We start from the raw sequence: 46,366 nt of genomic DNA, 5'->3' as shown, positions 1-46,366 counted from the left end.
AACAAACTCTCAGCAATGCTAACCCAAGCTAAAAAGACCGAAGAAAGAAAATGGCTATCTGATGTTTCTTCAGTGCCATTACAACAGTCTCTTAGGTATTTAGATACTGCTTACAAAAACTTTTTCAATTCCCTTAAAGGCAAGAGAAAAGGTAAAAAGCTTGGGATACCTAGATTTAAAAAGAAAACCAACTCACAATCAGCAGAGTTTACTAAGCAGGGGTTTTCGATAAAAAATGGAGTAGTCTACCTAGCCAAAATTGGGGATATCAAACCCATTTGGTCAAGAGACCTACCATCTGAACCTAGCTCAGTTACAGTGATTAAGGATGGCGCTAACCGTTATTTTCTGAGCTTCGTTGTAGAAGTTGAACCCAATATTACTGTTGCCAAAAACCAAAGCATAGGTATTGATTTGGGACTAAAGACTTTTGCTGCAATGAGCAATGGAGAAAAAGTTTTAAGCCCTAGCTACTCAAAATATGACCGCAAGATTCGTAAGTGGCAGCGAAAATTAGCGCGTCAACAAAAAGATTCAAAAAGAAGAAACAAGACTGGCATAAAGATAGCTAAATTACACAACCGTATTTCTGATACCAGGAAAGATTTTTTACATAAGCTATCAACCAAAATAGTTAAGGATAACCAAGTAATTGTTTTGGAAGACTTGAAGGTGTCAGGAATGCTCAAAAATCCTAGACTATCTAGGGCGATTAGCCTGCAAGGGTGGCGGCAATTCAGAACTTTTTGTGAGGGTAAATCTGAGAAACTTAAAAGGGATTTCCGAGTAATTGACAGATGGGAACCTACTAGCCAGATTTGCTGTGGCTGTGGGTATCGTTGGGGCAAGATTGATTTGTCTATTCGCTCGGTGTTGTGTTTAAATTGCCACACTCTTGCAGACAGATATGAGAATGCTGCTCAGAATATAAAAATGGTCGGCATGGGGCATCGGCACGACCTAAAATGGACAGAGAGTGACTGTAAGACTGTTTCGACAGCGATTTACTGTGAACTGTCAAGAATCACCGACCTTCAAGGTCGGTGAGTATGTCAAGTAGCTATCTTTGGCTTAATTTGGGATGTGCTTTATGATTATCTGCAAAAATTTCGTTGGGATCGAGACTGGCCAGCTGCTTATCAACTAGGGGCTGGTATTTGGGAATTGGGGTTTATTTTCTGTGGGGTGAAACTTTTTCGCTTCCTACCAATCCCCATACCAAGTATTGAACTATCGTTAGGAGCTTTTTTACTACACTATGGCTGTGTCTGGCTAGCAGTTTTTATTGCTTCACAAAGTTTAATGCGAATTATCTTTCCCCGGTGGCGTTTCCGGGGTGGACAGTGGTTATAGAAGTTTTTTTCCCTATATGATTAAGCAATTTTGGCAATGTACCCAAGGGCTGTTAGGCTTGTATGCAGTAACTTTTCTGCAAACCGGCAGTAGTTTTGCTGCACCCGTAGCCAGATTAGATAACTGGCGCTTTTACCCAGAAGCTGTAGAACTAGAAATCAACCTCTCAGCTAGTACAACTCCCAAATATTTCTACCTAGCGGAACCGCCTCGTTTGGTTGTGGATTTACCAAATACTAAGTTAGGTTACGTTTCCACCATACAAAATTATTGGGGAGCAGTTAAGAGAATTCGTGTGTCCCAATTACATGAAAATGTCACTCGAATTGTTCTGGATTTAGCTTCCGCAAATTCTGTAGATCCTCGCCGAATACAGCTGCAACCCAATTCACCACAAAACCCCACGCGCTGGGTATTACGTCCTACCATTACTAATTATACTCCCTCTCCACCACCAGTAAATTTACAGTCCTTACCCAACCTATCCCCAAGTTTATATCCTGTAACTCCTAACCCAAGACAACCCTTTGTTACAGTACCTCCCCTACAGCCCCGCAACTCGTCTCAATTACCCCCTTCTACTCTTCCCCCCGCGAGTTTTCCTGCTAGAACAAATCCTAATCCTTCAGTTCCCATAATCCCTAACTATCAACCCAGTGTACCTAACATACAAGTGATTGAGTTTGGTCAACCCCTCCCAAACCCAATTACTAAATACCCTTTAAATTAAAACCTATCTGTTTCTTGCGGTTGTGTCACTGCTCCTGGTTGGGATGTGAAGAAGTTTTGCGCCGCCTGATTTTGATAAATACACCTAATATCAGGGTTTTCCCCATCTAAGTTACCTGTAAAACCGAAAGTATTTAAACGGTTTCTACATTCCCGCACCTGGTTAGATGTCACGAGCTTACGTTGTTCTAAAATTGCCCAGTTATTTTGGCGGAGAACGCACCCAGGACGCATACTCGGTTGAGCAACATAGACATTAAAGGGGTTGAGAGTGACAAACAGTCTCGCGTCCATCACCATTGCACTAGCACCAAACTGCACGCAAATTTCCGGGTTTGGGGCTTTAGTATCTATGAACTCGCGAGAAGCCACATTGGATGGACTTAAAGTAGTTGTTGAACTAAAAGCAATACCAATTCCAATACCTAACACCAGCACCCCTGCCAAAATAGCGATAGTAGAAATGTTGAACAGGGGAGATTGAAAAGCAGAAGGTTTAGGAGTGGTAGCTGGTCTAGTTGTAGATTTACGTCTCATGTTCGCTTTTGTCACCTCCAAGCCTGAGAAAATAGCGAGTTAACTAAACTGCTGTTGCTTTGACGGTATCCTGTGGGCGTTGGCACTTCCCCCCAGTGTGAGAAGTAGCCATTGCCATACTAATTACACAGCTTGATAGCTGGCAGAATATGTATCTTTGAGAGGTCGCCAACGGAAAGCCCGATCGCCTCCTCTCTCAACTACTACTTTGACTCGTGGTTCCCAGGTGGGCATAGTTGCTAAAAACTCAACTTCCTGATCAGAAAGAATATGCCCTTCAATCATCCACAATACCAATCCCTTTGATTTTGGTGGTAGCTTGTCTAGATTGTAGGTAACAAGAGGTGGAACATAGTATACATAACCAACTGCTGCACCACTACCACTGCTTTTTTTACCCAGGTGAGGGGGTCTAACTCCATGAACTCCTGTCAGATAAGCGGCCACGTCGCCTAGTCCCCTAGCAGTAATATGAAGATTAGCATAGCCAGCTGCACGCAGTCGGCGGCGATATCGACCTTCAAACCCCCCCTCCAGAGGTACGTAAACACCAAGGGAACCATATTTTTCCAGATCGCGGATAAAACCGTTGCCAGTGGTAATCAGTGCCATAATTTCTCTTTTGTCCTATCCCACTTAGATATCTCTATTATTCACCCTGAACTAAGATTAAGTTAAATTTTCCGTACAAGAAAGGCCACTTGATCACCCGCCAAAAAATATCTCAAATATTTCTGGACAAAATTAAATAGATGGTTTATCATATTAGATTGTGGCCTATATAATAAAAACAATAAAAACTAAGTTATCACTCCTCTGTAGTTTTGTAATGGTGTAGCATCCAAAGCCGATTATTGAAAAAAGCAAAAAGCGCAAATTTGGCGCAAAGTGATCAGAGACTGATAAACTAGAAAAGTTCCAAAGGTCAACTCAAGTTGATGGCTATGTCAAAGCCCCTCAACGACTCTAAACTAAATTCACTCCTTTAGGCTTGAGCAACTAAGCAAAATCTTAAACTATAAACCTTAAACTATAGTTTATGCTTAAGGTTAGGGTGATGTGTTGAGTGAAGTAAAAACTGAGTAGCCATGTTCCTTTGATAGCATAGCATCAGTTTTATTTCAAGGATACTGAGTGGAAAAACCGCTTAAGTCCCACTACAGCACGGCAGTGATGGATGATGGAAGAAGGCCAGAAGCAGCACTGCCTCCGGAAAGTGCCTAAGTAAATGCTTGGATAAAAGCATTACTGCACGAGAGCTAAACAGCTAAACAGCATTGCTCTGATTCCAAAGGTTGTTTTCCCGTGGGGGAAAAGCTTATGGGTGTTCTGGTGAGTGAGTGAAAGTGAAGGATTCACCAAACAGTGGGACACGTTTATGGTGTGATGTGCTTTTTTTTATGGTACATCCTCCACTGACACTTGACACTTGTAAAAGTGTAAGGTCTGATTCCAAAACCAGCAAGTATATATAAGGAGAGTTTTCCCTGTGTCTGTAGGTATACTCGGCACCAAGTTGGGCATGACCCAAATATTCAATGAAGCAGGAGTATCCATTCCTGTAACCGTAATTCAGGCAGGTCCCTGCACAATTACCCAAATCAAAACCAAAGAAACCGATGGTTATAGCGCCATCCAAGTTGGTTATAGCGAAGTAAAACCCAAAGCCCTCAATAAACCACTGCTAGGACACCTGGCAAAATCATCCGCTCCAGCTTTGCGTCACTTAAACGAATATCACATTGACAACCCCAGTGATTACGCATTAGGTCAGCAACTAAAAGCCGATCTATTCACCCAAGGTCAAGTAGTAGACGTAAGTGGAACCAGTATAGGTCGCGGTTTTGCAGGCAACCAAAAACGTAACAACTTCGGTCGCGGTCCCATGTCCCATGGTTCTAAAAACCATAGAGAACCCGGTTCTATCGGCGCAGGTACTACCCCTGGTCGTGTTTATCCCGGTAAAAGAATGGCAGGACGGTTAGGAGGCAAGCGTACAACCATTCGCAAACTAACCATAGAGCGAATATACCCAGAACGCAACCTGCTATTAATCAAAGGAGCTATACCCGGGAAACCAGGGTCTTTGGTGAATATTCTGCCTACCAAAAAAGTTGGTAAATAAACCTTAAGCCACAATACGAAAAACAGAAAAATGGTAGAAAGCGTAATTAAAAACTGGCAAGGAGAACAGATAGGTAATACCACCTTTGAATTACGAATTGCCAAAGAATCAACTGCCACTCACATCGTCCATCGCGCCCTGGTCAGACAAATGACCAACTCTCGCCAAGGAACTGCCAGCACTAAAACACGTTCTGAGGTCAGGGGAGGGGGTCGCAAACCCTGGCGGCAAAAAGGAACCGGTCGCGCCCGTGCAGGTTCTATCCGTTCTCCTTTATGGCGTGGTGGTGGTGTGATATTTGGACCCAAACCCCGAGAATTTAACCTGAAATTAAACCGCAAAGAACGCCGTTTAGCCCTACGCACAGCTTTTATGAGTCGTGCTGAGGACTTAATTGTGGTGGAAGAATTCAACAATGAATTATCCCGCCCCAAAACCAAAGAATTGGTTTCGGCTTTAACTCGTTGGGGAGCAAACCCAGAAAATAAAACCTTGTTAATATTGTCATCCCTAGACAAAACCGACAACATATATCTCTCAGCCCGCAACGTAGAAAACTTAAAAATAATTGCAGCAGACCAACTAAACGTTTACGACCTCCTACACGCCGACAAAATTGTAGTCACAGCATCAGCCCTAACTAAAATTCAGGAGGTTTACAATGCCTAAAATCGAACCCCGCAACCTTCCCGACCTGATACGTCGCCCCATTGTGACTGAAAAAGCCACCATCTTGATGGAGCAAAACAAATACACTTTTGAGGTGACTCCCAAAGCCAGCAAACCCGAAATTAAAGCGGCAATAGAAGACCTGTTTCAAATCAAAATAGTCAAAATTAACACCATGAACCCACCCCGGAAAAAACGCCGAGTTGGTAAATTCATAGGATACAAGCCCCAATACAAGCGAGCTATAGTCACTGTAGCCCCTGGGGACGAAGAAAAAGTTAGACAAGTTTTATTCCCAGAGGTGTAAAAAAACATGGGTACTCGTTCTTACCGCCCCTATACCCCCAGCACAAGGCAAGTTACTGTTTCTGACTTTGCGGAAATTACTAAATCAAAGCCAGAAAAATCTCTAACAGAATATGTACACCGCGCTAAGGGTCGCAATAACCAAGGCCGCATTACTAGCCGCCGCCGGGGTGGGGGACATAAACAGCTTTACCGCATTATTGATTTTAAAAGAGATAAGCGTAACATCGTTGGTGAAGTAATAGCCGTAGAATATGACCCCAACCGTAACGCCCGCATTGCTCTAGTTCAATACGAGGACGGAGAAAAGCGTTACATCCTTCACCCCAATAAGTTACCAGTGGGGGCAAAAATCACCGCCGGTCCTAATTCCCCTTTTGAAGATGGTAACGCCCTACCACTGTTCAACATTCCCACCGGGACTAATGTCCACAACGTGGAACTAACTCCCGGTAAAGGAGGGCAAATAGTCCGAGCAGCTGGAGCTTATGCCCAAGTTATGGCGAAGGAAGGAAATTACGTTACTCTCAAGCTACCTTCGGGAGAATTCCGCATGATTCGCCGGGAATGTTACGCCACCATCGGACAAGTCGGTAATACTGAAGCCAGAAACCTCAGCGCCGGAAAGGCGGGACGTAATCGCTGGAAGGGTCGCCGCCCGAAGGTTAGGGGTAGTGTTATGAATCCGGTGGATCACCCCCACGGTGGTGGAGAGGGGAGAGCGCCCATAGGTAGATCGGGTCCGGTCACACCTTGGGGTAAACCTACTCTGGGTGCTAAAACACGCAAACCCAAAAAAGCTAGCAGTAAGTTAATTGTCCGTCGTCGCCGCAAGTCCTCAAAACGGGGACGTGGTGGCCGTCAGTCTTAGCAATTTTTGAGCTTAAATTCTTTCTGTTCTTTAAACTAACCGCCAAAATCTAATCATGGGTCGTTCTCTCAAAAAAGGTCCTTTCGTTGCTGACCACTTGTTGAGCAAAATTGAAAAGCTCAACGCTAAAAACGAAAAACAAGTCATCAAAACCTGGTCACGAGCATCAACAATTCTCCCAGTAATGATTGGTCACACTATCGCTGTACATAACGGAAAACAACACGTCCCTGTATTTGTCAACGAACAAATGGTGGGACACAAACTAGGAGAATTCGCGCCTACCCGTACCTACAGGGGTCATGGCAAAACTGATAAAAAAGCAGGGAGATAGTTTGTATGGCTATAGATACCACGGAAGTAAAAGCGATCGCCCGTTATATTCGTATGTCCCCTTTGAAAGTGCGTCGTGTCTTAGACCAAATTAGGGGGCGTTCTTACCGAGAAGCACTAATCATACTGGAGTTCATGCCTTATCGAGCCTGCGAACCTGTATTAAAACTACTCAGAAGCGCAGCAGCTAACGCTGAACACAATGTTGGTTTAGACCGGACAAAACTAGTTATTACCCAAGCATACGCTAACCAAGGACCAGTACTGAAACGGTTTCAACCACGAGCGCAAGGACGGGCATACCAAATTCGTAAACCTACTTGTCACATTACTCTGGCTGTGGCAGTTGATGAGGCAAGAAAATAAACATTCAAAAAACATTCAAAAATTACTTAAACAAAAGAGGAAACTATCGTGGGACAAAAGATTCATCCCGTCGGTTTTCGCCTGGGGATTACTAGAGAACATCAATCCCAGTGGTTTGCACCGCCAGACCGCTATCCAGGAATATTACAAGAAGACCACAAACTGCGTAACTACTTACAAGAAAAGCTGGGCAGACAAGCCCCAAATAATGCTGGTATTTCCCAAATCAAAATAGAGCGCAAGGCTGACCAAATTGATTTGGAATTACGCACAGCTAGACCGGGGGTAGTAGTAGGACGCGGAGGACAAGGTATAGAAACTCTGCGAACAGGACTACAACAACTCCTGGGTAGTAACCGCCAAATCCGCATTAATGTGGTGGAAATTCAAAAGGTTGATGCAGATGCAGCTCTGATTGGGGAGTACATTGCCCAACAGTTGGAAAGACGTGTATCTTTTCGCAGAGTGGTACGTCAAGCTATACAACGCGCCCAACGGGCGGGAATTTTAGGGATAAAAATTCAAGTTAGTGGAAGACTCAATGGAGCGGAAATTGCTCGCACTGAGTGGACTCGTGAGGGAAGGGTTCCCCTACATACTCTCCGAGCAGATATAGACTACAACTACTGCACGGCTAAAACTATCTACGGCATTCTGGGTATTAAGGTGTGGGTATTTAAGGGGGAAATTATCCCTGGACAAGAACAAACTCCACCACCCCCCAGCCCACGCGATCGCGAACCACGTCGCCGCCAACAACGTCGCCGTCAGCAATTTGAAGACCGTTCTAACGAAGAATAGTCATTAACCAACTAATCACTAATCATGTTAAGTCCTAAAAGAACTAAGTTCCGCAAACAACAGCGCGGAAGAATGCAAGGTCTAGCCCACCGTGGTAGCACCATCAATTTTGGTGACTTTGCTCTGCAAGCCCAAGAACCATCTTGGATCACTTCCCGACAAATAGAAGCTTCCCGCCGGGCTATGACACGTTACATTCGTCGGGGTGGGCAAATCTGGATTCGCATTTTCCCGGACAAACCTATTACTATGCGTCCAGCAGAAACCCGTATGGGTTCTGGTAAGGGTTCCCCAGAGTTTTGGGTGGCTGTGGTGAAACCGGGAAGAATTATGTTTGAAATTGCCGGTGTTTCTGAAGAAGTGGCTCGGGAAGCTATGCGCTTGGCTGCTAACAAACTGCCCATAAAAACTAAGTTTATTGTCCGTTCGCAAATAAAGGAGCAAGAGTAGATTATGGCTCTTCCTAAAATTTCAGAAGCTAGGGATTTAAGTGATGAGCAACTAGCTGAGGAAATTGTGGCAGTGAAAAAACGACTGTTTCAACTGCGGTTACAAAAAGCCACAAGACAGTTAGAAAAACCCCATCAATTTCGCCACGCCCGCCACCGCCTGGCTCAGTTACTGACTGTGGAAGGTGAACGTAAACGGGCCGCAAATAAAGAAAATTCAGCACCAGATGTGTAGGGAACTATGGCTATAAAAGAACGTGTTGGCTTGGTAGTCAGCGACAAGATGGAAAAAACTGTGGTGGTGGCGGTGGAAAACCGCGCCCCTCATCCTAAGTACGGCAAAATCTTGGTAAAAACCCAGCGTTACAAAGTTCACGATGAGGAAAATAAATGTAAAGTTGGCGATCGCGTACGGATTCAAGAAACTAGACCTTTGAGTAAAACCAAGCGCTGGCAGGTTAAAGATATTTTGACTACCAAAGCTTGAACGTAATATTAACTAGATAAAACTCCAAAAAGGAGGTTAATTGTGATTCAACCCCAAACTTATTTAACTGTGGCCGATAATAGCGGAGCTAAGAAAATTATGTGCATCCGAATATTAGGAGGCGGCAACAGACGTTATGGCTTCATTGGTGACAGAATTATCGCCGTGGTTAAAGATGCTTTACCCAATATGGCAGTAAAAAAATCTGATGTGATTGAAGCTGTGATAGTCCGCACTCGCCATAATATCCGCCGGGATAGTGGTATGAGTATTCGCTTTGACGACAACGCAGCTGTGATCATCAACAAAGACGGCAACCCCAAAGGAACAAGAGTTTTTGGACCGATAGCCAGAGAACTACGGGATAAAAACTTTACTAAAATTGTTTCCCTAGCTCCAGAGGTACTGTAATGGCTAACAAAAAACCAAAACCCAAAATATTCCATAAAATGCACGTCAAAACCGGTGACACTGTACAAGTAATTGCCGGTAAAGATAAGGGTAAAGTGGGGGAAGTAATGCGGGCATTACCAGAATTTAGTCAAGTCATAGTTCAAGGTGTCAACATCAAAACCAAACACATTAAACCCCAACAAGAAGGAGAATCTGGGCGCATATCCACTCAGGAATTTCCTATTCACAGTTCTAACGTGATGCTGTATTCCACTAAACAAAATGTGGCTAGTCGTGTTTGCTACACCTTCACCCCGGAAGGTAAAAAAGTGAGAATGCTGAAGAAAACCGGGGAAATTCTGGATAAATAACTGATCAATTTGTAAAAACCCTGACCAAGACCAGGGAAAAGGAGCATAATTTTTTATGGCAACCACGAGACTAAAAACCTTATACCAAGAAACCATCGTCCCCAAACTGATGAATCAGTTTCAATACAGCAACATTCATCAAGTACCCAAATTAGTAAAAATCACAGTTAACAGGGGTTTAGGGGAAGCGGCTCAAAATGCTAAGGCTTTGGAGGCTTCTGTTAAGGAAATTACTTTAATTACAGGGCAAAAACCTGTAGTGACTAGGGCTAAGAAGGCGATCGCAGGCTTTAAAATTCGTCAAGGTATGCCCGTAGGCATCATGGTCACTCTGCGGGGAGAGCGGATGTACGCTTTTTTGGATAGATTAGTCAGCTTATCACTACCCAGAATCAGAGACTTTCGCGGTATTAGTCCCAAAAGTTTTGACGGACGCGGTAACTACACTCTAGGTGTGAGAGAACAGTTAATCTTCCCCGAAGTAGAGTATGACAGTATCGACCAAATTCGGGGGATGGACATTTCCATCATCACTACAGCGCCAAACGACGAAGAGGGGCGCGCCCTACTCAAAGAAATAGGAATGCCTTTTCGCGATTAACATATTGTTCTAAAGAGGAAAAAATGGCGGCTAACGACACTGTAGCAGATATGCTTACGCGCATCCGCAACGCTAACCTAGCAAGGCATCAAACAACACAAGTACCAGCCACAAAAATGACCCGTAGTATCGCCAAGGTGCTACAAGAAGAAGGTTTCGTTGCTGATGTTGTAGAAGCTGGAGAGGGAGTAAAACGAAATCTAGTAATTTCACTAAAGTATAAAGGTAAAAATCGTCAACCTTTAATAACTACTTTAAAGCGAATCAGCAGACCAGGTTTACGGGTTTACTCTAATAGAAAAGATTTACCTAGGGTATTAGGAGGCATCGGCATAGCCATTATATCCACATCCCAAGGCATCATGACGGACAGGGAAGCCCGTCGTCAGCAACTCGGTGGTGAAGTGCTTTGCTATGTTTGGTAGTGATTGAAAATAAAGGACAAAAATCATGTCTCGGATAGGAAAACAACCCATTACCATCCCCGCTAAAGTGGCAGTGACCATAGATGGTAGTAAAGTTCTAGTCAAAGGACCAAAAGGAGAACTATCCCGCACCTTATCTAATAATGTGATTGTTTCCCAACAAGGAGAAATATTACAAGTAACCCGTCGTGATGATACCCGTGTATCCAGACAAATGCACGGATTAAGCCGCACATTAGTAGCCAACATGGTGCAGGGTGTGTCCCAAGGTTTTCAACGGCGGTTAGAAATCCAAGGCGTAGGTTACCGGGCACAGGTTCAAGGTCGTAATTTGGTCTTAAACATTGGTTATAGCCATCAAGTGCAAATTGTCCCACCGGACGGGGTTCAGTTTGCCGTAGAGAATAACACCAATGTCATTGTCAGTGGTTATGACAAAGAAATAGTAGGTAATATGGCTGCCAAAATACGTGCAGTTCGTCCCCCTGAACCTTATAAAGGTAAGGGTATTCGTTATGCAGGAGAAGTGGTGCGACGCAAAGCTGGTAAAACTGGTAAGGGTGGTAAGAAGTAGTTATGAAACTAACTCGCAGAGAATCAAAACAACGTCGCCATCGGCGTGTTCGGGGCAAGGTAAGCGGCAGTGGGGAACGTCCCAGGTTAGCAGTATTTCGGTCCAACGAGCATATTTACGCTCAAGTAATTGATGATACTAAGCACCATACCTTAGTGGCAGCTTCTACCGTTGAACCTGACTTAAGGTCTAGTTTGGCTACGGGAGCTAGTTGTGAAGCCTCAGCACAGGTTGGCAAGTTAATCGCTGCTCGTTCTTTGGAAAAGGGTATTACTAAGGTGGTATTCGACCGCGGCGGCAATTTATACCATGGTCGCATCCAAGCCTTAGCCGACGCAGCCAGGGAAGCAGGTTTAGATTTTTAAGAAAAGCAGAGAAATGGAGTGTGATTAATCATGGCCACCAATCGTCGTAAAGCCAACCGCACAAAAAAAGAAGAAACCAACTGGCAAGAGCGAGTAATTCAAATCCGCCGGGTCAGCAAAGTAGTCAAAGGAGGTAAAAAACTCAGCTTCCGAGCCATCGTCGTCGTAGGTAACGAACGTGGACAAGTGGGAGTTGGTGTAGGTAAAGCCTCCGATGTAATTGGGGCAGTAAAAAAAGGGGTAGCAGATGGTAAAAAACATCTTATCGACATCCCCATGACTAAATCTAATTCCATCCCCCACCCCATCGACGGTGTAGGAGGCGGTGCCAAAGTGATTATGCGCCCTGCCGCCCCCGGTACTGGTGTAATTGCTGGTGGTGCAGTACGGACTGTCCTGGAGTTGGCGGGAGTCCGTAACATTTTAGCGAAGCAGTTGGGTTCTAATAATCCTCTGAACAACGCTAGGGCTGCGGTGAATGCTTTATCTACTCTGCGTACTTTTGCTGAGGTGGCAGAGGATAGGGGTGTCCCTGTGGAAAGATTGTATGTTTAAGTTTGTTTGATTGGTAGAGGTATGACACATCATGAGACTCAACGACGTTAAACCCCAAAAAGGTTCAAAAAAACGCCGCCGCCGTGTAGCCAGAGGTATCTCTGCCGGTCAAGGCGCTAGTGCTGGTTTAGGGATGAGAGGTCAAAAATCTCGTTCTGGTAGCAGTACCAGACCCGGTTTTGAAGGTGGTCAACAACCATTATATCGGCGCTTACCTAAGCTCAAGGGCTTTCCCATGGTAAACCGAAAAGTTTACACTACGATTAATGTAGATAAGCTGGCTTCCCTTCCTGCTAATACAGAAGTAAATTTAACTTTTCTTCAAGAGGCAGGGATCATTACCTCTGCTAAAGGTCCATTGAAAATTTTGGGCAATGGCGAATTAAATGTATCCCTGAAGGTACAAGCAGCAGCTTTTACAGGACAAGCTCGTAGCAAAATTGAGGCTGCTGGTGGTAGTTGCGAAGTTTTATAAGTGAGCCGGAAAAGCGCACTTTGCATTTCTTATCGCTGCCAGCGCCTGGTTCACTATAGAGGTAGCATTCTATGATCAGTAGAGAAAAAACCCCAACGGCTCAAGAAACTTTTATGCAGATGGCGCAAGCTGCCGGACTCAGAGGTAGGCTGCTTGTTACTATCGGTATTTTAATTTTGGTTCGCCTCGGCATATTTTTGCCAGTACCAGGTCTGGATAGAGAGAGGTTTGCCGCAGCTATATCCGGGAACAACGCGGTCTTTGGTTTATTGGATATTTTTTCTGGACGTGGACTTTCCACGTTGGGAATTTTTGCCCTGGGTATCCTACCCTTTATCAATGCTTCCATTATTATCCAATTACTGACGGCGGCAATTCCATCTTTAGAAAATTTACAGAAAAATGAAGGCGAAGCGGGTCGCCGGAAAATTTCCCAAATCACACGCTACGTAACTGTAGGTTGGGCTGCGCTTCAAAGTGTGGCTTTTTCGGCGTTCTTCTTACAGCAGTTCGCTGTAAATCCAGGTTTGGCCTTTGTAGCTGAAACAGCGATCGCTCTCACTGCTGGTTCCATGTTTGTTATGTGGGCATCAGAACTAATTACAGAGCGCGGCATCGGAAATGGCGCTTCCTTGTTGATTTTTGTCAACATCGTAGCTTCTTTACCTAAAGCTTTAGGGGACACCATTGATTTAGTCCAAGTTGGCGGTAGAGAAATAGTTGGTCGGGTCATAGTTTTAGTGTTAGTTTTCTTGGCGACAATTGTTGGGATTGTTTTTGTTCAAGAAGGCATCCGTCGCATCCCGATTATTTCCGCTCGCCGCCAAGTGGGTCGCCGAGTATTGGCAGAGCAACGCAGCTATTTACCCCTGCGGCTTAATTCTGGCGGTGTAATGCCGATTATCTTTGCTACCGCAATTTTAAGCCTGCCACTATTGATTGCTAATTTTACTGGTAGTACAGAAGTAGCCAACATTGTCAACACCTATCTTAGTCCTGGTGGTTCTGGCGCTTGGGTTTACGCTCTGGTTTATTTAACATCAATTGTTTTCTTCAGTTACTTCTACTCCTCATTGATTGTTAACCCGGTGGATGTGGCACAAAACTTGAAGAAAATGGGATCTAGTGTTCCGGGGATTCGTCCAGGAAAAGCTACCAGTGAGTATCTGGAGCGTGTGATTAATCGCTTAACTTTTTTGGGTGCGATATTTTTGGGATTTGTTGCTATTATCCCCACCGCTGTTGAAAGTGCTTTAGGAGTACCAACCTTTAGGGGATTGGGTGCTACTTCTTTGCTCATTTTAGTGGGTGTGGCAATCGACACAGCGAAGCAAGTGCAAACTTATGTGATATCTCAGCGTTATGAAGGAATGGTGAAACAATAGTGACAGTGACGCGATTAATTTTCTTGGGACCACCTGGATCTGGTAAAGGAACTCAGGCTCAAATTTTGGCTGAAAAATTGAATATTCCCCATATTTCTACGGGGGAAATATTAAGACAAGCTATGAAAGAGCAAACTCCTTTGGGAATTAAAGCTCAAAGTTATGTAAATAGCGGCGATTTAGTCCCTGACCAGTTAGTACAGGAATTGGTAAAGGAGCGGATTGGTCAAACTGATGCTCAATCTGGTTGGATTCTGGATGGTTTCCCGCGCAAGGTCACACAAGCAGTTTTTCTGGAAAAGTTGCTGGTCGAAATTAATCAAGGTGACGAAAGGGTAATTAACCTGGATGCTCCAGATGATGTGGTAGTGGCGCGTTTATTAGATAGAGGACGAAAAGACGACACCGAAGAGGTAATTCGTCATCGTTTAGATGTTTACCGGGCTCAAACCGCACCATTGATTCACTACTACCGCGATCGCCAAAAACTGGTAACAGTCAACGGCGATCAGCCCCAAGAACAAGTCACCAAACAATTACAAACAATCATTACTTCATAGACCCAGGGGAGTAAAATTCTCACTTACTCCCCAACTCTTGACGCAGCTGAGGCCGTCCCTATCCCCGGGTCGAAGATGTAGACCAATTTTAGCTAAGATATATTAAGAAACTGTTGATATATTTTTCAAAATATGTTCTTTTGCAGATAAAATGCTGCAACTGAATAAAGAGGAGATTGTTGAATTGAGGAAAAAACAAATTGTCTAAGCAAGATTTAATTGAAATGGAAGGTACAGTGACTGAATCCCTCCCCAATGCCATGTTTCGCGTTGATTTGGACAATGGATTCAATGTCTTGGCACACATTTCTGGTAAGATTCGCCGTAATTACATCAAGATTCTACCAGGCGATCGCGTCAAGGTCGAGTTAACTCCCTATGATCTGACCAAAGGTAGAATCACCTATAGACTGCGGAAAAAATAGTTATATCTTGGAAATCTTACCATAAAATCATCTTTTTGGGTGATACCCAGTTAGTTAACTGAATTAATTTCCCTAAAAATGCTATAATTTACTATTTGGAGTCAATTTAAAAAGGCATGAAAGTTAGAGCCTCTGTCAAGAAAATCTGTGATAAATGTAACGTCATCCGTCGTCGTGGGCGGGTGATGGTGATTTGCGAGAATCCCAAACACAAACAACGCCAAGGCTAACACTCTGACAAATCAAAGAGTGAAATCACAGATAAAGCACGAACAAAAAATCCAAAAGCAATCAATCAGGCTTTTGTCAAAGTAATTGCAATAACCATAGGGAGAAATTAGTTGTGGCACGTATTTCCGGAGTAGACCTTCCACGCGATAAGCGCGTTGAAATTGGTCTCACTTACATCTACGGAATTGGACTCACAAGGTCAAGGGAAATTTTAGCCGTTACAGGCGTAAACCCAGATATCCGTGTTAAAGACTTAAGTGATGCTGATGTAGCCGCGCTACGGGCAGAAATCGAAAGTAACTATCAAGTTGAAGGTGACTTGCGGCGCTTAGAAGCCATGAGTATCAAGCGCTTGATTGATATTGGTTGTTACCGGGGTCGCCGTCACCGCATGGGCTTACCAGTCAGAGGTCAGAGAACTCGCACTAATGCTAGAACCCGTCGGGGTAGAAGGCAAACAGTGGCTGGGAAGAAAAAAGCTCCAGGCAAATAAACTTTCAACCCTGGCTAGTGTGCGCCTAGGTTCCGCCAGGGAAGGCAAACTTTACCTAAGATTAACTAGAAAAATATGGCAAGACAACCAACTAAAAAAGGCGGGAGCAAAAAGCAGAAACGCAATGTACCCAACGGCATGGCCTACATCCAGTCTACTTTCAACAATAGCATTGTCACCATTACTGATCAAAGGGGCGATGTGATCTCTTGGGCTAGTGCTGGTTCTAGCGGTTTTAAAGGAGCAAAAAAGGGAACCCCCTTTGCAGCGCAAACCGCAGCTGAAAGTGCCGCACGTCGCGCCATAGACCAAGGAATGCGCCAAGTTGAAGTTATGGTCAGCGGACCGGGAGCAGGTCGAGAAACCGCCATTCGAGCAATCCAAGGAGCAGGACTGGAAATTACCCTAATTCGGGATATCACCCCCATTCCTCACAACGGTTGCCGTCCACCCAAGCGCCGGCGAGTTTAAATGCCACCTAATTATTGGGCATTGGCTCCACACACTAATACTGATGGCTTGAGCAAGTAGAAGCAAGTCAGCTCTTCCCGTAGGGAGGGCTGCTTAAGTTCAAATCATCACCAATGATTTTCCCTCAAGAGGGTGATCAAACAATTTCAACTGCTTTTTGATGGCAGTTAAATATACCTAGCAAAAACTAGGAAACCAAAAGTAAATTCGGGAGGCAATTGATTTGCCTGCTAGCAGCACCTTAAAGAAGGGAGGCTAATCCGTGGCGCAGTTTCAAATTGAATGTGTAGAATCTAATACAGAGGAAAGCCGGAGCCATTACAGTAAATTTGTGCTGGAACCTCTAGAGCGTGGCCAAGGAACAACCGTGGGCAACGCGCTGCGGCGGGTTTTACTGTCGAATCTAGAGGGGACAGCAGTTACAGCAGTTAGAATTGCAGGTGTAACTCACGAGTTTGCTACAGTCCCAGGGGTACGGGAAGATGTGCTGGAAATCCTCATGAGAATGAAGGAAGTAATCCTGAGAAGCTATTCTGCTCAACCCCAAATTGGTAGATTACTTGTTAACGGACCGGCAACAGTCACCGTGGCACATTTTGATTTGCCTAGTGAAGTAGAAGTGATAGACCAAACTCAGTATGTAGCTACCATCGCCGAAGGTGGCAAGCTGGAAATGGAATTTCGCATTGAAAGAGGCAAGGGATATCGCACAGTAGAGAGAGGACGAGAGGAAGCCACTTCTTTGGACTTTCTGCAAATAGACTCAGTATTTATGCCAGTGCGGAAAGTTAACTACAGTGTGGAAGAAGCCCGTGGGGACGGATCAATTACCAAAGACAGACTGCTATTAGAAGTTTGGACAAATGGCAGTATTTCTCCCCAAGAAGCATTGTCATCGGCAGCTGCTATTCTAGTAGATCTATTCAATCCGTTGAAAGATATTTCACTGCAGCCAAGAGAAAAAGGATCTGAGGTCACAGACGACCCCACAGCCCAAATTCCCATTGAAGAATTACAACTTTCTGTGCGGGCTTATAACTGTCTCAAACGGGCACAAGTTAACTCCGTGGCCGACCTATTGGATTTCAGCCAAGAAGACTTGTTAGAAATTAAAAACTTTGGCCAAAAATCAGCCGAAGAAGTGGTAGAAGCTTTACAGCGCCGTTTAGGTATTACCCTACCCCACGAACGAGGCTCTAAACAAACATAAACTAAAACTTTTACTCATTTACAAGTGCATTATGCGTCACCGTTGTCGAGTCAAAAAACTCAGTAAACCAGCTGACCAGCGTCGCGCCCTGTTGCGATCGCTAACTACAGAACTTATCCGTCATGGCCGCATCACCACAACTTTAATCCGAGCTAAAGTTGTCCGCAGCGAAGTAGATAAAATGATTACCCTAGCTAAAAACGGCTCTCTAGCAGCACGTCGGGAAGCACTGGGCTATATCTACGACAAGCAACTAGTTCACGCTTTATTTGAGCAAGCACCAAATCGCTATGGTAATCGCAACGGCGGTTATACCCGCATCTTCCATACCGTCCCCCGGAGGGGAGATCATGCGAAAATGGCAATCATAGAACTAGTTTAGCTTAAACAATTAGTCATGGGTTATTGGTCATGAGTCATTAGTTAATGACAAAGACAGTGACCTACAGACAAAACACCTATGTTACAAAGCCACCAGCCTACGCCAAGCCATCGAGTGGCCTTAGTAATTCAATACTTAGGCACTCACTTCCACGGCTGGCAAAGACAAAAGCACCAACGTACAGTTCAAGAAGAAATAGAAACAGCCATCGCCGCAGTTCTGGGCTATCATGTGACTCTGCATGGAGCCGGGCGTACCGACTCCGGAGTTCATGCAGCCGCTCAAGTAGCCCATTTTGAAGCCACAGGATTTATACCACCCCACAAGTGGGCATCAATTCTCAACAGTTATCTGCCGGAAGATATACTAATCAGGGCTTCAGCTACTGTAGATGATCGTTGGCACGCCAGGTTTACTGCAACCTATCGGCGGTATCGCTACACTATATATACTGAAAAGCGACCGAACTTGTTCGTTAGCCCTTTTAGTTGGCATTATTATTATGCACCCCTGGATGAATGCTTAATCCAAGCTGCCCTAGAACCCCTGATGGGAAAGCATCATTTGGCTGCATTTCACCGTGCAGGTTCCAAGCGATCGCATTCTTGGGTAGAGGTGCAAGCAGCAGAATGTCATCGTAGTGGAGCATTTCTTCATATTGAAATTCAGGCCAATGCATTTTTGTATGGCATGGTACGGCTGTTAGTCGGGATGCTGGCACAAGTAGGCTGCGGTAAGCTAACACTTGCTAGCTTTAACGAACTCTGGAAACAAGAACGCCGGGAAAAAGTAAAACACGCAGCTCCTCCCCAGGGTTTGTGTTTGTTGAGGGTTGGCTACCCTGACTTTCCCTTTCCTCCAGAAATTTGGTATGAAACCTTGCCCCATTTCGTCTTTCCTACAAATTTTCCGTCACATTAACACCACCTTTGTAAACCAAAACCCCTATGACAACAAAAACATACCTTCCTCCTCAAGCATCTCTTGAGCGTGAGTGGTACGTAGTAGATGCCACAGATCAACGTGTCGGCCGCCTGGCTTCGGAAATCGCTATGATCCTCAGAGGCAAAAGAAAAGCCGAATATACACCCCACCTGGATACAGGTGACTTTGTAATTGTCATCAATGCGGAAAAAGTAACAGTGACAGGTAAAAAGCGTACTCAAAAGCTTTACCGTCGTCATTCAGGCCGCCCCGGGGGAATGAAAACAGAAACTTTTGCTAAACTGCAACAGCGCTTACCAGAACGGATATTAGAACACGCTGTTAAGGGTATGTTGCCCAAAAATAGTTTAGGTAGGCAGTTGTTCACCAAACTAAAAGTTTACGCAGGGCCAACTCATCCCCATACAGCGCAAAAACCCAAAGAACTGAAAATTAATACAATTCCTGGAGTAGAAAATTAATGGTACTAGCAGATACTAATAGCGGTCGTGCTGTGTACTGGGGTACTGGTCGTCGTAAGTCCGCAGTAGCACAGGTAAGATTAGTTCCCGGTGAGGGTAAATTAATTGTCAATGGTAAGCCTGGAGATTTGTACTTTCAATTCAACGCCAATTACCTGGGATTAATTAGAAACCCCTTAGAAACTCTAGGACTGGAAAACGAGTACGACATTTTAGTTAAAGCAGAGGGTGGTGGCTTGACAGGACAGGCTGACTCTATTCGTTTAGGAGTAGCTCGCGCTCTGTGTCAACTAGACCCGGATAACCGCCCACCTTTGAAAATCGAGGGCTACCTGACTCGCGACCCCCGGGCTAAAGAACGGAAAAAATATGGTTTGCATAAAGCTCGGAAGGCACCTCAATACTCCAAACGTTAGTCAATTTTGGATTTTGGATTTTGGATTTTGGATTTTGGATTTTGGACTGCATTCTCATCTAGAAGTTATAATTGATATAGGTTATCGACAAAAAACATGGCTAAACCCGATATTCACCCCCAGTGGTATCCAGAGGCTAAAGTTTACTGTAACGGTCAACTTGTTATGACTGTCGGCTCTACTAAGCCTGAATTACACGTAGACGTTTGGTCAGGAAACCACCCATTTTATACTGGTACTCAGAAGCTGGTTGACACCGAGGGTCGAGTTGAACGCTTCTTGCGTAAATATGGTATGGGCAATACTCAAGCCACTGACGGGAAAAAAGAACAAAAGTAGCCGTTTGGCTCTGCTGTTAACGACGACCCTGCAACTGCTGGGTCGCTTGTCATTTTTTGCCGAGCCAACTTGTTATTTGAAGGAGCGACCGCATTCGTTATGGCTGAAACATACCTGCTAGAAAAACTCAAGTCTGTTGAACAAACCTTTAATGAATTGACCCGTCGTCTGGCTGACCCTGATACCGCTAAAAATCCTGATGAGTATCAAAAAGTCGCTAAGTCTCGTTCTTCTTTAGAAGAAGTAGTTATTACTTACGAAACTTGGAAAACTGCTACCCAAGAGTTAGCAGGAGCGCGTCAGGTACTCAAAGAAGCCAACGGTGATCCAGAGTGGCAAGAAATGGCAGCTTTGGAAGTGTCTGAATTAGAGGAAAAATTAGAATATTTAGAAAATCGCTTGAAAGTGTTGCTCTTACCCCGCGACCCCAACGACGATAAAAACATCATGTTGGAAATTCGCGCCGGTACCGGCGGCGATGAAGCGAGTATTTGGGCTGGGGATCTACTGCGGATGTACTCCCGCTATGCTGAAGTTCAGAACTGGAAGGTAAAACTGGTGAGCGAGTCACCAGGTGAAATGGGCGGCTTTAAGGAAGTGATCCTGGAAATTCAGGGGAATAGCGTTTATAGCAAACTCAAGTTTGAGGCGGGAGTGCATCGCGTACAACGTGTACCAGCAACTGAAGCCGGGGGACGAGTTCATACTTCCACAGCCACAGTGGCAATTATGCCAGAAGTTGATGATGTGGAAGTCTACATTGATCCCAAGGATATTGAACTGACTACAGCTCGTTCCGGGGGCGCTGGTGGACAAAACGTTAACAAAGTGGAAACAGCAGCCGACCTTTACCATAAACCCACTGGTATCCGCATTTTCTGTACAGAAGAACGAAGTCAGTTGCAAAACAAAGAACGGGCAATGCAAATCCTCCGGGCAAAACTCTATGAAATTAAGTTAAGCGAACAACAAGAAGCTGTAACTTCCATGCGGCGATCGCAAGTAGGGACAGGATCGCGATCGGAAAAAATCCGTACTTATAACTATAAAGACAACCGCGTTACTGACCACCGCTTGGGACAGAATTATTCTCTTAATCCGGTTTTAGAAGGAGATTTAGAGACATTAATTCAATCTTGTATCTCCCAAGACCAGCAAGAACGTTTAGCGGAGTTAGCAAGTTCTGGCTCTAACTAATTTTTACCACCACATATTGCCAAAATGTCAACATTAAGGGAGAATCAAAAGATACAAATTTTTTCATTGTGCTAACCCTAGAAATATGTTCAAACTCATAGATGTATTCTGGGCTTATGTGATCATCGCCATATTAATCTTGGTGGGGCGGTTGATTAGACAACGGCTGGGGATATTGCGATCGCTCTACATACCTAGCTCAATTGTTGCTGGTATTATCGCTTTACTCCTAAGTAAAAGTGCTTTGGGTGCGGTTGTGGAAGGTATAAATCCAGAATCTCCCCTTGTAAAAGGCATATTTTCCGCCAATATTCAGGCTGTTTGGTCACAATCTCCGGGGATTTTCATTAATGTTGTTTTTGCTACTTTATTTCTAGGTCAATATGTTCCTAGTTTTGGTGAATTTTGGCGTAAAGCTTCGGCTCAAGCTGCTTTCGGTCAAACGCTGGCATGGGGTCAATATGTGGTAGGAATATTATTGAGCGTTTTCATATTAACACCCGTTTTTGGTTTACCACCCATTGCGGCTTGTTTAATTGAAGTGGCCTTTGAAGGGGGACATGGTACAGCAGCGGGGATGGCTGCAACTTTTAAAGAATTAGGTTTTGCTGCTGGTGCTGATTTATCTCTGGCTTTGGCAACGGTGGGGTTAGTTTCAGGAGTAGTTGCTGGTACATTTTTAATACATTGGGGACGTAAAACCGGCAGGGTGCAAGTGGGTATGGAACTCTCAATGAGCGAAAATCCACAGGATAGCTTACCAGATGAAGAAGCCAGTGTGACAATTGCCAGAAACAATTTACTCCGAGACTTACTAATTGATCCCTTATCACTCAATTTTGGTTTTGTGGGATTAGCGATCGCTGTTGGCTGGTTAATTTTAGAAGGGTTGCGCTGGATTGAGTCGATCACCTGGGGCAGAGGTGGGTTACAATTAATGCCCTACGTGCCACTATTCCCCATTGCCCTGATTGGGGGAATTATTGTACAATATTTGCTGGTTCGTACCAGACGCACCTACTTAATTAGCCGCGCTTTAATGGAGCGAATTGGGGGACTAGCATTAGATATTACAATTGTCACAGCATTAGCCAGCATTTCCCTATCTGTACTGGGAGATAATTTAATTCCCTTTTTGTTGTTATCCATTGCTGGTATTGCTTGGAACATCTGTGCTTTTGTCTTTTTAGGTCCCCGGCTACTACCGGTTTATTGGTTTGAACGTGGCATTGGCGATATGGGACAATCTATGGGTGTCACTTCCACAGGATTACTACTATTGCGAATGGTAGACCCAGATAATCAATCTGGTGGTTTTGAAAGTTTTGCTTATAAACAATTGCTGTTTGAACCTATTGTAGGTGGTGGCTTGTTCACTGCTGCCGCACCGCCCTTAATTGCTAAATTTGGTTCCCTTCCAGTTTTGCTATTAACAGCATCTATATTGGTATTTTGGCTGATATTTGGTTTTTATAACTGTAAACAACTGAGCAAACATAGCTGAGAGAATGAAGCCAAGTAACTCACTCAGATGAAATACCTGGCATTTCATCTATATCGTGAATATTTTCAAATTGAGTAACAGTAGAAAATCCATGTTTCTCAGCAAATTTTCGGGCTTCATCTAGCAGATACTCATAATAAGTACGAGCCACAATAGATAACTGTTTATCTGATACATACACCATATACCAACTGCGCTGAATAGGAAAGTGTTGTACATCCAAAATAGTGAACTCAGAAGAATTCGGCATTAAGGCATGGCGAGATAAAACAGAAATTCCTAGACCCCCGGCAATGGCTTCTTTAATGGCCTCATTGCTGCCCAGTTCCAATTTAACCTTTACCTTTATACCGTGTTGATCAAAAAGTTTTTGCACAGCGCGGCGAGTGCCTGAACCGGGTTCCCGCATAATAAAAGGTTGATTTGTCAATCTTTCTATGGGGATATTTTTCTCTTTGGCTAAAGGATGGTTAACAGGTGCAAATACTACTAAGGGGTTATCTAAAAAAGGCTGATATTTGACATCTATATTTTCTGGGATTTGACTCATAATATACAAGTCATCCATATTATTCATCATCCGTTCTAAGATGCCTTCATGGTTTGTTACTTGTAAGGAAATTTCAATTCCCGGATAAAGTTGACAAAATCGCCCCAATAAACGAGGGACAAAATACTTTGCTGTTGTAATCGCTGCCAGCCGTAATTGCCCCTGTTTTAAACCTTTTAAATCTGCCACAGTAATCTCAAACTGGGCGATGATGTTAAAAATTTGCCGACAAGTGGCAAATAATTCTTTTCCTGCTTCTGTTAGAAACAGACGTTTTCCCACCTGCTCAAATAATGGCAACCCTACAGTTTGTGTGAGTTGTTTAATTTGCATAGAGACAGTGGGTTGAGTCAGAAATAATTCCTCAGCAGCACGAGTAAAGCTATTGTGCCGTGCCGCGGCCTCAAACACCTTCAATTGGTGTAGCGTCGCCTGCTTCAAGGTTAACTCTCCTATAATAACAATTTATATTGATAAGTTGTTTTGATGAATAAGAATCATTCATCCTGCCATATTTCCTCAGTAACCTTAGCAGGTATTTGGGATAAATCAGGCAATTGTAACACTTCAATTTCAGCAACCTGCTCTTGAACATTAATCGGCATATCTAATGGTTCCCGGTGTTCAATCCAGCAACTTGCTAAAGGCAAGGTGTTCTCCATTTCATCCAATGGTCGGGGAATGACCATAACGGCGTTCAATTCGCCTATGCGTTCTGCCTCAAACATTCCCGCCTCTACTGCCACAGCGACATTAGCCACAGTGCCACGAATAATAGCTGTACATAAACCAGCACCAATTTTTTCATAAGCGGCTAAATGAACATCGGCGGATTTGAGCATGGCATCACAAGCGCCCACCATAGCCGGAAATCCCCTGGTCTCAACTAAACCAATGGCTAAGTTACTTAAACTACTGCTATTACCTTCCTCCATGAGTTTACTCAGTCGGCTGGTAATGGGTAGCACTATATCCAGATTAGGATAAGGACGAGGAATGACTAAACTAGAAACCAATTGACCGAACTGTTCAGCAGTTTGCACACCAGCCTCTACCGCCAGACGTACATCAGCAATACCACCCCGGACAATGGCAGTACATTGGCCACTACCAATTTTTTCATACCCCACCAGGTGAACGCCAGCCGATTTCAGCATCATATCAGCTGTCCCCACTATGGCGGGGAAGCTGCTGGTAGAGACTAGACCCAAAGCAGTATTTTTCAAACTATCTCGGCGGCGGGATTTCTGAATTGTGCTAATAGAGTGTTGATTAGATGTTTCCATGGGAATTTTCCAGGTTACTCACGAAACTGACAACTTACAATTAACACTTACTCAGACTTTTCGTCAGAGATGGGGTCATTTAAGTTTTGCCTGTGGGGAAATAATGTCACTAATAACTTCTTGATACTTCCTTGCCCATAAATTTGATTCCCGATATGATTAGGCGATTGAGTGGGAGGCTGACTTGATTCTGATGCTTGGGGAATGGAATTATTAGCTTCGGGCTTTGCTTCTACAGGTGGAGGCTGGTTTTTTGATGTAGGCGAAGACTGAGAAGACTTAGAGACGCTAGTTGAGGACATTACCGTCTCTTCATTGGCTTCTAAACTGTTTTTAGCTTCTGGCTGTTGTTCAGTGCTGGCATTAACACCATGTTCTGCGGGTGATTCCTGTGGTGTTGTTACCTCAACTCGCCGACTGGTGTCTCCTAAAATTGAGCCTGGTGCAATGACTAATCCCGGACCAATGGAACAGTTATAAACTGTTGTCGCTGAACCAATACAGGCATTTGCCCCAATTTTACCTGTGCCGAGCATCAAAAAACCTGCTCCTAAGTTTGCGCCTGCTTCTACCTCTATGCTTCCTTCGCTAACTTGGATAATTGACCCCATACCAATACAGACCCCAGGGCCGATGATAATCTTGCTGTTTACAGCCGCTTGAAGTATCACTCCAGGTGCAAGTACTGCGCTGGGATGAATAGTCACCTCGCCACTAATGTAAGAGTCAAAGTTGTTGCTGAGGTGCAGTGGCGGCACAGACATGGAAATTTTAACCTCGGAACCCGGAAAATGTCAGTGGTGAGTCGTGAGTGGTGAAATAAAAAGTTTCTACTTCCTATTCGCCACTCTCTACTTCACTCTATTTAAGGACGTTGGATAATAGTCTCTAAAACTCGGCGTTTCGCTTTGGTGTCAATACCAATCAAGCGGACATATTCTCCGGGATATTCAGCGAGGTATCCTTCCACGGCTGCGATCGCTTCTCTATCTGATGTAGTGTCAATTTGTCCACAGCTAGCCCAAGAACCAGTGCGGAATCGTCTTTGGTCTACGTGTTCTGCACTAACTTTATAACCACCCGCTAAAATTTGCCTGATTTGGTCTACCACTTCAGGACTCAATTTAGTACTGGTGGCCGTGGCCGTGCTGGAACTGCTGATACTAGGGGATTGTTTTGTCCCTGACGAAGCAACTTTACCGTTTGGTCTTTGGATAATACTTTCTAAAATGCGCCGTTTAGCTTTGGCATCAATGCCTATTAAGCGTATATATTCGCCTTGATGCTCTTGTATACATTCTTCTAAAGCAGCGATCACTTCCTGAGCGGCAGTTGATTCTATGGGCTTGCAGCTGTTCCAAGAACCAGTCCGGAAACGTCGCTCATCTACGTGTTCTGTACCAATTTTATAACCGCTTGACAGCAAACTACGAACCTGGTCTATGGTTTCGTTACTGAGTAAGCTGCTGCTGGCAACGCGACCATTCCCATTACTACTGTGACGACCATTCCCATTACTAGCTGCATAGCTGCTGGGCTGAATGGAAGTGACCATACCATTAGGACGCTGGATAATGGTTTCCAATACCCGCTTTTTACTACCGTCAATGCCAAACAGCCTGACGTATTCTCCGCTATGGTCTCTCAAGCAGTTTTCCAAAGCGGCGATCGCTTCACCCATGGATCCTGGTTGAATAGGCTGGCAACTTTGCCAACAACCAGTACGGAAACGTCTTTGGTCTACGTGTTCTGTACCAATTTTATATCCTTGTTCTAAAAGATAGCGCACCTGTTCTATGATTTCGGCACCCAAGCTATTACTCGACACTTCACCACTCCTTTCTAGTTCTAAAACACTAATACCAGTATTTGTATAAGATTTAGCAATCTCATCCCGAATGGGTGCAATACATTTGCTATCCGCAGCACATCTATAACCAGTTCTTAAAGACTGATTCACCCCGACGACATGATGAGCGAATTGCTGATCTTCAGGTTCAGCATCTGGCAATCGATCAGCTTGCTGTTGAGTAGTTATGATCGCGCCCGAAGGTACATATTTACCGGGGGGAATTTCTACATCTTGAATTAGAGCGTGCATCATCACGATACAGCCCGCACCTACTCTGGCGTTAAATACCGTGGAGCGAAAGCCAATGAACGAGTTATCTCCCACATAGGCTGGACCGTGAATCAGTGCCATGTGGGTAATGGACACATTGTCACCAATCCATACTGAGTATTTATTTTGGTCATCGCCAATTACTCGGCCTTGCTCCAATCCATGAATTACTACACCATCTTGAATATTAGTATTTTCGCCAATATGAAAAGGTGTGCCTTCATCCGCTCTAATCGAGGTTCCTGGAGCAATGATGACATTTGCGCCTATCCGCACATCTCCAATGATATTGGCAACGGGATGTACAAATGTAGTTTCATGGATTTTTGGCTCGGCTAAATTCCTCGACCACGGGGTTGGGGGTGCCGCCGTGCTGCGGACTACCATCGCAAGATTCCTCCTGAACTAAGCTTGTTGTCTGTGAGTCTTGATTAGTCTCAAATTATGACTAATCAATCATTGCTGCTTACTAGCGATACTGCTCTTTTTTGCTGTACATGAGGCGACCTTCCAAGTGAATGGTATCAATGATCGCCACTACTGCTGCATCTAAAGGACGCTGTTCGTTGCCCAGGACTTGACGAGCGGCACTGCCACGAGTGACAAGCACCCACTCATCTACTCCCGCTCCTACTGTATCTGCTGCTACTTCGTATTTGGGCAGGAGGTTTCCTTCTTCATCTACTAATTGCAACAGCAGTAGTTTGACACCTCTAAGACTTGGATCTTTTTGCGTGCCTACTACTGTGCCACGAACTTTGGCAATTTGCATTACAGATTACGGTCTTCTATTGAAAGGACGAATGGCGTTCACATTTTCCCGGAATTGTTCTACATCCTCCGTATAACGAATTGGTAGCACATATTCCAAGTTTTCATGAGGACGGGCAATGATGTGGGTAGATAATACCTGTCCGCCATTGACTCGTTTAACTGATTCTACTCCCGCACCCACTGAAGCTTGTACCTCGGAAACGTCACCGCGAACGATGACGGTTACTCGACCACTACCAATTTTTTCATAGCCCACCAAAGTAACACGGGCGGCTTTCACCATGGCATCGGCAGCTTCCACCACTGCTGGAAAGCCCAGCGTTTCTACCATTCCTACTGCAATTGACATTAGTTTCTCATCCTGAATTTATATTTTTGGCCTTTAACAACAGTACTGCTCAACACGGGAACCGCGTTGATTAATTTGTTTGTTTAATCAGCTTTTAAGTGCGGAATTGTTCTACGGCTTCCGTGTAACGAATTGGTAGCACGTATTCCAAGTTTTCGTGAGGACGAGCAATGATATGAGTAGATACGACTTCACCACCGTTGACTCTTTTGGCTGCCTCTATGCCGGCGCTCACTGAGGCTTGTACTTCAGATACATCTCCCCGCACAATCACTGTTACCCTAGCACTACCAATTTTTTCATATCCCACCAAGGTAACACGTGCGGCTTTTACCATGGCATCAGCAGCTTCTACTACTGCTGGAAAGCCTTTTGTCTCAATCATTCCAACTGCAATTGGCATCGCCGAACTCCTAAAAATTTTATCCGATCAGTACTGTGTTTGGAAACGTTTAACGGCTTGAGCTAATCTTGAGCCATAAAAACACTTCTATAGTTAAGCATAGGAAAGCTTGGCCTCCCTGGCAATATAGATTAGTATAATTGTCTATGGTAAAAAACTTTTAGAAAAATTCACAAAAGTTCATGATGTTCTCATGCAAGAGAGGTTGACAAGTTACCATATTAGAAGTTACGTTCTATATTTTTTTTATTACACTCGCACATTCGCAAAACCACATTAATACCAGGATGTCCTTCTCATTTGGCTCCATTGGACAGTGAAAATAATAACTTGCTAAAAAACATATAAGTTTTTCTAATATAACTGATAAATTTATTGTCTGAGAGCGGAAAGAGAATTTTTGGCTCAAAAGTGATGTAATAGAAGTAAGTGTTCTTAAGATATGCAGATAAGGTAATCTGAATTTTAATTAACAATTTTTTGTTTTTTTGGGATGTTTAAGTAAAAATCAAGGCTGAGTGGTCAAGGAAAGTATCAATGAATCAGTTTCTATTTTCAACAAGTTGGTGGGTGCCGTTGTATGGCTTAATTGGCGCACTGGTAACTTTGCCGTGGGGAATGGGAATCATTCGGCGTACAGGGCCTAGACCGGCGGCATATTTCAACTTGTTAACCACTCTTGGAGGTTTGCTCCATAGCTTGTTGTTGTTCAACCACATGTGGGATAGAGAACCAGAAACCTTGGTAATTAACTGGTTTCAATCTGCGGACTTTAACCTATCATTGGCTTGGGAAATTTCACCAGTGAGTATTGGGGCAACAGTATTAATTACAGGATTAAGCCTGTTAGCACAAGTTTATGCCCTGGGATACATGGAAAAGGACTGGTCCCTGGCACGTTTTTTTGCCCTATTTGGCTTTTTTGAAATGGCGTTGACCGCTTTGGCGATGAGTGATTCCTTGTTTCTCAGCTATGCGCTTTTGGAAGTCCTCACCCTTTCTACATATTTATTGGTGGGATTTTGGTATGCTCAACCGCTAGTAGTGACTGCGGCGCGGGATGCTTTTTTAACTAAGCGGGTGGGAGATTTACTACTGTTAATGGGGGTGGTAAGCCTTTCAACTATGGCAGGTAGTTTGAATTTTTCTGACTTATACGAATGGGCACAAACAGCTGATTTAAGTTGGCTGACATCGAGTTTACTGGGTTTGGCATTGATTGCCGGACCTGTGGGTAAATGCGCTCAATTTCCTTTACACCTGTGGTTAGATGAAGCTATGGAAGGTCCAAACCCAGCCTCAGTGCTGCGGAATTCCCTGGTAGTCTCTGCTGGTGCCTATGTATTGTATAAAGTTCAGCCTTTGTTAAGTTTGTCCCCAGTGGCTTTGAATACCTTGGTAGTGATAGGAACCTTAACAGCAGTGGGTGCAACATTAGTATCACTGGCGCAAACTGATATTAAGCGATCGCTATCTCATTCCACCAGTGCATATATGGGCTTGGTATTTTTGGCAGTGGGATTAGAGCAAGGTGGTGTGGCTTTAATGTTGCTGTTAAGCCATGGCATCGCTAAGGCACTATTATTCATGAGTTCCGGTTCAGTGATCTACACCACTAGTACCCAAGACCTAACCGAAATGGGTGGACTGTGGTCACGGATGCCAGCCACCACCACAGCATTTATTGTAGGTTCTGCTGGTATGGTAACTCTTCTACCTCTGGGCAGCTTCTGGTCTATGCTGGCCTGGGCTGATGGCTTAGTTCATGCCAGCCCTTGGGTAATTGCTATTTTAGTCTTAGTCAACGGGTTAACGGCTTTGAACTTGACGCGAGTATTCAGATTAATATTTTGGGGAAAGCCACAACCAAAAACCCGCAGGTCGCCGGAAGTGGCTTGGCAGATGGCATTACCTATGGTGGCGCTAACTGTGGTGAGTTTACTATTACCCCTAATGCTACAGCAATGGTATCTTCTACCCAATTGGGAAAGTATTGATTGGTATGTGCTGTTACTGTTACTTTCTTCTACAGTCATAGGTGTAGGTATAGGGTCAATGCTTCATCTGCATAAAGCATGGTCACGCTCCAGAATCTTAATCTGGAGATTTATGCAGGACTTATTGGGTTATGATTTTTACATTGATAGAATATATAAGTTAACCATAGTTAATGCAGTGTCTCTACTATCCAGGTTTTCTGCTTGGAGCGATCGCTATGTTGTTGACGGTTTGGTAAACTTAGTAGGATTTGCTACCATTCTAGGGGGACAAGGTTTAAAATACAGCGTTTCTGGTCAATCCCAGGGGTATATGTTCACCATCCTGGTGGTGATCAGCGTCTTGAGCTTTTTTATTAGCTGGTCTTTAGGACTGCTGGATCAATTACCCTTTTAAAAATACTTAATTTCCCCTTACCTAATTCTACCCATGCTAAGTGCGTTAATTGTACTGCCGTTATTCGGTGCGGCTTTAATTGGTTTTTGGCCTGGTGAAATCAGTGGCAAACTGTCTCACCGAGTAGCTCTACTGTTTGCCATAATCATTTTATTGTGGACAGTTCTACTAGCAATCAAATTCAACCCTGGGGAAGTCCATCAACAGTTTGGCGAGTTTATTCCTTGGATAGACTCTTTGGGGCTGACTTATAATTTGGGAATAGATGGTTTATCTTTACCACTGCTGGTTTTAAATGCACTGTTAACTTGTATTGCCATCTACAGCAGTAATGATATTATTCAGCGTCCGAGATTCTACTACTCCTTAATCTTACTGTTAACAGCCGGAGTTACAGGAGCATTTCTGGCACAAGACTTACTACTGTTTTTCCTGTTTTATGAACTGGAATTAATACCTCTATATCTGTTAATTGCCATTTGGGGCGGTGCAAGACGGGGTTACGCGGCGACCAAATTTTTGATTTATACTGCCGTGTCCGGGATATTAATTTTGGCCAGTTTCCTGGGGATGGTTTGGCTGAGTGGTTCTTCCAGCTTTGCACTGGCCAGTTTAAACACCACAACTTTATCTTTAACAACACAGCTGTTACTACTGGCAGGAATTTTAGTCGGTTTTGGCATTAAAATTCCCTTGGTTCCCTTTCACACCTGGTTACCAGATGCCCACGTTGAAGCCTCTACACCCATTTCTGTACTGTTGGCAGGAGTATTATTAAAGTTGGGAACCTATGGTTTACTGCGCTTTGGCATGAACTTGTTACCGTCTGGGTGGACTTACATCGCTCCTTGGTTAGCGAGTTGGGCTGTGGTTAGCGTACTATTCGGCTCATCCTGTGCCATCGCCCAAACGGATATGAAAAAAATGGTGGCTTATAGTTCCATCGGACATATGGGCTACATTCTGTTGGCTGCGGCCGCAGCCACACCTTTAAGCATCTTGGGGGCTGTGATGCAAATGATTAGCCACGGTTTGATTTCAGCACTGCTGTTTTTGCTGGTGGGGGTAGTTTATCAAAAAGCTGGTAGCCGAGATTTAAATGTAATTAGAGGATTATTCAACCCAGAAAGGGGTCTACCTGTGATTGGTAGTTTAATGGTGTTGGGGGTAATGGCCAGCGCGGGTGTACCGGGTATGGTGGGCTTTATTGCAGAATTCATTGTTTTTCGGGGCAGTTTTGCTGTGTTCCCGGTGCAAACATTGGTGTCTATGATTGGTACAGGTTTAACTGCGGTTTACTTCTTAATTTTAATGAATCGCGCCTTTTTTGGGCGATTGTCGGCACAAGTTACCAACTTACCCCGTGTATTTTGGAGCGATCGTCTTCCTGCGGTAATTTTAGCAGTGTTAATTGTGATTTTCGGCATTCAACCCACTTGGTTAGTGCGCTGGACTGAACCGACAGTCAAAGCCATGCTGAACACCGAAAAGGTAGTGGCCACTGTGTCTTTAGATCATGGTAATAGAAACTAGGGAATGGGGACTGGGTAGGAGTATTTTTCACACCCAAACCTAATCAAGTTAATCTTTGGAGAAGTATTTATGGTAACTATGGAAAAAACACCTTCATTACATCCTTTAGATGACTATGTTGAAAGATTACTCAACGGGGGTGCATTACTTCCCGACAGTCCTAATAACGTAGTGGAAGTAGTGGGCATACTCAAAAGCTATGGGGTAGTTTTAGATGCCTATTCCCGTAATCTAATTTATATTGCTGAACATCAGTTTTTAGTATTTTTTCCGTTTTTTAAATACTTCAATGGGGAGATTTCTTTCTCTAAATTAATCCGCCATTGGTGGCATGACAGAATTAATTTTGAATATGCCGAATATTGCATGAAAGCGATGATGTGGCATGGTGGTGGTGGACTAGATGAATATTTAGACACACCAGAATTTGCAGCCAGAGCAGAAGCAGTTATTCAAGCCAAATTTAAAAATAATCCCATCGTCATAGGAATTAATCAACTATTTCCTGACTTTTTAACAGAAATGTTGCGTGTCTCGGCTTACTATAGCGGTTTGGGGCAATTTTGGCGGGTAATGGCTGATATTTTCCTGAACTTATCAGACCGCTACGACCGGGGTGAAATTAACAGTATTCCCCAAGTTGTAGACCACATTAAAGCAGGTTTAGTAGCAGATGCCATCAAGCCCATTACCTACGCTGTGAGCATTAAAGATCAAGTTTATCAAATTATTCCTAAATCTGCGGGTTTAACTTTTCTAGCCGATACAGCCGTTCCTTATGTAGAGGCGGTATTCTTTCGGGGAACTCCTTTTCATGGCACTGTTTCATACAATGCCCAAGCATATCAAATTCCCCTAGACCAAGCACGATTTCAATATGGCGCATTATATGCCGATCCTTTGCCTATAGGTGGTGCTGGTATTCCTCCTACTTTGCTGATGCAGGATATGCGTCATTATCTGCCAGATTATTTACATCAAATTTATCTGCACACCCCGCGGGGTGAGGATGATTTACGAGTGCAAATTTGTATGAGTTTCCAAAAGTCGATGTTTTGCGTAACTACAGCCGCCATTTTGGGACTGATGCCTTATCCTAGAGATACTCAAGACTCCTCCGAACAAAGTGCAAATCGAGTGTATTTACAAAAGTGGATGAATCGGTTAGAAACTTCCCGCTTACAGGATGTAAATAAAACTTGATTTCTTGGTAGAGAGTTGGTATCCAAATTCTCTACAATAGTTATGATTTTAGGTAAGAGAGTTAAACGTGGTTTATTTCAGTCTAGTAATGGAACAAAGATCAATGCAGATGTCAATGGTTCGTTACAAATCTCAAGAAAACTATTCCCTAATGCCTATACAGCTGAAGAGATAGTCAGTGCTGCCGTTGCACCCTCGGTTTTACCTTGATAAAGACGAAAGCTATTACGCATTTCTAATTTATAATATTTTATTAGAATATTTGATTAGATTTTAGTAGTTTTTCTCAAACGGTAATTTCTGGTAAAAACCAATCTATAATCTGGTGCGATCGCTCACGATATTTGCCAGAGTAGAGGGATAATATGCTAAAACAATAGTTTTACTATCAGGTCCAAATGGCAGAAACACTATTTTTTAACGCTCTGCGAGCAGCCATTGACGAAGAAATGGCTCGTGATTCCAGTGTATTCGTTCTTGGTGAAGATGTAGGACATTATGGCGGTTCCTATAAAGTTACTAAAGACTTATACAAAAAGTATGGGGAGTTGCGAATCCTCGACACCCCCATTGCCGAAAACAGTTTTACTGGTATGGCTGTAGGAGCAGCTATGACTGGATTAAGACCGATAATTGAGGGCATGAATATGGGCTTTTTGCTCCTGGCCTTTAACCAAATATCTAACAACGCGGGAATGCTGCGCTACACTTCCGGTGGGAATTTTAAAATCCCTATGGTCATTCGTGGTCCCGGTGGTGTGGGTAGACAGTTAGGGGCAGAACATTCTCAACGCCTAGAAGCTTATTTTCAGGCAGTTCCGGGGTTGAAAATTGTTACCTGTTCTACACCCTACAACGCTAAAGGATTACTCAAATCAGCTATTCGGGACGATAACCCGGTGTTGTTCTTTGAACACGTTCTCCTTTATAACTTAAAAGAAGACTTACCAGAAGAAGAATATTTGGTGCCTTTGGATAAGGCCGAAGTTGTGCGCCAGGGGAAAGATGTGACAATTCTTACTTACTCACGGATGCGTCACCATGTGTTGCAAGCGGTGAAGACTTTAGAAAAACAAGGTTATGAGCCAGAAGTGATTGACTTGATATCACTCAAGCCTTTAGATTTTGATACCATTGGAGCATCCATACGCAAAACCCACCGAGTGATTATTGTGGAGGAGTGTATGAGAACTGGCGGCATTGGTGCAGAATTAACTGCGTCTATTAATGACCGCTTGTTTGATGAATTAGATGCACCGGTGCTGCGACTTTCTTCCCAAGATATCCCCACACCTTACAACGGCAATTTGGAACGGTTAACCATTGTACAACCAGAACAAATAGTAGAAGCTGTGGAGAAAATGGTGGCTATGCGAGTTTAGAAATTATGACTGGGGAATGGGTTTTCTTTCCTTTTCGCCATTCATAACCGGTAAAAATAACGCTATCATAGCCTTTGTCAGTTGCGAGTTATGGTATGCAGAGACAACGATCGCTATTAGCTTTAATTTTAGTGTTGCTCATGGCCGCCATTGCGGCCATAGTCACAATTCCAGTACCCTTGGGGTTGGACTTACGGGGCGGATCACAATTAACTATCCAGGTGAAACCAGCACCGGGAATGAGGGAAATTACTGAACGAGATTTAGAAGGCGTTCAGAAAGTTATAGAAGGTAGAGTTAACGGTCTTGGGGTTTCTGAGCCGGTGATTCAAACCGTGGGTACTGATAAAATCCTGGTACAATTGCCGGGGGTTAATGATCCAGAACAAGCAGAACGGGTATTAGGTGGTACTGCACAGTTAGAGTTCCGCGAACAAAAGCCTGGTACAGAAACTCAATTTTTTGCTTTTCAAGCATCACGAGGAGAACTGAAAGCCAAACAAGAACAGTTACGCAGCAGTGATGATGAAGCAGCAATTATGAATAATCAACAAGAATTACAAAAAAATAATCAAGCGATCGCTGAATTGTTTGCCAGCACTGATCCACCACTAGATGGCAAATATCTCCAAGATGCCTACGGTGAACCAACTCAAGGTGATACTTGGAATGTTGCCATTCGCTTCAATCCTAAAGGTGGTGAACTATTTGCCAATCTGACCAAAAAACTGGCGGGTACTGGGCGTACTATTGGTATTTTTTTGGATAATGAACTAATCAACGCTCCTGTAGTGGGGGTGGAATTTGCTGATACAGGTATTACTGGTGGCGCTGCGGTGATCACAGGTAGATTTACTACCCAAGAAGCCAATAACTTGGGTGTGCAGTTACGAGGCGGTGCGTTACCTGTACCAGTGGAAATTGTAGAAAGGCGGACAGTAGGCGCTACACTGGGTAAAGACAGTATTCAAAGTAGCATTTATGCTGGTTTGGGTGGTTTGATTTTAGTATTGATCTTTATGTTGCTTTACTATCGTCTACCAGGACTGATTGCCGATGTGTCATTGGTCATTTACTCCCTGCTGACATGGGCAAGTTTTGCTTTATTGGGAGTGACTTTAACTTTGCCGGGTATCGCTGGTTTTATCCTCAGTATTGGGATGGCGGTTGATGCCAATGTGCTAATTTTTGAGCGCACCAGGGAAGAATTACGAGCGGGTAAATCCTTGTATCGTTCTGTGGAATCCGGTTTTTACCGAGCATTTTCCAGTATTTTAGATAGCAATGTCACTACATGGATTGCTTGCGCGGCACTGTTTTGGTTTGGTTCTGGATTAGTCAAAGGCTTTGCCCTTACCTTAGCTTTGGGGGTGGGGGTGAGTATGTTTACGGCAATTACTTGTAGCCGGACACTGATGTTTTTAGCAATCACTAATCCCAGTGTGAAAAACAGGCGAGAACTTTTCTGTCCCCAGCTGCCAACTTTAAATCAGCCAGAGGTAGCCAAATGAAACTGAGTATTAACAAGTCGCGATCGCTGTGGTGGAGTATTTCTACTACCATTATAGTCATTAGTATAATCTCAATGGCTATTTCCTGGCAAAACCCGCAAATTCGCGCACCCCTACGCCCTGGTTTAGATTTCATCGGTGGTACGCGGTTACAGTTTGAGCGCGACTGTACACAAGTTGGTAACTGCGATCAACCAATCAACATCAGCATGGTTAGGGAAGTAGCACAAGCCCTGGGCTTAGGGGACAGCAGCAGCATCCAAATAGTTGGTGAAAATGGCATATCAATTCGCACCAAGGATTTAGACGTTAATCAGCGCACTAATTTACAAACCGCGTTAAGCGAAAAGGTAGGCGCTTTTGACCCCCAGCAAAATCAAATTAATTCTGTGGGTCCCACCCTAGGAGCAGAATTATTTAGGTCCGGTACAATTGCTTTAATTATTTCCTTGGCGGGAATTATCATTTACTTGACCTTCCGCTTTCAGTTAGACTACGCCTTATTTGCCATTGCGGCACTGTTTCACGACATTTTGATTACTTCAGGGATGTTTTCAATTTTCGGGTTAGTGCTAGCCACAGAAATAGACAGCCTATTTATCGTAGCCTTGTTGACAATTATCGGTTTCTCTGTGAATGATACAGTGGTGATTTATGACCGCATTCGGGAAACTATTCAAACTAATCCTGAGCGTCCCATTGCTGAAATTGTGGATGATGCTGTTAACCAAACACTAGGAAGATCAATCAACACCACATTAACAACCTTGCTGTCATTGGTGGCCATCTTTCTATTTGGCGGGGAAACACTGCGAAACTTTGCCCTGGCGTTAATTATCGGCTTTAGTGCCGGGTCTTATTCCAGTATTTTTATTGCCAGTACTCTTTTGGCTTGGTGGCGAGAACGTCAGGGTAAGTCTCCGGTGTTGGTCAGTAATGAGTGAAATCTTACCTATTCTGATAGAGTGCCACTATACCCGGCCATATTATTTTCCTATGGAGCAACCAGAAGAACTAGCGAAAGATACATTGTTTACCCAACAAGTACAAAGGCTACATCAGCTGACTGTATACGGTAGATGGTTCTTTGTTGGCTGTTTATGGCTGACTATTGCACCATTTTCCTTGTGGGGTTTACGGTCAGAATTAGTTATTTGGCAACAGCATTTTACTTGGGTGGCGTTAAGATATGGACTGTTTTATCATCCACTGTCTACCCTGGGTTTATCTGTTTGTATCGGTGCTACCGTTTCTACTTTGGTTTGGCAAAGCCGAAATATTCTCCTGGGACTACCCCAACGGGAAAAACGACGTTTAGAAAAACAAGTTTTGCACATCAGACAACAAGGACAAAATCATCCTTTATGGAGATGGATTTGTCATTAAATCATGATATTTAAACTTGGAGATAGTTGCATATATATACTTATTCAACTATTCCTAGGAAATAACATAACTAATACTGCCAAATTGGGGTATGGAAGATGAACTATCGTCAAATTCAATTTAGCGATCATCGCCAGTGTGAAATAGACCTTTACCAACTACAAGAACTATTTAATCTGGGGACTTTTTGGGCAAAAGGGCGTAGTATTGAGGATTTAGCCATAGCTATTGCTAATAGCCAACCAGTGATTACCATTAGGGATGGAGAACGACTAATCGGTTTTGCCAGGGCGACTTCTGATGGTATCTATCGGGCTACTATATGGGATGTGGTGATTCATCCGGAGTATCGCGGTACAGGTTTGGGACGCAAATTAGTAGAAACAGTTTTGACTCATCCCCGGGTTAGGAGAGTTGAGCGAGTATACTTAATGACTACTCATCAACAGGAGTTTTATGAAAAAATAGGTTTTCAGTGTAATGTCAGTACAACAATGGTGCTATATAACCAATCCCACATGGAACCTGTTTCTATTACTCAAGTCCAGCTTCAGGAATCACTGGGAGGATAGATACTTGCAAGCGGGTTAATTCTTCAGTATTTTCTTCAGTGGTTGGAAATGGCACAATTTCTAATTTTCCTCCCATGACTTTTAGTAGAGTTTGGTTCAGTAATAGCTTCATTCCTGATGAAAGATTGGCTTTGTCTTCCTTGATCTGAAAATTATTAACTTCAGATTTCATCAAATCAATGGATTCACTCAGAGTTAAAGCATGGGTAGGCACATCCAGCCAAATGTAGAGAGTATCATTTTCAGGTGATAAACTAGTAGAAAGAGAGATACTGCCAAACTGCATTTGAGCAATGGCAGTGTCTACTAAATTTACTAGTATTTGACGTAGCCATCGGTAATCTGCCAAAACATAAATTTCTGGATCGGGAAGCAAAATACCTAAAGGTAAATTACGATTGGCAGCCAGCATATGAGTTAAGTTATTAACTTCTTGTAAAATGGTGGCTAGGCAGTGGGGTTGAATATCTAACTTATTAGTGCCGTGTTCTATTCTGGCAATGTTGAGAATTTCATCAATGAGATGTAGTAGTTTTAAGGCTCTTTCGTGAGCTTGGGCAATAAATTCCCGCTCTTCTTCGGGGTTCTCACACAAATCTGATAAAATTAACTGATGTAAGCCGATTAAACCATTGAGGGGCGATCGCAACTCATGGGTAGTGCGGGCTAAAAATCCCGCTTTAAACCGGCTCATCTCTTCCGCCATGTAGTAAGCTAACTCAGTTTGTTTAATTTGTTGCCAAAGTTTTGTAACTTGCAGTCGATCTTCTAATGGCAATAGAGATAAACTAGAAGAATTGCTCAGAAAGCGAGTAAACAATCCTCGCACACCCAAACCTAATATTAGCCCTACCCCTAAATATATGCAGTTGCTCCAGTTCATAATTTGAGAATCATTCTAACAACTTAATTTAACAGTACCCTGGCGCAAAATTTGCCAGTTCGTCCCTGTCCATTTGCTCACGGTGGAAGGTACACCAATTCCAGCAGTTTCGCCCTTGACTGGTTCTGGCTCTAAAGTCAGCACTTCCGGGAACTGTTGGGCAATTTCTGCTAGGGTTTGTAAGGGCGGTTGACCAGAAAAATTGGCGCTAGTGGTGGCCATTGGTCCAGTTTGTGCCAAAATAGTTTGGGCAATGGCACGATTAGGAACCCGGATGCCAATAGTAGTGGGGTCAGTGGGGTTCATCTGTTTAGGTACTCTGGGGCTGGCTGGTAGTACCAGCGTTAAAGCCCCTGGCCAATGTTGACTTGCTACCTGTTGCCAAATTTGCAACTCATATTCACTACCTTGAACATAAGGCCATAAATCTTCCGCACTACCCCCCATCAAAATTAAGGGTTTATCTTGGCTACGCTGTTTAGCCTGAAAAATTAATGGTGCTTGTTCTGGTATGGCTGCTAGTGCAGGGACAGTATCAGTGGGAAAACTGACTAACAAGCCAGCCTGTGCGCCAGCTATCAATTCAACTAAGGAAACTTGAGTCATTGGTCATGGTTATCATGAGAAGTTATTTTATGATCCACCATGAACATAAGCCATTGCAAAGCGTTCAATGCCCGCTAAATCAGGGTGAATTTTAATATCATAGTAGCTACCCTGTGTTTGTAAAAGTGTTTGCACTGTATCTGCTTGTCCTGCCATCATTTCAATTAGCCACACACCACCAGGACGCAAATACTGGGGAGAGATTTCTATCAACCGGCGAATATAATCTAAGCCATCGCCTCCACCATCTAAGGCTAAATGGGGTTCATGTCTCACCACTTCCGGTTGTAGGGTAGCCACCGTACTAGTGGGAATATAAGGCGGGTTAGACACCATACCGCTAAACTGACCTGTGAGGGCTGCTAACGGCTCCCACCAAGAACCCTGGTAAAATTTAACTTGGTTGTCAAAACCTAAATTATGGGCATTGTAACCGGCAATTTCTAAAGCTTCTGGGCTGAAATCAACTGCATGAATTGTTGCTTGTGGTAAAGCATCTGCTAAACCTAGGGCGATCGCACCGCTACCAGTTCCCAAATCTGCCCAGTGTCCTGAAGGAAGAAACGGGGCTGCGCCGGGGTGAGTAGCAGCAGCCACAGCTAAATCAATTAAACATTCTGTTTCTGGTCTGGGAATTAAAACCGCCTTTGACACTGCAATTTTAAAGTTGCGCCAAGGGGTAATTCCAGTAATGTATTGCACCGGCAAGCGTTCATTTAATCGCCTTTGCCACAACTGGTCTAAATCTTCTAAAGGTAAGGCCATCTCAATCTCAGCCCAATCTTTAAAAGATTCTAAACGCAGTGCCAAACGGTCTAACCCAGCTAATTCTAGAAGTAGCCAGTCTACCTCGGCAGGTGAAATATTATACTTTTTTGCCGAGGCGATCGCTTGATTACGCCACTGCCAAAGCTGTAAACCGGAAACTACTTCTAGCTTTTTATCTGCCATTGCTTAACGTTTTTGGGGTCTTGCCGGCTGTGAATTATTGCTGTTTTGTCTCGGTAAAGTTTGGATATATTCTCTAGATTCTTGGGATGGTACTAAAACAACCTGCTCTAACCAAGGATCATTTTTATCCTGTAGTGTTTTAATCACCCCGTCTATATCTATTACCTGAATATCAGCTTTAGGAAATTTTGGCTTCACTTGGGTTAACAAACCTTGTGCATCTTGCTTACTTAAAAATAAAGGAATCAATTGCTCCTTATCAGATGCTAGTTGAATGGGCACATAACCTTGTTCTGGTGAAAATCTCACTGCAAAAATCGGCACACTGTTAAACTGTTTTACTTGTTGTCCACTTTGACGCAGTAATTCCATTGCCCCATTAATTTCCTGTTCTACAGGTTTAAAGGCAAATATCAAGCGTTCTGACTGATTTTTAGTTTCTTGCAATTGCTCATAGATAACTCCTAGAGGTACTGCTGTTACCTGTAGACTTTTAACAATTTCTTTCATTTTTGGGTCCTTCCCAGAAGCCCCTTGTAATTCCTTGATAAAACTTTGGGCTTCTTGGCGACTCATATAAACACCTGTCACAGAACCACCTTGTTTTTGAGACTCCGGTAAAGGACGGCTCAATGGTAAACCTTGTTGATTGGTAATAAGATATACGGGAACTGAATCTAATTTTTCTTTTATTTGTTGTTCTGACAAAGCCAAGACAGGTAAATTACCTGCAAAAACACCCCCTAGCAAAGTACTCCCCACTAGAGTTAATGTTGTGCCCCAGCGAACTAATGATTTCATAATTATTCCTCGCATGAATAGCTAAATTAAGACAGATAAATGATTAGATAGATGAACACCGCACGAACTAGCTTTAGTTATATAGCAGTGGACGTAAAATGTGAGAAATTTGTTTTCACGGTTCAATGTTAACAATCAATTTGCAAAAGCTGCTATCTTAACGACTTTAAGAATTTACACCAGATTTCAGGTCAATCAGGGTGTAACTGACCTTGTGGTAGGTTGTATTGCTTAAATTTAATTAGTTATATCTTGGATTATGTATACCAGATAGGTAAGCCAGAAGACTGATTGGGTGTGTACTACAGAGTAGTATATCACCTCATAGAGCCATAGACCACTGGCTTACCTGCCAACAAATTTAAAACTTAGCTTTTTTGCGTAATAACTCAGCAATGGTTAAATTCATTTCAGCCTTGCCATCAAATACTGTTCCCACCTTGCCCCTGTGCATATGAACATAATTGAGTCGGTAAGCATCTTGTGGTAAGGGTACATATCCCACAGAACTCACCGCCTCTGGTGCTTTCTGAATATAAAAGTCAGTAAACTTGTAGAGTATTCCTCTATTAGAGAGAGACTGGGGATTAATGTAAATAAACAAAGGACGAGAAAGTGGTTGATATTCCGATTTCTCGACGGTTTTCATTGACGGCAATACAGCACCACGTCCATTATCTACAGAGAGCGCTCTTAACTTGGCTTGATTTTTTTCGTAATAAGCATAGCCAAAGTAACCCAAAGCATTTGGATCTTTGCTGACCCCATCTACTAAAACATCATCGTCTTCACTGGCTGTGTAGTCACTACGGGAAGCTCCCGCTTTACCAACCACGGCTTCGGTAAAATAATCAAAAGTCCCTGATTCCCCACCAGCACCATACAAAGTGAGAGGACGATCTGGCCAAGATGGGCGTACTTGGTTCCATTTAGTGATTTTCCCCTGGGCTGCTGGTTCCCAAATCTTTTTTAGTTCTGCCACTGTGATGTCTTTTGCCCAGTTATTTTCTGGACTAACAGCCACTGTTAAAGCATCAAAAGCGATGGGTAACTCTATGTAACCCACCTGATTATTTTTACAAGCTTCCATCTCCTCCAGTAGAATTGGTCGAGAAGCGTTGTTAATCTCTGTTTCTCCAGCGCAAAATTTTTTAAATCCCCCTGTAGTACCGGAAATCTTTAGGTCAACTTGCAGTTGGTTGTTAGGGTCTTTCTTAAACTCCTGAACAATTGCTTGGGTAATGGGATGTACCGTACTCGAACCATCAATTAGAATTGATGGTTCAGTTTTGACCGCACTACTGGCACAACTACTCACTAGTGTTACGATTCCTAACACCAGAGGTATTTTATTAATTGTCATGTTCATCTAACTCTCCGTTGTCTATTACGAGTAAGTTTATATGTGTCTAATTTCAAAAAAACTTGATATGTAAATAGTTGTCAAGCATACAACACAAAAATTAATTAATTCTCACACTTACTGTATATAAGTAAAAACACTGAAATTTTAGAGACATAAAAAATTTGAAATCTATCTTAAGAGGTATTTTTGGTTTTATACCAAGGGTGATAGTCTTTTCATATACAGTAATTGATGAACTTGTGTGATGGACATAACAATTAAAAAACTAGCCAAGGTGAATCTAGGAGAACACCACAATTTACCTGATTCACCGGGGATATACTTTATATGTGATCAGGCTTACAGAGTTTGGTATGTGGGTATTTCCACCAGCAGCTTAAGACAGAGACACCAACAACACGAACGCACTGAGGATTTTAAAACTCATGGCGGTCAGTGGATATGTTATTTAAGCTGGGATGACGTTGATGATTTGCATGAGTGGGAAGTTGACCATATTCACAAGTTCCAACCGCCACTGAATAAAAACTTGACCCAGCCGGAGTTACCTTTGATTGATTTAGGGTATGATCAAAGCAATTATTTCAGCAGATATCGGGAAATTAAGCAAATACAGGCTAGTTTGGAGCAGGAGTTAGAGCAACTAAAGCCCAATCTTGTCACCTTGATTGAGAACCATGGGGGAAAAATTAAGACTAGTGAGTTTAGCGCTTACTTGAATAAAAGGACTACATATAGCTATTCTTCAGAAGTTGAACAGCTAAATTTACAACTGAAGGACAAGAAAAAAGAAGAGGAAAAAACAGGTATAGCCCAGGTCACATCTGTTACTATTTTTCCTGTAGTACGATAGTTGAATTGTGCTGGTGTTATTGTATGATCAATCATTGGGTAAATAGTTATAAATAGCCAATCATGTCGAAAGTCCTTAATCAATGTGAAAATTTAAAAGAGCAAGTTGAAACCATATTACAACTTGTCCATCAAGAACCATCTTTACGGTCACAAGATATTACATCTGTACAAACTTGTTTGGAAAAAGTCATTTCTCCCAGGTTTGAAATTGTATTTGCAGGTGCATTTAGTGCTGGTAAATCCATGCTGATTAATGCACTACTAGAACGAGAATTGTTATACAGTGCTGAGGGACACGCTACAGGTACAGAATGCAGAATTGAATATGCGGAATTAGATAATGAACGGGTAGTTTTAACATTTTTAAGTGAAGTGGAAATTCGTGAACAAGCTAGTTTTTTATGTCAACAATTAGCATTTAACACAACCGCTAATCTTAATCACCCTGAAGTTATTAATTTACTGCGCCAAGGTTGTAGCGTTATTATTCAGCAGGAAGGAGGGGAAAGTAGATCGGAACGGGCTAAACAAGCAAAGGCTTTAATCTTGTTGCTCGATGGGTATGAAGCAAATCATCAACATATTCATACAACGAATAATGCTACATATTCTATGGAACAATTTAATTTTTCTAATCTCAAGGAAGCGGCTGGATATGCGCGGCGTGGTAGTAATAGCGCTGTGTTAAAAAGAATTGAGTATTACTGTAACCATCAGCTTTTACAAGATGGTAACATCATCATTGATACACCAGGAATTGATGCACCAGTGGAGAGGGATGCTCAATTAACTTATGCTAAAATACAACATCCCGATACATCGGCGGTGGTGTGTGTGTTAAAGCCTGCTGCGGCTGGTGATATGACTACGGAAGAAACAGAACTTTTAGAAACAATGCGAAATAATAGCGGTATACGCGATCGCATCTTTTACACTTTCAACCGCATTGATGAAACATGGTACAATCACCAATTAAGGCAGCGTTTAGATAACTTGATTAATGATCAGTTTCGTGATGCTCGTAGGGTTTACAAAACCAGTGGATTGTTAGGATTCTACGGCAGTCAGATTAAACAAACAAGTAGCCTGGATAGGTTTGGGTTAGATTCTATTTTTGCGGAAAGTGTTAAAAATGCCCATGGTCAAGAAGAAACACCGCAATTTATTAATGAATTTAATCGCTACTGTGCTAGTTCTGGTAAATTGTCATCCAGTCAATTTCGCATTTCTGTAAACAGCTTTGAAACTCCCAATGAGAATTATGTCAGGATTTTAACTGAACAGGGAACGCCTTTAATTAATCAGCTGATTCAAGATAGCGGGATTGAGGAATTTCGCACGGCTATTACTAAATATTTGTTCGAGGAAAAACGTCCACAGCTTTTTCAAAATCTGGCTGATGAGTTGGAAGATATTTGTATTAAATTAAAAAAACATTATCAAAGTGAATACATAAATTTAGATAGTCAGCCGCGAGAAATTGAAGGGATGAAGGCGCAAGAGTTACAACGCCTGAATCAACAATTACAGCAACTAGCTAAAGATTTCAGTCAGCACATCACAGAGGAAGTTAACCAAATAATAAATAATTCTTCCGCTACTTTTGAGACAGATTTTAGACAATTACAATCACGGATGATTCGGCGTTTAGATGAATTGCTAGACACATTTTCTGTGGCTGATGCTTATCAACGTTCTACTCGTAATCATCCCCGCAATTCAACTGCACCTTTTCTAGCTATTTTGGTAGAAGCATTGTATTATTTAGCCAATCAATTAGAAGATATCCTGATTACATCTTGCCAACAATTAGTGGATAATTTATTTCAGCAATTAATGGACAAGATTCGCAAATCAGAATATTACCGTCAATTGTATCGGCTAGTAGGTAACGACGGGGGAATTGAACAACAGGTCAAAGCAGCGGCTAAGAGGGTGTCTATGGTGTTGGAGAGCGCAGCTTGTGTAGAATGCGATCGCTTTGTGCGAGAAAGTCCGAGATTTTATGATGAAGGTACTTTTTCGATATATCAGTTTCGTCAAACTTTGCTGCAAACATCCCAAAGTTATGATGCTCAGAGTATGGTAGAGGCTGAACCTGCCATTAGACAACTGTTAAAATTAGATTTTGAACCAAAGGTTTCTCAGACAGTTTGCAAATCTTTCCGCCAAACCATTAATGCTATTCTCAAGAGACAACTGTTAACAATGGCGGAGGAACAACAAGAAAATGTTTTACAGCAATATTCCCAAGCCCGTGCTTATTTAGAACAAACTCTGCAACAAGAAGCCGAAAATAAAATTATCAATAATCAACGCTTACTGACAGGCGTTCAACAAAAAATAGACAGTTATAACACAGCAGTTCACCATGTCAATAACTGTTTACAATCTATGCAGTTGTATGATCATTTATTACCTGTAATTAATCAGGAAGATTTTCAAACTCTTGACAATCATTCAGCAGTTGTAAAAGATTTAGAAATTAGCGATATTCTGGTTGATGATCGTAATTTATGAATAAAACTCCTCGGATTCCCATCCCCCCTTCTGTGAGAAAATATGTATTTGAACGAGACAAATATCAGTGCCAAAGCTGTGGTAAAACAACCTTAGAAACTAACCTAACCATTGA

Annotated in this window: 59 protein-coding genes and 1 pseudogene; 46 read left to right on the top strand and 14 right to left on the bottom strand. The window is 43.1% G+C overall.

Annotated features, from left to right (window positions below; genetic code table 11):
• The 3 genes and pseudogenes from NWP17_RS02255 to NWP17_RS02245 all read left to right on the top strand — a co-directional run.
• A partial coding sequence (locus tag NWP17_RS02255; protein WP_280653291.1) for an RNA-guided endonuclease InsQ/TnpB family protein occupies positions 1-1,047 on the top strand: 1,047 nt, incomplete at its 5' end.
• Between the two features lie 9 nt (positions 1,048-1,056).
• Positions 1,057-1,353, top strand: a pseudogene (locus tag NWP17_RS02250) (hypothetical protein); the annotation flags it as partial.
• A gap of 16 nt (positions 1,354-1,369) precedes the next feature.
• Complete coding sequence (locus NWP17_RS02245; protein ID WP_280653290.1) at positions 1,370-2,083, top strand: AMIN domain-containing protein; 714 nt, start codon at positions 1,370-1,372, stop codon at positions 2,081-2,083.
• Here the strand turns inward: NWP17_RS02245 and NWP17_RS02240 are convergent.
• Together NWP17_RS02240 and ndhN are read right to left on the bottom strand one after the other, a co-directional pair.
• Complete coding sequence (locus NWP17_RS02240; RefSeq protein WP_280653289.1) at positions 2,080-2,619, bottom strand: DUF3172 domain-containing protein; 540 nt, start codon at positions 2,617-2,619, stop codon at positions 2,080-2,082. The genes NWP17_RS02245 and NWP17_RS02240 overlap by 4 nt on opposite strands.
• 123 nt (positions 2,620-2,742) lie before the next feature.
• On the bottom strand, positions 2,743-3,231 hold the full coding sequence (gene ndhN, locus NWP17_RS02235) for an NAD(P)H-quinone oxidoreductase subunit N (RefSeq protein WP_280653288.1): 489 nt from the start codon (positions 3,229-3,231) through the stop codon (positions 2,743-2,745).
• Between the two features lie 877 nt (positions 3,232-4,108).
• Here ndhN and rplC point away from each other — a divergent pair.
• From rplC to NWP17_RS02075, 32 genes are all read left to right on the top strand, one after another.
• Positions 4,109-4,744 (top strand): 50S ribosomal protein L3, encoded by a 636-nt coding sequence (gene rplC, locus NWP17_RS02230; protein WP_280653287.1) that lies wholly within the window; start codon positions 4,109-4,111, stop codon positions 4,742-4,744.
• 30 nt (positions 4,745-4,774) lie between these two features.
• Positions 4,775-5,413: a 50S ribosomal protein L4 gene (rplD, locus tag NWP17_RS02225; RefSeq protein ID WP_280653286.1), complete on the top strand. Its 639-nt coding sequence runs from the start codon at positions 4,775-4,777 to the stop codon at positions 5,411-5,413.
• Positions 5,406-5,720: a 50S ribosomal protein L23 gene (locus NWP17_RS02220; RefSeq protein ID WP_280653285.1), complete on the top strand. Its 315-nt coding sequence runs from the start codon at positions 5,406-5,408 to the stop codon at positions 5,718-5,720. The genes rplD and NWP17_RS02220 overlap by 8 nt, the downstream gene beginning before the upstream one ends.
• A 6-nt stretch (positions 5,721-5,726) precedes the next feature.
• A complete protein-coding gene (gene rplB, locus NWP17_RS02215; RefSeq protein ID WP_280653284.1) occupies positions 5,727-6,590 on the top strand; it encodes a 50S ribosomal protein L2 in 864 nt (287 codons plus the stop codon).
• A 55-nt stretch (positions 6,591-6,645) separates the two neighbouring features.
• Entirely contained in the window at positions 6,646-6,924 is a 279-nt protein-coding gene (gene rpsS / locus NWP17_RS02210; RefSeq protein WP_280653283.1) for a 30S ribosomal protein S19, read from the top strand.
• Positions 6,925-6,929: 5 nt separating this feature from the next.
• Entirely contained in the window at positions 6,930-7,289 is a 360-nt protein-coding gene (gene rplV / locus NWP17_RS02205; protein WP_280653282.1) for a 50S ribosomal protein L22, read from the top strand.
• Between the two features lie 48 nt (positions 7,290-7,337).
• Positions 7,338-8,090: a 30S ribosomal protein S3 gene (gene rpsC, locus NWP17_RS02200; RefSeq protein ID WP_280653281.1), complete on the top strand. Its 753-nt coding sequence runs from the start codon at positions 7,338-7,340 to the stop codon at positions 8,088-8,090.
• A 24-nt stretch (positions 8,091-8,114) separates the two neighbouring features.
• A complete protein-coding gene (gene rplP, locus NWP17_RS02195) occupies positions 8,115-8,540 on the top strand; it encodes a 50S ribosomal protein L16 (RefSeq protein WP_280653280.1) in 426 nt (141 codons plus the stop codon).
• A gap of 3 nt (positions 8,541-8,543) precedes the next feature.
• Complete coding sequence (rpmC, locus tag NWP17_RS02190; protein WP_280653279.1) at positions 8,544-8,774, top strand: 50S ribosomal protein L29; 231 nt, start codon at positions 8,544-8,546, stop codon at positions 8,772-8,774.
• Between the two features lie 6 nt (positions 8,775-8,780).
• Positions 8,781-9,026: a 30S ribosomal protein S17 gene (rpsQ, locus tag NWP17_RS02185; protein ID WP_280653278.1), complete on the top strand. Its 246-nt coding sequence runs from the start codon at positions 8,781-8,783 to the stop codon at positions 9,024-9,026.
• Positions 9,027-9,068: 42 nt separating this feature from the next.
• Positions 9,069-9,437 carry a 50S ribosomal protein L14 gene (rplN, locus tag NWP17_RS02180; RefSeq protein WP_280653277.1) on the top strand — a complete coding sequence of 123 codons (369 nt, stop codon included), beginning with the start codon at positions 9,069-9,071 and terminating at the stop codon, positions 9,435-9,437.
• The gene (rplX, locus tag NWP17_RS02175; protein ID WP_280653276.1) at positions 9,437-9,790 is read left to right on the top strand and encodes a 50S ribosomal protein L24; all 354 of its coding nucleotides are present in this window, start codon (positions 9,437-9,439) and stop codon (positions 9,788-9,790) included. The genes rplN and rplX overlap by 1 nt, the downstream gene beginning before the upstream one ends.
• A 55-nt stretch (positions 9,791-9,845) precedes the next feature.
• On the top strand, positions 9,846-10,391 hold the full coding sequence (gene rplE / locus NWP17_RS02170) for a 50S ribosomal protein L5 (protein WP_280653275.1): 546 nt from the start codon (positions 9,846-9,848) through the stop codon (positions 10,389-10,391).
• A gap of 23 nt (positions 10,392-10,414) precedes the next feature.
• Complete coding sequence (gene rpsH, locus NWP17_RS02165; RefSeq protein ID WP_280653274.1) at positions 10,415-10,816, top strand: 30S ribosomal protein S8; 402 nt, start codon at positions 10,415-10,417, stop codon at positions 10,814-10,816.
• 25 nt (positions 10,817-10,841) lie between these two features.
• Positions 10,842-11,390 (top strand): 50S ribosomal protein L6, encoded by a 549-nt coding sequence (gene rplF / locus NWP17_RS02160; RefSeq protein WP_280653273.1) that lies wholly within the window; start codon positions 10,842-10,844, stop codon positions 11,388-11,390.
• Between the two features lie 2 nt (positions 11,391-11,392).
• Positions 11,393-11,755 (top strand): 50S ribosomal protein L18, encoded by a 363-nt coding sequence (gene rplR, locus NWP17_RS02155; protein ID WP_280653272.1) that lies wholly within the window; start codon positions 11,393-11,395, stop codon positions 11,753-11,755.
• A gap of 30 nt (positions 11,756-11,785) precedes the next feature.
• The gene (rpsE, locus tag NWP17_RS02150; protein WP_280653271.1) at positions 11,786-12,310 is read left to right on the top strand and encodes a 30S ribosomal protein S5; all 525 of its coding nucleotides are present in this window, start codon (positions 11,786-11,788) and stop codon (positions 12,308-12,310) included.
• Between the two features lie 31 nt (positions 12,311-12,341).
• Positions 12,342-12,785, top strand: coding sequence for a 50S ribosomal protein L15 (rplO, locus tag NWP17_RS02145; RefSeq protein WP_280653270.1), 444 nt, complete (start codon positions 12,342-12,344; stop codon positions 12,783-12,785).
• Positions 12,786-12,856: 71 nt separating this feature from the next.
• Positions 12,857-14,170: a preprotein translocase subunit SecY gene (gene secY, locus NWP17_RS02140; RefSeq protein ID WP_280653269.1), complete on the top strand. Its 1,314-nt coding sequence runs from the start codon at positions 12,857-12,859 to the stop codon at positions 14,168-14,170.
• Between the two features lie 5 nt (positions 14,171-14,175).
• Complete coding sequence (locus tag NWP17_RS02135; RefSeq protein WP_280653293.1) at positions 14,176-14,730, top strand: adenylate kinase; 555 nt, start codon at positions 14,176-14,178, stop codon at positions 14,728-14,730.
• A 200-nt stretch (positions 14,731-14,930) separates the two neighbouring features.
• Positions 14,931-15,155: a translation initiation factor IF-1 gene (gene infA / locus NWP17_RS02130; RefSeq protein WP_006276978.1), complete on the top strand. Its 225-nt coding sequence runs from the start codon at positions 14,931-14,933 to the stop codon at positions 15,153-15,155.
• Positions 15,156-15,271: 116 nt separating this feature from the next.
• A complete protein-coding gene (gene rpmJ, locus NWP17_RS02125; protein ID WP_280653268.1) occupies positions 15,272-15,385 on the top strand; it encodes a 50S ribosomal protein L36 in 114 nt (37 codons plus the stop codon).
• 113 nt (positions 15,386-15,498) lie between these two features.
• Entirely contained in the window at positions 15,499-15,879 is a 381-nt protein-coding gene (gene rpsM / locus NWP17_RS02120) for a 30S ribosomal protein S13 (RefSeq protein ID WP_280653267.1), read from the top strand.
• Positions 15,880-15,954: 75 nt separating this feature from the next.
• Positions 15,955-16,350, top strand: a complete 396-nt coding sequence (gene rpsK / locus NWP17_RS02115; RefSeq protein WP_280653266.1) for a 30S ribosomal protein S11 — start codon at positions 15,955-15,957, stop codon at positions 16,348-16,350.
• A 262-nt stretch (positions 16,351-16,612) separates the two neighbouring features.
• Positions 16,613-17,560: a DNA-directed RNA polymerase subunit alpha gene (locus NWP17_RS02110; protein ID WP_280653265.1), complete on the top strand. Its 948-nt coding sequence runs from the start codon at positions 16,613-16,615 to the stop codon at positions 17,558-17,560.
• A gap of 31 nt (positions 17,561-17,591) precedes the next feature.
• Positions 17,592-17,942 (top strand): 50S ribosomal protein L17, encoded by a 351-nt coding sequence (gene rplQ, locus NWP17_RS02105; protein ID WP_280653264.1) that lies wholly within the window; start codon positions 17,592-17,594, stop codon positions 17,940-17,942.
• A 78-nt stretch (positions 17,943-18,020) separates the two neighbouring features.
• Positions 18,021-18,863 (top strand): tRNA pseudouridine(38-40) synthase TruA, encoded by an 843-nt coding sequence (gene truA / locus NWP17_RS02100; RefSeq protein ID WP_280653263.1) that lies wholly within the window; start codon positions 18,021-18,023, stop codon positions 18,861-18,863.
• A 26-nt stretch (positions 18,864-18,889) separates the two neighbouring features.
• The gene (gene rplM, locus NWP17_RS02095) at positions 18,890-19,348 is read left to right on the top strand and encodes a 50S ribosomal protein L13 (protein ID WP_280653262.1); all 459 of its coding nucleotides are present in this window, start codon (positions 18,890-18,892) and stop codon (positions 19,346-19,348) included.
• On the top strand, positions 19,348-19,764 hold the full coding sequence (gene rpsI / locus NWP17_RS02090) for a 30S ribosomal protein S9 (protein WP_280653261.1): 417 nt from the start codon (positions 19,348-19,350) through the stop codon (positions 19,762-19,764). Before rplM ends, rpsI begins: the two co-directional genes overlap by 1 nt.
• Before the next feature lie 96 nt (positions 19,765-19,860).
• Positions 19,861-20,103 (top strand): 50S ribosomal protein L31, encoded by a 243-nt coding sequence (rpmE, locus tag NWP17_RS02085; RefSeq protein WP_280653260.1) that lies wholly within the window; start codon positions 19,861-19,863, stop codon positions 20,101-20,103.
• Positions 20,104-20,202: 99 nt separating this feature from the next.
• The gene (gene prfA, locus NWP17_RS02080) at positions 20,203-21,300 is read left to right on the top strand and encodes a peptide chain release factor 1 (RefSeq protein WP_280653259.1); all 1,098 of its coding nucleotides are present in this window, start codon (positions 20,203-20,205) and stop codon (positions 21,298-21,300) included.
• 85 nt (positions 21,301-21,385) lie between these two features.
• Positions 21,386-22,804: a sodium/glutamate symporter gene (locus NWP17_RS02075; protein ID WP_280653258.1), complete on the top strand. Its 1,419-nt coding sequence runs from the start codon at positions 21,386-21,388 to the stop codon at positions 22,802-22,804.
• A 19-nt stretch (positions 22,805-22,823) separates the two neighbouring features.
• Here the strand turns inward: NWP17_RS02075 and NWP17_RS02070 are convergent, their stop codons facing one another.
• From NWP17_RS02070 to NWP17_RS02040, 7 genes are all read right to left on the bottom strand, one after another.
• The gene (locus tag NWP17_RS02070; RefSeq protein WP_280653257.1) at positions 22,824-23,795 is read right to left on the bottom strand and encodes a LysR family transcriptional regulator; all 972 of its coding nucleotides are present in this window, start codon (positions 23,793-23,795) and stop codon (positions 22,824-22,826) included.
• Between the two features lie 56 nt (positions 23,796-23,851).
• Entirely contained in the window at positions 23,852-24,640 is a 789-nt protein-coding gene (ccmO, locus tag NWP17_RS02065; RefSeq protein WP_280653256.1) for a beta-carboxysome assembly protein CcmO, read from the bottom strand.
• A gap of 47 nt (positions 24,641-24,687) precedes the next feature.
• Positions 24,688-25,404, bottom strand: a complete 717-nt coding sequence (gene ccmN / locus NWP17_RS02060) for a beta-carboxysome scaffolding protein CcmN (RefSeq protein ID WP_280653255.1) — start codon at positions 25,402-25,404, stop codon at positions 24,688-24,690.
• Positions 25,405-25,505: 101 nt separating this feature from the next.
• Positions 25,506-27,149, bottom strand: coding sequence for a beta-carboxysome scaffolding protein CcmM (gene ccmM, locus NWP17_RS02055; RefSeq protein ID WP_280653254.1), 1,644 nt, complete (start codon positions 27,147-27,149; stop codon positions 25,506-25,508).
• Between the two features lie 82 nt (positions 27,150-27,231).
• Positions 27,232-27,534, bottom strand: coding sequence for a beta-carboxysome shell vertex protein CcmL (gene ccmL / locus NWP17_RS02050; RefSeq protein WP_280653253.1), 303 nt, complete (start codon positions 27,532-27,534; stop codon positions 27,232-27,234).
• A 6-nt stretch (positions 27,535-27,540) separates the two neighbouring features.
• Positions 27,541-27,885, bottom strand: a complete 345-nt coding sequence (locus NWP17_RS02045) for a carbon dioxide-concentrating mechanism protein CcmK (protein ID WP_280653252.1) — start codon at positions 27,883-27,885, stop codon at positions 27,541-27,543.
• 94 nt (positions 27,886-27,979) lie between these two features.
• The gene (locus tag NWP17_RS02040; protein WP_073591589.1) at positions 27,980-28,288 is read right to left on the bottom strand and encodes a carbon dioxide-concentrating mechanism protein CcmK; all 309 of its coding nucleotides are present in this window, start codon (positions 28,286-28,288) and stop codon (positions 27,980-27,982) included.
• A 537-nt stretch (positions 28,289-28,825) separates the two neighbouring features.
• On the opposite strand from NWP17_RS02040, the gene NWP17_RS02035 reads away from it, so the two are divergent.
• From NWP17_RS02035 to NWP17_RS02000, 8 genes are all read left to right on the top strand, one after another.
• Entirely contained in the window at positions 28,826-30,682 is a 1,857-nt protein-coding gene (locus NWP17_RS02035) for an NAD(P)H-quinone oxidoreductase subunit F (protein ID WP_280653251.1), read from the top strand.
• Positions 30,683-30,715: 33 nt separating this feature from the next.
• On the top strand, positions 30,716-32,215 hold the full coding sequence (locus NWP17_RS02030; RefSeq protein WP_280653250.1) for an NADH-quinone oxidoreductase subunit M: 1,500 nt from the start codon (positions 30,716-30,718) through the stop codon (positions 32,213-32,215).
• A gap of 69 nt (positions 32,216-32,284) precedes the next feature.
• Positions 32,285-33,418, top strand: a complete 1,134-nt coding sequence (locus NWP17_RS02025) for a CO2 hydration protein (protein ID WP_280653249.1) — start codon at positions 32,285-32,287, stop codon at positions 33,416-33,418.
• Positions 33,419-33,816: 398 nt separating this feature from the next.
• The gene (locus NWP17_RS02020) at positions 33,817-34,800 is read left to right on the top strand and encodes an alpha-ketoacid dehydrogenase subunit beta (protein ID WP_280653248.1); all 984 of its coding nucleotides are present in this window, start codon (positions 33,817-33,819) and stop codon (positions 34,798-34,800) included.
• Positions 34,801-34,895: 95 nt separating this feature from the next.
• On the top strand, positions 34,896-36,311 hold the full coding sequence (secD, locus tag NWP17_RS02015) for a protein translocase subunit SecD (protein ID WP_280653292.1): 1,416 nt from the start codon (positions 34,896-34,898) through the stop codon (positions 36,309-36,311).
• Complete coding sequence (gene secF / locus NWP17_RS02010; RefSeq protein ID WP_280653247.1) at positions 36,308-37,255, top strand: protein translocase subunit SecF; 948 nt, start codon at positions 36,308-36,310, stop codon at positions 37,253-37,255. Before secD ends, secF begins: the two co-directional genes overlap by 4 nt.
• A gap of 52 nt (positions 37,256-37,307) precedes the next feature.
• Positions 37,308-37,697 carry a hypothetical protein gene (locus tag NWP17_RS02005; RefSeq protein WP_280653246.1) on the top strand — a complete coding sequence of 130 codons (390 nt, stop codon included), beginning with the start codon at positions 37,308-37,310 and terminating at the stop codon, positions 37,695-37,697.
• Between the two features lie 98 nt (positions 37,698-37,795).
• Complete coding sequence (locus tag NWP17_RS02000) at positions 37,796-38,269, top strand: GNAT family N-acetyltransferase (protein WP_280653245.1); 474 nt, start codon at positions 37,796-37,798, stop codon at positions 38,267-38,269.
• Here NWP17_RS02000 and NWP17_RS01995 read toward each other — a convergent pair.
• From NWP17_RS01995 to NWP17_RS01975, 5 genes are all read right to left on the bottom strand, one after another.
• Positions 38,232-39,152 (bottom strand): sensor histidine kinase, encoded by a 921-nt coding sequence (locus tag NWP17_RS01995; RefSeq protein ID WP_280653244.1) that lies wholly within the window; start codon positions 39,150-39,152, stop codon positions 38,232-38,234. The genes NWP17_RS02000 and NWP17_RS01995 overlap by 38 nt on opposite strands.
• 15 nt (positions 39,153-39,167) lie before the next feature.
• Positions 39,168-39,758 (bottom strand): L-threonylcarbamoyladenylate synthase, encoded by a 591-nt coding sequence (locus NWP17_RS01990; protein ID WP_280653243.1) that lies wholly within the window; start codon positions 39,756-39,758, stop codon positions 39,168-39,170.
• A 27-nt stretch (positions 39,759-39,785) separates the two neighbouring features.
• Positions 39,786-40,709, bottom strand: coding sequence for a peptide chain release factor N(5)-glutamine methyltransferase (gene prmC, locus NWP17_RS01985; protein WP_280653242.1), 924 nt, complete (start codon positions 40,707-40,709; stop codon positions 39,786-39,788).
• Positions 40,710-40,712: 3 nt separating this feature from the next.
• Positions 40,713-41,510, bottom strand: a complete 798-nt coding sequence (locus NWP17_RS01980; RefSeq protein ID WP_280653241.1) for a Tic22 family protein — start codon at positions 41,508-41,510, stop codon at positions 40,713-40,715.
• 361 nt (positions 41,511-41,871) lie between these two features.
• Positions 41,872-42,879 (bottom strand): PstS family phosphate ABC transporter substrate-binding protein, encoded by a 1,008-nt coding sequence (locus NWP17_RS01975; RefSeq protein WP_280653240.1) that lies wholly within the window; start codon positions 42,877-42,879, stop codon positions 41,872-41,874.
• A 241-nt stretch (positions 42,880-43,120) separates the two neighbouring features.
• Here NWP17_RS01975 and NWP17_RS01970 point away from each other — a divergent pair, with 241 nt between their 5' ends.
• The 3 genes from NWP17_RS01970 to NWP17_RS01960 form a co-directional block, all read left to right on the top strand.
• Positions 43,121-43,729, top strand: a complete 609-nt coding sequence (locus NWP17_RS01970; RefSeq protein WP_280653239.1) for a GIY-YIG nuclease family protein — start codon at positions 43,121-43,123, stop codon at positions 43,727-43,729.
• Positions 43,730-43,791: 62 nt separating this feature from the next.
• Positions 43,792-46,251 carry a dynamin family protein gene (locus NWP17_RS01965; protein WP_280653238.1) on the top strand — a complete coding sequence of 820 codons (2,460 nt, stop codon included), beginning with the start codon at positions 43,792-43,794 and terminating at the stop codon, positions 46,249-46,251.
• The coding region (locus NWP17_RS01960; RefSeq protein ID WP_425332634.1) for an HNH endonuclease at positions 46,248-46,366 on the top strand (119 nt) is incomplete at its 3' end. The genes NWP17_RS01965 and NWP17_RS01960, both read left to right, overlap by 4 nt.

It is taken from the genome of Chrysosporum bergii ANA360D (assembly GCF_029891735.1).
In the GTDB taxonomy this organism is placed as follows: domain Bacteria; phylum Cyanobacteriota; class Cyanobacteriia; order Cyanobacteriales; family Nostocaceae; genus Umezakia; species Umezakia bergii.
This window is presented reverse-complemented; position numbering and strand designations above follow the sequence as displayed.

Excerpts from the sequence above, each read along its gene's own strand:
- prfA (WP_280653259.1), top strand. The coding sequence starts at position 20,203 with ATGGCTGAAACATACCTGCTAGAAAAACTCAAGTCTGTTGAACAAACC.
- rplO (WP_280653270.1), top strand. The coding sequence starts at position 12,342 with ATGAGACTCAACGACGTTAAACCCCAAAAAGGTTCAAAAAAACGCCGC.
- ccmL (WP_280653253.1), bottom strand. The coding sequence starts at position 27,534 with ATGCAAATTGCCAAAGTTCGTGGCACAGTAGTAGGCACGCAAAAAGAT.
- NWP17_RS02040 (WP_073591589.1), bottom strand. The coding sequence starts at position 28,288 with ATGCCAATTGCAGTTGGAATGATTGAGACAAAAGGCTTTCCAGCAGTA.
- rplE (WP_280653275.1), top strand. The coding sequence starts at position 9,846 with ATGGCAACCACGAGACTAAAAACCTTATACCAAGAAACCATCGTCCCC.
- rpsS (WP_280653283.1), top strand. The coding sequence starts at position 6,646 with ATGGGTCGTTCTCTCAAAAAAGGTCCTTTCGTTGCTGACCACTTGTTG.
- truA (WP_280653263.1), top strand. The coding sequence starts at position 18,021 with ATGTTACAAAGCCACCAGCCTACGCCAAGCCATCGAGTGGCCTTAGTA.
- NWP17_RS01970 (WP_280653239.1), top strand. The coding sequence starts at position 43,121 with ATGGACATAACAATTAAAAAACTAGCCAAGGTGAATCTAGGAGAACAC.
- rplV (WP_280653282.1), top strand. The coding sequence starts at position 6,930 with ATGGCTATAGATACCACGGAAGTAAAAGCGATCGCCCGTTATATTCGT.
- rplD (WP_280653286.1), top strand. The coding sequence starts at position 4,775 with ATGGTAGAAAGCGTAATTAAAAACTGGCAAGGAGAACAGATAGGTAAT.
- rplF (WP_280653273.1), top strand. The coding sequence starts at position 10,842 with ATGTCTCGGATAGGAAAACAACCCATTACCATCCCCGCTAAAGTGGCA.
- NWP17_RS02000 (WP_280653245.1), top strand. The coding sequence starts at position 37,796 with ATGAACTATCGTCAAATTCAATTTAGCGATCATCGCCAGTGTGAAATA.
- NWP17_RS01965 (WP_280653238.1), top strand. The coding sequence starts at position 43,792 with ATGTCGAAAGTCCTTAATCAATGTGAAAATTTAAAAGAGCAAGTTGAA.
- NWP17_RS01990 (WP_280653243.1), bottom strand. The coding sequence starts at position 39,758 with ATGACTCAAGTTTCCTTAGTTGAATTGATAGCTGGCGCACAGGCTGGC.
- secD (WP_280653292.1), top strand. The coding sequence starts at position 34,896 with ATGCAGAGACAACGATCGCTATTAGCTTTAATTTTAGTGTTGCTCATG.
- rpsK (WP_280653266.1), top strand. The coding sequence starts at position 15,955 with ATGGCAAGACAACCAACTAAAAAAGGCGGGAGCAAAAAGCAGAAACGC.
- rpsH (WP_280653274.1), top strand. The coding sequence starts at position 10,415 with ATGGCGGCTAACGACACTGTAGCAGATATGCTTACGCGCATCCGCAAC.
- rplB (WP_280653284.1), top strand. The coding sequence starts at position 5,727 with ATGGGTACTCGTTCTTACCGCCCCTATACCCCCAGCACAAGGCAAGTT.
- NWP17_RS02045 (WP_280653252.1), bottom strand. The coding sequence starts at position 27,885 with ATGTCAATTGCAGTAGGAATGGTAGAAACGCTGGGCTTTCCAGCAGTG.
- NWP17_RS01975 (WP_280653240.1), bottom strand. The coding sequence starts at position 42,879 with ATGAACATGACAATTAATAAAATACCTCTGGTGTTAGGAATCGTAACA.
- NWP17_RS02240 (WP_280653289.1), bottom strand. The coding sequence starts at position 2,619 with ATGAGACGTAAATCTACAACTAGACCAGCTACCACTCCTAAACCTTCT.
- NWP17_RS02245 (WP_280653290.1), top strand. The coding sequence starts at position 1,370 with ATGATTAAGCAATTTTGGCAATGTACCCAAGGGCTGTTAGGCTTGTAT.
- ccmO (WP_280653256.1), bottom strand. The coding sequence starts at position 24,640 with ATGGAAACATCTAATCAACACTCTATTAGCACAATTCAGAAATCCCGC.
- rpsQ (WP_280653278.1), top strand. The coding sequence starts at position 8,781 with ATGGCTATAAAAGAACGTGTTGGCTTGGTAGTCAGCGACAAGATGGAA.
- prmC (WP_280653242.1), bottom strand. The coding sequence starts at position 40,709 with ATGGCAGATAAAAAGCTAGAAGTAGTTTCCGGTTTACAGCTTTGGCAG.
- NWP17_RS02020 (WP_280653248.1), top strand. The coding sequence starts at position 33,817 with ATGGCAGAAACACTATTTTTTAACGCTCTGCGAGCAGCCATTGACGAA.
- ccmN (WP_280653255.1), bottom strand. The coding sequence starts at position 25,404 with ATGTCTGTGCCGCCACTGCACCTCAGCAACAACTTTGACTCTTACATT.
- rpsE (WP_280653271.1), top strand. The coding sequence starts at position 11,786 with ATGGCCACCAATCGTCGTAAAGCCAACCGCACAAAAAAAGAAGAAACC.
- NWP17_RS01980 (WP_280653241.1), bottom strand. The coding sequence starts at position 41,510 with ATGAAATCATTAGTTCGCTGGGGCACAACATTAACTCTAGTGGGGAGT.
- rpsI (WP_280653261.1), top strand. The coding sequence starts at position 19,348 with ATGGTACTAGCAGATACTAATAGCGGTCGTGCTGTGTACTGGGGTACT.
- NWP17_RS02030 (WP_280653250.1), top strand. The coding sequence starts at position 30,716 with ATGCTAAGTGCGTTAATTGTACTGCCGTTATTCGGTGCGGCTTTAATT.
- NWP17_RS02025 (WP_280653249.1), top strand. The coding sequence starts at position 32,285 with ATGGTAACTATGGAAAAAACACCTTCATTACATCCTTTAGATGACTAT.
- ccmM (WP_280653254.1), bottom strand. The coding sequence starts at position 27,149 with ATGGTAGTCCGCAGCACGGCGGCACCCCCAACCCCGTGGTCGAGGAAT.
- rplR (WP_280653272.1), top strand. The coding sequence starts at position 11,393 with ATGAAACTAACTCGCAGAGAATCAAAACAACGTCGCCATCGGCGTGTT.
- NWP17_RS02035 (WP_280653251.1), top strand. The coding sequence starts at position 28,826 with ATGAATCAGTTTCTATTTTCAACAAGTTGGTGGGTGCCGTTGTATGGC.
- NWP17_RS02005 (WP_280653246.1), top strand. The coding sequence starts at position 37,308 with ATGGAGCAACCAGAAGAACTAGCGAAAGATACATTGTTTACCCAACAA.
- rplP (WP_280653280.1), top strand. The coding sequence starts at position 8,115 with ATGTTAAGTCCTAAAAGAACTAAGTTCCGCAAACAACAGCGCGGAAGA.
- NWP17_RS02075 (WP_280653258.1), top strand. The coding sequence starts at position 21,386 with ATGTTCAAACTCATAGATGTATTCTGGGCTTATGTGATCATCGCCATA.
- rpmC (WP_280653279.1), top strand. The coding sequence starts at position 8,544 with ATGGCTCTTCCTAAAATTTCAGAAGCTAGGGATTTAAGTGATGAGCAA.
- rplM (WP_280653262.1), top strand. The coding sequence starts at position 18,890 with ATGACAACAAAAACATACCTTCCTCCTCAAGCATCTCTTGAGCGTGAG.
- secF (WP_280653247.1), top strand. The coding sequence starts at position 36,308 with ATGAAACTGAGTATTAACAAGTCGCGATCGCTGTGGTGGAGTATTTCT.
- rpmE (WP_280653260.1), top strand. The coding sequence starts at position 19,861 with ATGGCTAAACCCGATATTCACCCCCAGTGGTATCCAGAGGCTAAAGTT.
- ndhN (WP_280653288.1), bottom strand. The coding sequence starts at position 3,231 with ATGGCACTGATTACCACTGGCAACGGTTTTATCCGCGATCTGGAAAAA.
- secY (WP_280653269.1), top strand. The coding sequence starts at position 12,857 with ATGATCAGTAGAGAAAAAACCCCAACGGCTCAAGAAACTTTTATGCAG.
- rpmJ (WP_280653268.1), top strand. The coding sequence starts at position 15,272 with ATGAAAGTTAGAGCCTCTGTCAAGAAAATCTGTGATAAATGTAACGTC.
- rplX (WP_280653276.1), top strand. The coding sequence starts at position 9,437 with ATGGCTAACAAAAAACCAAAACCCAAAATATTCCATAAAATGCACGTC.
- rplQ (WP_280653264.1), top strand. The coding sequence starts at position 17,592 with ATGCGTCACCGTTGTCGAGTCAAAAAACTCAGTAAACCAGCTGACCAG.
- NWP17_RS01995 (WP_280653244.1), bottom strand. The coding sequence starts at position 39,152 with ATGAACTGGAGCAACTGCATATATTTAGGGGTAGGGCTAATATTAGGT.
- NWP17_RS02220 (WP_280653285.1), top strand. The coding sequence starts at position 5,406 with ATGCCTAAAATCGAACCCCGCAACCTTCCCGACCTGATACGTCGCCCC.